The sequence below is a fragment of the Aliidiomarina quisquiliarum genome, from assembly GCF_023922585.1.
GTDB classification, from domain to species: domain Bacteria; phylum Pseudomonadota; class Gammaproteobacteria; order Enterobacterales; family Alteromonadaceae; genus Aliidiomarina; species Aliidiomarina quisquiliarum.
Genome location: NZ_JAMFTN010000052.1, coordinates 57672 through 115342, shown reverse-complemented (window position 1 = coordinate 115342; position 57671 = coordinate 57672). Strand labels below are relative to the sequence as shown.

51 protein-coding genes (2 of these 51 cut by a window edge) are annotated in these 57671 nt (G+C 47.6%); 21 read left to right on the top strand and 30 right to left on the bottom strand.

The genetic code is table 11. From position 1 onward, the window contains the following. Positions 1-318: the beginning of a YicC/YloC family endoribonuclease gene (locus tag M1L23_RS14120; RefSeq protein ID WP_252628080.1), read on the bottom strand. 546 nt of this gene lie to the left of the window's left edge; the window shows 318 of its 864 coding nt (coding positions 1-318); the start codon lies at positions 316-318; the stop codon falls past the left edge of the window. Between the two features lie 140 nt (positions 319-458). On the opposite strand from M1L23_RS14120, the gene M1L23_RS14115 reads away from it, so the two are divergent. The 11 genes from M1L23_RS14115 (at position 459) to M1L23_RS14065 (ending at position 10797) form a co-directional block, all read left to right on the top strand. Continuing rightward, entirely contained in the window at positions 459-1730 is a 1272-nt protein-coding gene (locus M1L23_RS14115) for a DUF4236 domain-containing protein (RefSeq protein ID WP_252628079.1), read from the top strand. A 155-nt stretch (positions 1731-1885) separates the two neighbouring features. Beyond that, positions 1886-3283 (top strand): cytochrome c, encoded by a 1398-nt coding sequence (locus M1L23_RS14110; RefSeq protein ID WP_252628078.1) that lies wholly within the window; start codon positions 1886-1888, stop codon positions 3281-3283. Continuing rightward, on the top strand, positions 3276-4178 hold the full coding sequence (locus M1L23_RS14105) for a c-type cytochrome (protein WP_252628077.1): 903 nt from the start codon (positions 3276-3278) through the stop codon (positions 4176-4178). Before M1L23_RS14110 ends, M1L23_RS14105 begins: the two co-directional genes overlap by 8 nt. A 128-nt stretch (positions 4179-4306) precedes the next feature. After that, positions 4307-5023, top strand: a complete 717-nt coding sequence (rph, locus tag M1L23_RS14100; protein ID WP_252628076.1) for a ribonuclease PH — start codon at positions 4307-4309, stop codon at positions 5021-5023. Continuing rightward, positions 5020-5661 carry an orotate phosphoribosyltransferase gene (gene pyrE, locus M1L23_RS14095; RefSeq protein ID WP_252628075.1) on the top strand — a complete coding sequence of 214 codons (642 nt, stop codon included), beginning with the start codon at positions 5020-5022 and terminating at the stop codon, positions 5659-5661. The genes rph and pyrE overlap by 4 nt, the downstream gene beginning before the upstream one ends. 186 nt (positions 5662-5847) lie before the next feature. Continuing rightward, positions 5848-6813: a CsgG/HfaB family protein gene (locus M1L23_RS14090; RefSeq protein WP_252628074.1), complete on the top strand. Its 966-nt coding sequence runs from the start codon at positions 5848-5850 to the stop codon at positions 6811-6813. Between the two features lie 2 nt (positions 6814-6815). After that, complete coding sequence (locus M1L23_RS14085; RefSeq protein WP_252628073.1) at positions 6816-7145, top strand: hypothetical protein; 330 nt, start codon at positions 6816-6818, stop codon at positions 7143-7145. Positions 7146-7178: 33 nt separating this feature from the next. After that, positions 7179-7571 (top strand): DUF4810 domain-containing protein, encoded by a 393-nt coding sequence (locus M1L23_RS14080; RefSeq protein WP_252628072.1) that lies wholly within the window; start codon positions 7179-7181, stop codon positions 7569-7571. Then, positions 7564-8277 carry a DUF799 domain-containing protein gene (locus M1L23_RS14075; RefSeq protein ID WP_252628071.1) on the top strand — a complete coding sequence of 238 codons (714 nt, stop codon included), beginning with the start codon at positions 7564-7566 and terminating at the stop codon, positions 8275-8277. The genes M1L23_RS14080 and M1L23_RS14075 overlap by 8 nt, the downstream gene beginning before the upstream one ends. Positions 8278-8376: 99 nt before the next feature. After that, complete coding sequence (locus M1L23_RS14070; protein WP_252628070.1) at positions 8377-8865, top strand: DUF3015 family protein; 489 nt, start codon at positions 8377-8379, stop codon at positions 8863-8865. Between the two features lie 72 nt (positions 8866-8937). After that, entirely contained in the window at positions 8938-10797 is a 1860-nt protein-coding gene (locus M1L23_RS14065; RefSeq protein WP_252628069.1) for a lipoprotein N-acyltransferase Lnb domain-containing protein, read from the top strand. Between the two features lie 13 nt (positions 10798-10810). On the opposite strand, the gene M1L23_RS14060 is transcribed toward M1L23_RS14065, so the two are convergent. Further along, complete coding sequence (locus M1L23_RS14060) at positions 10811-12463, bottom strand: type 1 glutamine amidotransferase family protein (protein WP_252628068.1); 1653 nt, start codon at positions 12461-12463, stop codon at positions 10811-10813. 183 nt (positions 12464-12646) lie between these two features. Between M1L23_RS14060 and M1L23_RS14055 the strand changes: the two genes are divergently transcribed. Further along, positions 12647-13111 (top strand): tRNA (cytidine(34)-2'-O)-methyltransferase, encoded by a 465-nt coding sequence (locus tag M1L23_RS14055; protein ID WP_252628067.1) that lies wholly within the window; start codon positions 12647-12649, stop codon positions 13109-13111. 77 nt (positions 13112-13188) lie between these two features. On the opposite strand, the gene M1L23_RS14050 is transcribed toward M1L23_RS14055, so the two are convergent. The 4 genes from M1L23_RS14050 to glnA all read right to left on the bottom strand — a co-directional run bounded on the left by M1L23_RS14050 (position 13189) and on the right by glnA (position 17856). Beyond that, on the bottom strand, positions 13189-14229 hold the full coding sequence (locus M1L23_RS14050) for an alpha/beta fold hydrolase (RefSeq protein ID WP_252628066.1): 1041 nt from the start codon (positions 14227-14229) through the stop codon (positions 13189-13191). Between the two features lie 22 nt (positions 14230-14251). Then, complete coding sequence (locus M1L23_RS14045; RefSeq protein WP_252628065.1) at positions 14252-15628, bottom strand: sensor histidine kinase; 1377 nt, start codon at positions 15626-15628, stop codon at positions 14252-14254. A gap of 21 nt (positions 15629-15649) precedes the next feature. Further along, positions 15650-16351 (bottom strand): response regulator, encoded by a 702-nt coding sequence (locus M1L23_RS14040; protein ID WP_252628064.1) that lies wholly within the window; start codon positions 16349-16351, stop codon positions 15650-15652. Between the two features lie 95 nt (positions 16352-16446). After that, complete coding sequence (gene glnA, locus M1L23_RS14035) at positions 16447-17856, bottom strand: glutamate--ammonia ligase (RefSeq protein WP_252628063.1); 1410 nt, start codon at positions 17854-17856, stop codon at positions 16447-16449. A gap of 287 nt (positions 17857-18143) precedes the next feature. On the opposite strand from glnA, the gene typA reads away from it, so the two are divergent. Further along, positions 18144-19970, top strand: coding sequence for a translational GTPase TypA (gene typA, locus M1L23_RS14030; RefSeq protein ID WP_252628062.1), 1827 nt, complete (start codon positions 18144-18146; stop codon positions 19968-19970). Between the two features lie 77 nt (positions 19971-20047). On the opposite strand, the gene M1L23_RS14025 is transcribed toward typA, so the two are convergent. Together M1L23_RS14025 and M1L23_RS14020 are read right to left on the bottom strand one after the other, a co-directional pair. After that, positions 20048-20623, bottom strand: coding sequence for a YceI family protein (locus tag M1L23_RS14025; RefSeq protein ID WP_252628061.1), 576 nt, complete (start codon positions 20621-20623; stop codon positions 20048-20050). A 40-nt stretch (positions 20624-20663) separates the two neighbouring features. Next, the gene (locus tag M1L23_RS14020; protein WP_252628060.1) at positions 20664-21227 is read right to left on the bottom strand and encodes a cytochrome b; all 564 of its coding nucleotides are present in this window, start codon (positions 21225-21227) and stop codon (positions 20664-20666) included. A gap of 171 nt (positions 21228-21398) precedes the next feature. Here M1L23_RS14020 and M1L23_RS14015 point away from each other — a divergent pair, with 171 nt between their 5' ends. Next, positions 21399-22220: a hypothetical protein gene (locus M1L23_RS14015; RefSeq protein ID WP_252628059.1), complete on the top strand. Its 822-nt coding sequence runs from the start codon at positions 21399-21401 to the stop codon at positions 22218-22220. Here M1L23_RS14015 and trhA read toward each other — a convergent pair. The 8 genes from trhA to M1L23_RS13975 form a co-directional block, all read right to left on the bottom strand. After that, positions 22201-22851 carry a PAQR family membrane homeostasis protein TrhA gene (gene trhA / locus M1L23_RS14010; RefSeq protein ID WP_252628058.1) on the bottom strand — a complete coding sequence of 217 codons (651 nt, stop codon included), beginning with the start codon at positions 22849-22851 and terminating at the stop codon, positions 22201-22203. The genes M1L23_RS14015 and trhA overlap by 20 nt on opposite strands. Positions 22852-22890: 39 nt before the next feature. Beyond that, on the bottom strand, positions 22891-23163 hold the full coding sequence (locus M1L23_RS14005; RefSeq protein ID WP_252628057.1) for a DUF3081 family protein: 273 nt from the start codon (positions 23161-23163) through the stop codon (positions 22891-22893). Positions 23164-23225: 62 nt separating this feature from the next. Next, positions 23226-26369: an efflux RND transporter permease subunit gene (locus M1L23_RS14000; protein WP_252628056.1), complete on the bottom strand. Its 3144-nt coding sequence runs from the start codon at positions 26367-26369 to the stop codon at positions 23226-23228. Next, on the bottom strand, positions 26366-27535 hold the full coding sequence (locus M1L23_RS13995) for an efflux RND transporter periplasmic adaptor subunit (protein ID WP_252628055.1): 1170 nt from the start codon (positions 27533-27535) through the stop codon (positions 26366-26368). Before M1L23_RS13995 ends, M1L23_RS14000 begins: the two co-directional genes overlap by 4 nt. 118 nt (positions 27536-27653) lie before the next feature. Further along, positions 27654-27908, bottom strand: a complete 255-nt coding sequence (locus tag M1L23_RS13990; protein WP_252628054.1) for a hypothetical protein — start codon at positions 27906-27908, stop codon at positions 27654-27656. Between the two features lie 34 nt (positions 27909-27942). Continuing rightward, complete coding sequence (gene dtd, locus M1L23_RS13985; protein WP_252628053.1) at positions 27943-28392, bottom strand: D-aminoacyl-tRNA deacylase; 450 nt, start codon at positions 28390-28392, stop codon at positions 27943-27945. Continuing rightward, entirely contained in the window at positions 28389-29309 is a 921-nt protein-coding gene (locus M1L23_RS13980; RefSeq protein WP_252628052.1) for a virulence factor BrkB family protein, read from the bottom strand. Before M1L23_RS13980 ends, dtd begins: the two co-directional genes overlap by 4 nt. Before the next feature lie 39 nt (positions 29310-29348). Continuing rightward, positions 29349-30035, bottom strand: coding sequence for a spermidine synthase (locus tag M1L23_RS13975; protein WP_252628051.1), 687 nt, complete (start codon positions 30033-30035; stop codon positions 29349-29351). Between the two features lie 59 nt (positions 30036-30094). Here M1L23_RS13975 and M1L23_RS13970 point away from each other — a divergent pair, with 59 nt between their 5' ends. After that, positions 30095-31000: a bifunctional GNAT family N-acetyltransferase/hotdog fold thioesterase gene (locus M1L23_RS13970; protein ID WP_252628050.1), complete on the top strand. Its 906-nt coding sequence runs from the start codon at positions 30095-30097 to the stop codon at positions 30998-31000. On the opposite strand, the gene hutH is transcribed toward M1L23_RS13970, so the two are convergent. The 3 genes from hutH to hutC are packed head-to-tail and all read right to left on the bottom strand — an operon-like array spanning position 30997 to position 34938. Next, positions 30997-32529 carry a histidine ammonia-lyase gene (hutH, locus tag M1L23_RS13965; RefSeq protein WP_252628049.1) on the bottom strand — a complete coding sequence of 511 codons (1533 nt, stop codon included), beginning with the start codon at positions 32527-32529 and terminating at the stop codon, positions 30997-30999. The genes M1L23_RS13970 and hutH overlap by 4 nt on opposite strands. Further along, a complete protein-coding gene (gene hutU, locus M1L23_RS13960) occupies positions 32526-34211 on the bottom strand; it encodes a urocanate hydratase (RefSeq protein WP_252628048.1) in 1686 nt (561 codons plus the stop codon). Before hutU ends, hutH begins: the two co-directional genes overlap by 4 nt. Before the next feature lies 1 nt (position 34212). Continuing rightward, a complete protein-coding gene (gene hutC / locus M1L23_RS13955) occupies positions 34213-34938 on the bottom strand; it encodes a histidine utilization repressor (protein ID WP_252628047.1) in 726 nt (241 codons plus the stop codon). Between the two features lie 159 nt (positions 34939-35097). Here hutC and hutI point away from each other — a divergent pair, with 159 nt between their 5' ends. Then, positions 35098-36306, top strand: a complete 1209-nt coding sequence (gene hutI, locus M1L23_RS13950; RefSeq protein ID WP_252628046.1) for an imidazolonepropionase — start codon at positions 35098-35100, stop codon at positions 36304-36306. Between the two features lie 35 nt (positions 36307-36341). Here hutI and M1L23_RS13945 read toward each other — a convergent pair whose 3' ends face one another. Together M1L23_RS13945 and rraA are read right to left on the bottom strand one after the other, a co-directional pair. Next, positions 36342-37394 carry a formimidoylglutamase gene (locus M1L23_RS13945; protein ID WP_252628045.1) on the bottom strand — a complete coding sequence of 351 codons (1053 nt, stop codon included), beginning with the start codon at positions 37392-37394 and terminating at the stop codon, positions 36342-36344. An 8-nt stretch (positions 37395-37402) separates the two neighbouring features. Further along, complete coding sequence (gene rraA / locus M1L23_RS13940; RefSeq protein WP_252628044.1) at positions 37403-37888, bottom strand: ribonuclease E activity regulator RraA; 486 nt, start codon at positions 37886-37888, stop codon at positions 37403-37405. Between the two features lie 196 nt (positions 37889-38084). Here rraA and M1L23_RS13935 point away from each other — a divergent pair, with 196 nt between their 5' ends. Beyond that, positions 38085-40148, top strand: coding sequence for a putative bifunctional diguanylate cyclase/phosphodiesterase (locus M1L23_RS13935; protein WP_252628043.1), 2064 nt, complete (start codon positions 38085-38087; stop codon positions 40146-40148). 17 nt (positions 40149-40165) lie between these two features. Here M1L23_RS13935 and hslU read toward each other — a convergent pair whose 3' ends face one another. The 5 genes from hslU to priA all read right to left on the bottom strand — a co-directional run bounded on the left by hslU (position 40166) and on the right by priA (position 46825). Continuing rightward, on the bottom strand, positions 40166-41515 hold the full coding sequence (gene hslU / locus M1L23_RS13930) for an HslU--HslV peptidase ATPase subunit (RefSeq protein WP_252628042.1): 1350 nt from the start codon (positions 41513-41515) through the stop codon (positions 40166-40168). Between the two features lie 2 nt (positions 41516-41517). Then, positions 41518-42057 (bottom strand): ATP-dependent protease subunit HslV, encoded by a 540-nt coding sequence (hslV, locus tag M1L23_RS13925; protein WP_252628041.1) that lies wholly within the window; start codon positions 42055-42057, stop codon positions 41518-41520. A gap of 125 nt (positions 42058-42182) precedes the next feature. Beyond that, the gene (locus M1L23_RS13920; RefSeq protein WP_252628040.1) at positions 42183-42758 is read right to left on the bottom strand and encodes an SPOR domain-containing protein; all 576 of its coding nucleotides are present in this window, start codon (positions 42756-42758) and stop codon (positions 42183-42185) included. A 3-nt stretch (positions 42759-42761) separates the two neighbouring features. Beyond that, the gene (gene argS, locus M1L23_RS13915) at positions 42762-44510 is read right to left on the bottom strand and encodes an arginine--tRNA ligase (protein ID WP_252628039.1); all 1749 of its coding nucleotides are present in this window, start codon (positions 44508-44510) and stop codon (positions 42762-42764) included. A 119-nt stretch (positions 44511-44629) separates the two neighbouring features. Beyond that, positions 44630-46825 carry a primosomal protein N' gene (priA, locus tag M1L23_RS13910; RefSeq protein ID WP_252628038.1) on the bottom strand — a complete coding sequence of 732 codons (2196 nt, stop codon included), beginning with the start codon at positions 46823-46825 and terminating at the stop codon, positions 44630-44632. A 213-nt stretch (positions 46826-47038) separates the two neighbouring features. On the opposite strand from priA, the gene rpmE reads away from it, so the two are divergent. Continuing rightward, on the top strand, positions 47039-47251 hold the full coding sequence (gene rpmE / locus M1L23_RS13905) for a 50S ribosomal protein L31 (RefSeq protein WP_252628037.1): 213 nt from the start codon (positions 47039-47041) through the stop codon (positions 47249-47251). A 116-nt stretch (positions 47252-47367) separates the two neighbouring features. On the opposite strand, the gene M1L23_RS13900 is transcribed toward rpmE, so the two are convergent. Continuing rightward, positions 47368-48354: a class I SAM-dependent methyltransferase gene (locus tag M1L23_RS13900; RefSeq protein WP_252628036.1), complete on the bottom strand. Its 987-nt coding sequence runs from the start codon at positions 48352-48354 to the stop codon at positions 47368-47370. Between the two features lie 249 nt (positions 48355-48603). Between M1L23_RS13900 and M1L23_RS13895 the strand changes: the two genes are divergently transcribed. After that, positions 48604-49860: a malic enzyme-like NAD(P)-binding protein gene (locus tag M1L23_RS13895; RefSeq protein WP_252628035.1), complete on the top strand. Its 1257-nt coding sequence runs from the start codon at positions 48604-48606 to the stop codon at positions 49858-49860. Here the strand turns inward: M1L23_RS13895 and metJ are convergent. Further along, positions 49857-50207 carry a met regulon transcriptional regulator MetJ gene (gene metJ, locus M1L23_RS13890; RefSeq protein ID WP_252628034.1) on the bottom strand — a complete coding sequence of 117 codons (351 nt, stop codon included), beginning with the start codon at positions 50205-50207 and terminating at the stop codon, positions 49857-49859. The two genes, M1L23_RS13895 and metJ, sit on opposite strands and share 4 nt — an antisense overlap. 206 nt (positions 50208-50413) lie before the next feature. Between metJ and metL the strand changes: the two genes are divergently transcribed. Then, positions 50414-52867, top strand: coding sequence for a bifunctional aspartate kinase/homoserine dehydrogenase II (gene metL, locus M1L23_RS13885; protein ID WP_252628033.1), 2454 nt, complete (start codon positions 50414-50416; stop codon positions 52865-52867). 29 nt (positions 52868-52896) lie between these two features. Here metL and M1L23_RS13880 read toward each other — a convergent pair whose 3' ends face one another. Both M1L23_RS13880 and M1L23_RS13875 read right to left on the bottom strand, forming a co-directional pair. Then, complete coding sequence (locus M1L23_RS13880; protein WP_252628032.1) at positions 52897-54606, bottom strand: sulfate adenylyltransferase; 1710 nt, start codon at positions 54604-54606, stop codon at positions 52897-52899. Between the two features lie 30 nt (positions 54607-54636). Next, complete coding sequence (locus M1L23_RS13875; RefSeq protein ID WP_252628031.1) at positions 54637-57222, bottom strand: penicillin-binding protein 1A; 2586 nt, start codon at positions 57220-57222, stop codon at positions 54637-54639. 103 nt (positions 57223-57325) lie between these two features. Between M1L23_RS13875 and M1L23_RS13870 the strand changes: the two genes are divergently transcribed. Continuing rightward, positions 57326-57671: the 5' portion of a hypothetical protein gene (locus M1L23_RS13870; RefSeq protein ID WP_252628030.1), read on the top strand. Its footprint extends 308 nt past the window's final position; the window shows 346 of its 654 coding nt (coding positions 1-346); its start codon is at positions 57326-57328; its stop codon lies off the right edge, out of view.

The following is a 57671-nucleotide window of genomic DNA, read 5'->3' as shown; positions in this document are numbered from 1 at the left end:
TGGGTCGATAGAGGCTTTCGCGCCTTGGCTTTGTAGCCATTCCGCGCCACGAATAACCGCTCGGGCAAGTTCTTCGTTCACGTTTAATTCCGTGTTGCTTTCATTGCCGGCGCTAAAGCGTAAGCTACATTCAACCTTGCCCCGCTGCAGTTGCTTGCGTAGGCGGTCGCGTAGTGGTATTTCCAAAGCACGAAACTGTTCAGGTAAGCGGAAGTGGGTTTCTAAATAGCGTTGGTTTACCGAGCGTAATTCCCAAACGGCTGTGCCCCATTCACCTTTTACTTCTTCACGCGCGTACGCTGTCATGCTGTGGATCATATTGGTTACCTTAAATTTATTTGAATGCCGACGTAAGCGTGCAACATCCTTATATTGTCGCAGTATACCATTATCATTTCTTCAGGTGCATTTGCTTTCAGCCCAAAGCTGCTATAGATAGGTATGGCAAGGAGAAATATATGGCACTTCGATTTCGGCGCCGGGTTACCCTATTTCCTGGTGTGCGGTTAAATATAGGTAAAACAGGTGTGAGTGTTTCGGGGGGTATTCGGGGCGCTAGCGTTACTGTTGGTAAACACGGTGTGCATGGCAACGTGGGGGCGCCAGGAACGGGGCTTTCTTATCGTACTAGGCTGGATAACAAGGCTGGTAAAGCCTCACCTACTGGGGCTAGCCATGCTAGTGGCTTTCAACAAAGCTTTACTCTTACCCTGGGCGACCGTGGCGAGCTACTTATTCACGACGCCGGCGGCATAGCTGCTAGCCCAGCTGTTAAGCGCACCTTATGGCAACACCATAGCGATGAAATTTCTGCTTTTTTAACCGCTGAATGTGCGCGCATTAATAATGATGCCGACGCCTTGCAAAACATTCATACAGACACACCTCCCCTTTCTGGTGCGCCACCGAAGCACATTTACCAGCCGTTTGAACTAACAGAGCCCATTCGGCCGACCCTGCCTAGCCTACCCATTGAGCCCGTACCACCAAAGAAATACTTTTGGCATCGGCTTTTGCCTGTTGTTAGTGCCAAGCAAGACCAAAAACACCATTTGAAACATCAAGCTTGGCAGCAAAACTTTAACCAAACCAAGCAAGTGCGCCGGCAATTACAACATACTTTCGAACAAGCCCTTGCTCACTGGCAGCGCCAAGAAAAAAGCCACCGCCAGCAGCAACATGCGGCCACAGAAACCTTTGCTTATAAGCTTAACCACGACACGGAATTTATGGCCGACCTATTAGAAAGTAAGCTGGCCACGCTTAATTGGCCCCGCGACACCCATGTTAGTTTTGAAATTCAAACCGGTGTAAATGGCTTCGAGGTACTGCTTGATGTGGACTTACCCACCAGCGAAGAGTTTCCTAACCGTAGCGCCCGTTTTAGTAAGAATGGCAGGCGATTACTAATTAAAACCAAAAGCGCCACTCAACAGCGTATGGAATACGCCCGCCATGTACATGGTGTGGTTTTAAAACTTGCGGGCGTTACCTGGGTAACGTTGCCAAGTGTGCAACACCTTACGGTTTTGGCTTACACCCAGCGCCTAAACAGTGCCACTGGCCATATTGATGATGAGTATTTGCTGTCGGTGCGTATTCAGCGTGAACAATGGCAGCAATTAAATTTAACTGCGCCAGAAAAAATAGACCCTATTGCTGCACTCACTATTTTTGAGTTAACCCGCAATATGACTAAAACAGGAATATTCAAAAAAATATCAGTTTGAAACCGACCTTAAGTGCATAAATATACTTCTTAATAAATAGCTTGATTCATATCAAATTCATTTGGGAAAGCAGTTCTTTAAATATTAGATACTGCTAAACTAAAATGGTACCTACGGTGTCATAGGTGCAAACCGATAATGGAGTATAAGTTGATATGAAAAAAGCCACGCAAATAGCAATATTTAGTTGCGCTGTGTTACTGGTGGGGGCGGTTGCTGTAGCCAAGTCGGTGCCTTATTGGTTTGCACCACTCATGGACAACCCGCCACAAGTAGACATTACCGACCCTGAGCTTATTGCTAAAGGGCAATATTATGCTCGTGTTGCCGACTGTGTGGCGTGCCATACGGCGCCAGGTGGTAAAGCTTTTGCCGGCGGCCTAGGTATGCAAACTCCGCTAGGTGCAATTTATTCAACCAATATTACTCCCGACCCGGAAACCGGTATTGGCAACTATTCTTACGCCGACTTTGAACGCGCGGTTCGTCGTGGTATTCGCCCAGATAACGTGGCTTTGTATCCGGCTATGCCGTTTGTTTCGTACATGATAGCCAAAGACGACGAAATAGAAGCTATGTATGCCTATTTCATGTCGGCTGTTCTACCAGTAAAACAAGATAACCAAGTAGCAACCATTCCATGGCCAGCAAACATGCGTTGGCCCTTAGCATGGTGGCAACTTATTTTCGCTCAACCCCGTGAATTTGAAGAAAACCCAAGCTTAACCGCGCAGCAAAACCACGGTGCCTACTTAGTAGAAGGTTTGGCCCACTGTGGCGCATGCCACACGCCACGGGGTATTGGCTTCCAAGAAAAGTCGTTAAGCAATAATGATTCTGAACAGTTTCTTGCCGGCTCTGTACTTGAAGGCTGGTACGCCAAAAGCTTGCGCAATGAAGGTGTTGGCTTAGCTATTTGGAGCGAAGAAGAGTTAGTTGAATTCCTGCGCACAGGCCGTACTCACCACACCGCAGCCTTTGGTAGCATGTCGGAAGTGGTTGAAAAAAGCACTCAGTACTTTACCGACACCGACCTTCACGCTATTGCCAGCTATTTAATGAGCTTGCCGCCACGCAAAGGCTACGCGGCTAACTGGCAGCCAACCGAAGACACCACCACGGCAAAGCTTCGTAGTGGTAATATTACTGAGCCCGGTGAAATTATTTATGTGCAAGAATGTGCTGCTTGCCACCGCATGGACGGTAAAGGCGCACCTCGGGTATTCCCTGCCCTTGCAGGTAACTCGATAGTGTTTGCTGAAGATCCAAGCTCGCTTATTCAGGTAACCATGGCTGGCGGTAAAATGGCCGACACCAAGCACGACATGATGGCCTTTACTATGCCGGGCTTTTATCACTTAAGTAACCAAGACCTAGCCGACGTACTGAACTTTATTCGGAACGGCTGGGGCAACCACGGTAGCGAAATTTCTACTCGCGACATAGCGCGTATGCGCCGCGTGGTTGACCATGCGCCAACACATTATGTACCACATGAAAATGTGAATGTACCTCAATTTAGTTCGATAGTAGGGGGAGCAAGCCATGAATAAGCCTATAATAGCTGTTGCCGCCATTGCTGTTATTGCAGTAGCCGGCTGGACCTGGAATGAAAGCAGGTATTACGACGCCCCTGAACGACCAGCACTAAACGTGGTTGATATTGACGGCAACATAGTAGGCGAGTACCGCGCGCCCTTAGCCCGCGACATGTTAGCCGAAGAGAACGCCGAGTCGATTATTCTAGGTATGCGTTTACTGAACGAAACCGCACGCTTGCTACCCGACAACGTTGGCGATGGGTTGAACTGTAATAGCTGCCACATGGCGCAAGGAAAACGCCCGCTTGGTGCGCCTTATATAAACACCATTAACGACTACCCGAAGTTTATGCCCCGCGCACAAGATGTTCTAAACATTCAAGAACGTATTAATGGTTGTTTTCGCCGCTCTATGAACGGTGTGCCACTCGACGAGTCGTCGGTAGAAATGCAGGCTATGGTTGACTACATGGACTGGCTACGTGGCGATGTGGAAAAAGGTAACCGAGTGAGTATTCAAAACATGGAGTACTTCAAAGTTGGGCAGTTTACGCCTGATCCTGTGCGCGGCGAGCAAATTTATGTACAACAATGTGCTTCGTGCCATGGTGGCAACGGCGAAGGTATGAAAGACCAGTTTGGCGACTTTATTTTCCCACCACTGTGGGGCGACGAGTCGTTTAACTTAGGTGCCGGTATGGCGCGAATTTCTCGGGCGGCTCCCTTCGTGCTGCATAATATGCCGCTAGGCGTAAGCCTTGACGCGCCCCTTGGCCAAATTACCCTAAGCAAACAAGACGCGGTAGACGTGTCGGCTTATTTTACGGTGAAGCCACGCCCCGACTTCCCAGATAAAATACACGACTGGCCGGGTGTTCCTAAGCCACCTGATTTCCGCGCCCATTAATCCAGAGGAACGCCGGGCTAAGCCTGGCGTTCTTATTTCTGCCGTGGCGATTTTTCTCAAAAAAACCTATAATGGCGGCGAAAATTACAGCCACTCTTAAATGAACTTAATGTTCGAGGTATTTTTATATGCGCCCAAGCGGTCGTACCAATCAGCAAATTCGCCCTGTTACTATTACCCGCAACTACACCTGCCATGCAGAAGGCAGTGTACTTATTGAATTCGGCGACACCAAAGTACTTTGTACCGCGTCGGTTACCCCTGGCGTTCCACGCTTCATGAAAGGCAAAGGCCAAGGCTGGATTACCGCTGAATACGGCATGCTACCTCGCGCAACTCATACCCGTTCAGATCGCGAAGCGGCCCGTGGCAAACAAGGCGGCCGCACCATGGAAATTCAACGTTTAATTGGCCGTTCACTACGTGCTGCGGTTGATATGTCGGCCTTGGGTGAAAACACCATTGTAGTCGACTGTGACGTAATTCAAGCCGACGGTGGTACCCGTACCGCAGCTATTACCGGTGCCTGTGTAGCTTTGGTTGATGCTTTAAACTACATGCGCAAAAACGGCATGGTAAAAGTGAACCCGCTAAAGTTCATGGTGGCTGCTGTTTCTGTGGGTATTTATAAAGGCGAGCCTGTTGCCGACTTAGACTACCCAGAAGACTTCGCCGCCGACACCGACATGAACGTTGTCATGACCGACACCGGCAAAATTATTGAAATTCAAGGCACCGCAGAAGAAGAGCCTTTTAGCTTTGAAGAAATGGCAGCCATGGCTGAACTTGCTAAACACGCCATTCGTGAACTAAACGACCACCAACAGGAAGCATTAAACACATGAAACCCTATCAACGTGAGTTTATTGAATTTGCCGTAAGCAAAGGCGTATTGAAGTTTGGTGAATTTACGCTGAAAAGTGGCCGCATTAGCCCGTATTTTTTTAATGCAGGCTTGTTTAATACCGGTGCCGACTTAGCCAAGCTTGGCCGTTACTATGCTGCTGCTTTAGCCGATTCTGGTATTGCCTTCGATGTACTGTTTGGCCCTGCCTATAAAGGCATTCCTATTGCCACCGCAGCCGCTATTAGCTTGTTTGAACACCATGGCCAAGACGTGCCTTACTGCTTTAACCGCAAAGAAAAAAAAGAACACGGTGAAGGCGGTAACTTGGTCGGCAGCGAGCTTAAAGGCCGTATTATGTTGGTTGACGACGTAATTACCGCAGGTACCGCTATTCGCGAGTCGATGGACATAGTTGAAGCCAACGGCGCTAGCTTAGCGGGTGTGCTTATTGCACTTGATAGGCAAGAAAAAGGCAACGGCGAACTTAGCGCTATTCAAGAAGTTGAACGCGACTACAACGCCTCAGTTATTGCTATTATTACCCTAGCAGACTTAATTGCATACCTTGCTGAACAGCCTGGCCAAGAAGCCATGCTAGAACAAGTACGTAACTACCGAGCTACCTACGGTATCTAATCTTTCATCATTACCAATGTTAGCGCCGCGATTGCTGCGCTAACATTATAATTACACCTTTACTCGCCTATAAACTTACTTTATATTTACGCACTTTCACACGCTGTCAGCACAATCAGCGGTACGCTGTGGTATAACATTCATACAGATTCCTTTTGATAAGAATTACAAACCCGAGGACTTATTATGCGTATTCTCGTTAGCTCTGCGGTTGTTTTTGCCCTTGCAGGCTGCGCTGCAACTCAAGCGCCACAACCTTCTCCACACCAATCGCCTATTTCTATTGAGCAACAGCGCCAGGCACAAAGCCAACAAGTAGTGGCCCCTGCGCGTTTAAATTTAAAACGGAAAATTGCTGTGGGTCGCCTTAGCAATGAAACTGATTACGGCCGCAGCTTATTGCGCGAAGCCGTTACAGGTGAACACGATAAAAAAATATCCGACATGTTCACCCAAGCTATTGTGAATACCGACAGCTTTCTTATTTTTGAACGCCCAGACTTAGCCTTGCTACAAAACGAGCGGCAAATAACCGGCGACAAAATGAATAACATGGTTGGGGTCGACACTTTAGTAATTGGCTCGTTAACTGAATTTGGCCGTTCTACCACTGGTGAGCGTGGCTTTTTTTCCACCAGCCAACGCCAAGCAGCCACCGCTAAGGTTGATATTCGCCTAGTTGACGTGCATACGGGCCAAGTGATTGCGTCTTATACAGGTACAGGTGACTCGTCGGTAGAACAGTCCCGAGTTATGGGGTTTGGCTCTGTTGCCGGTTACGACGGCAGCTTAAACGACCGAGCCATTGGCGCTGCGGTAACTGCCGCCGTTGAAAAAATGCTTCAAGACTTCATTGAGAAACCTTGGACAGCAGACATTTTAGCTGTTGAAAATGGCCTAGTTTATATTAGCGGAGGGGCCGCACAAGGTGTTACGACTGGTATGCAATTCGACATTATGAGTAAAGGCCAGCGGGTGCGCTCGGCAACAACAGGTACAACCATTACCTTGCCTGGCAGCAAAGTGGGCACTTTTGAAGTGCAGGGCTTGTTTGGTGAAAGCGAGCTTGACCAAGGCGCCTTTGGCCGTGTGGTAAGCGGTAGCATAAGCAATTTCGAACTTTCACAATTAGAAATTCGTAAGGGAGATTAGTCATGCGCATTATTCAACTTATTTTGATCTCAGCACTAACAATTTCCGTTCTTTCGGGTTGCGCCCGTACTGTAACCACCCAAACGGAAGTAATAGACACCCGCCCGGTGGTGTCTTTTGTGGTGAAGGTAAACACTGCCGGCATGCACCTTTTTGTTGATGACCTTGACCAAGGCGCTTTAAGTAATTACCAATACCCAAGTTCAGCAATTCGGTTGCTACCTGGCCAGCACAAAATTGAAATCAAGCAAAACGGTAAGGTTCTTTTTACCGACGCACGGTATTTCAGCGAAGGCATTGACTATAAAATAGACGTTACTATTCAGCTTTAATAAAGTTTCATTACAACCATTAGGAATACTTTTGTGATCAAAAAAACAATTCTAATAAGCATCACCTTAGTTATGCTGGCTGGCTGCCAAACCACTCCTAAGTCGCTATACGCTTGGGGCAATTACGAAGACGCCTTGTTTGCCAACTTTCATGAGCCCGAGGCTCGAGAAGCTGAACTAACCGAGTATTTAGCGTTTATTCAGTCGACCCCCAAGCATAATTTACGTTTTGGTCCGGGTTTATACGCCGAAGCAGGCACTTTCATGTTTCACCAAGGGAACATTCAACAAGCCATTCACTTTTATGAGCTTGAAGCTAATAACTGGCCAGAAAGTAAACCACTAATGGACGTTTTAGTTTCTAACCTTAAGTCACGCAACAATATGGACAAGTCTGTAAATAGTGAGGGCGCACAAAATGATTAATAAATTACTTCGTAATATAACTGCCATAAGTGTTTTATTAATGACATTGACTGCGTGCCAAACTACGCCGTCGGGCCCTGATACTGAGTTTTTAGCAGCAGTACTTAATAATAAGCCTACTTCTATTTTAGTAGTGCCGGTTAATAACGAAACCATTGATGTAATGGCGCCAACCTCGGTACTTGCAACCTTGCCTATTACTCTAGGCGAACGCGGTTATTATGTGTTTCCTGTGAATACGGTAAAAACATTACTCGAAGCAGAAGGCTACTATGAACCGGCTGAAGTGCACGCGGCCCCAACGAGTAGCTTAACGGAATTATTTGGTGCCGACACAGTGTTGTATGTCACCATTCATGAATGGGATGCTAAATATTTATTACTAAAAACAACCACTGTCGTTGACTTTGAGTACACCTTAAAAAGCAATTCTGGTGATGTATTGTGGACCGCAAGACAGAAGCTAACCTATACCCCGGACGGCGGTAATTCAGGAAATCCATTGGCAGATCTTATTGCTGGTGCTATTTCTGCAGCAATTGAACGTGCATCGCCAAACTACTTACCTTTAACTCGTCAAGCCAACCACCAGGCATTTTATAATTACCGTCGCGGCTTGCCACCAGGCCCACACAGCCCATATTACAATGCTTATTATGAACTGATTGATAAAAACACAAGCACCACTACTGAAGGTAGTGAATAAAAGGCAAATAATTTCACTTACAAACTAATTACAAAATGTTTCCATTCAATCTACACTAAACGTTCACTACACTTACGAACAATAAAAAGGATTTCAAAAATGAAAAAGTTGAGCATGGCTCTTGTTGCTAGCGCATTAGTAGGTGGGGTAGCTCTAACTCCTACACCAGCATCAGCACAAGTCGCGGGTGTTAACCCTTGGCAGCATTGTGGTATTGGTGCAATGGTATTTCCTGACCACGGCGTTGCTTCTGCCATTTCTAACATTATCTGGGACTTAGGTACTACGGCCGTTATTTCTGCAACAGCCAGCCCAGACACCTGTAATACCAACCTAGTAACTACGGCGCTATTGATCGATTCTTCGTATGATCAGTTAACCATGGAAACAGCACAAGGTTCTGGCGAGCACTTAAACGCCGTATTGAATTTAGTGGGTTGTAATGCAACGGAAGAAACCGTTAGTGCTCTTCGTGCTGACTTAAATACTACTGTTGCTTCAGACAATTACGCCACAATGCCTCATGCAGACAAAGCCTATAGCTTTTACTCAAGCTTAGAAAATGTTGCAGTAAGCTGCGGCGCATAATAGATTAGCCATTCCCAACGGCGGACAAGGTCCGCCGTTTTCTATTATTGTCATGTCTGGCTGAGTTAACTAATGCTGCGCTTTGTTGTTTTCCCATTATTCTTCTTATTGTTTCACTTTCCCACTTTTGCATTCTCCGGCTCTACACCTAGCACGCTACTTGCTGAGCAGCGTACTTGGCTTAAGCTTTTGCACTTTGATCAACAGCCCACCTTTGGTGCTGCCTATAGTGCCGTTGCCGACGAAGCGTTCTTTTTAAGTTCCGAAGGCCGCTACAACCTAAGTGCTGAACTGAACGCGACTATTGCTGCTTTAGAGTTACCCGACCCTGGTGATGGTAGCCATGCCAGTTGTAAGTTTCCCGCACGGGCCATGTGGCTCGCACAGCAGGGTGTGGTTACACCTGTGAATGCGACTTGTACCGAGCGTGACACTTGGCTGAAGCAGCGCCAGCATAATGAAGTTGGGGTAGTATTCGCTTCAGGCTATATGGGCAACCCTGCTTCGTTCTTTGGCCATATGTTGTTGCACCTTGGTAGCGTAAGCCAAGATCAAAACCCTATTCAACTACTAGACACTAGCCTGAATTTTGGTGCCGACACCAGCGGCGACGGCATTGTGCCTTACATAGTAAAAGGCCTAGTGGGCGGCTATCAGGCGCGTTATTCAAATGTGCCTTTCTTCCGTAATACCGACATTTATAGCGAGTCGGAAATGCGTGATATGTGGCATTACGAATTTGCTTTTAGTGAAGCCGATCGCGCCTTTTTAATTGCTCATATGTGGGAAGTGCTTGGCCAAAAATTCGATTACCTATTTTTGAATGAAAACTGTGCTTCGCGTATTGCTCGCACTCTGGAACTGGTGATTGATGCCGAATTAACGGAGTCGTCAATGCCTTGGGTAGCTCCTGAACAAGTTATGATTCATTTAAGTAATGCAACTTATAACGGCCAGCCGGTCGTGCGCTCGCGTATGCATAAGCCTTCGCGCCGTTACCAAACCGAACAGCACTTTCACCAGCTTTCAGCTGAGCAGCAAGGTGCTTTAGAAGATGTCTGGCAAGATCCCAACACATTGAACTTTGCCCACCCACGATTTCGTAGGCTTTCCACGACGGATCGTGGCCCTGTAGTAGACGTTATTTTAAGCCACCTCATTACCCTAGAAGAAAACAATTCGGAACTGAATATTGCGGCGTTGCGCCAAACCGCACTGTTAGCTCGTTTACAGCTGCCTACCAGCCCTGCTTTCAAAGTAACCGAAGTACCTGCACCTATTGAACAAGCCACGCCTTCGAGCATGCTTCGCACCACTGCTATTGCGGCTTCGCAACGCGACACTGCGCTGCGCTTAAGCTTTCGCCCTATGCATTACGACATATTACAGGGTAATAATTCCCGCATGCCTTATGCTGGGCTTGAAATAGGCCGCGTAGAGCTTGATGTAACCGGTCACGATGTGCGCCTGCACCATTTGCAAATACTCGACGTAACGAACTTAAATCCAAAGCGCACGCCGTTACATGAAGTGCGCGCTTTAGCTTGGCAAATGAAGCTTGGGGTTGGTAATCGCTCGCTGGCTTGTAATAACTGTTTAGACACCAGTGCCGAATTAAATGTAGGTTGGTCTGACTTTTATAATGGCTGGGTGCCCTTTGCCCTAGTGGGTGCACAGCTGCGCACCACCGCTTACCAAGATGGGTTTTTAGCACTTACATTAAATGCGGGTATGTTTCGTATGTGGAGTGAACAACAAAGCAGCTATTTAACGGTGAGCCATAACAATGCGTTTCAAGGGGAACTTGGCCGTAGTACCGAGCTACGGTTGCAACATCGTTACCAACTTAGCCGTGAAAGTGACATACGCCTACACCTTGCCTCAGACCGTTATGGTGCCGAGGCAGGCATCGGTTATAGTTGGTATTGGTAATAGCAGCTTGGCGCTAATCGTTTAGCGCCACACCCAACACCGCATTTACCACCTGGCAGCGACCTAACACATTCGACACGGTACTGCTGTCATTGGTTTGCATAATCAACTCTGCTTTGTCTTGCAGTAAGCGCGACTCACCACGGCTACACAAGGTGCCTAGGTTGTCGTAAATGCCGGTGTCGTCGAGAAAACGTATGGTTAACGATTCTTGCCGACGGCTTGGTAGTTCCGCTAAGTGAATATCTGTAACCCCTTGGCGACTAATTTTGCCGCTAGAGCCATGGCGCATATAGTGGAAGGTTCCTGCCAACAATGTGTCGGTGCCTTGTGCACCTTCGTTCACAAATATGCCTTCATCGCCTATTACACGAAAATAGCCTTGGGCCGTATTTACTTGTAAGGCGGTGTTGCCATCAATTCCAATGGCAAGCGGGGTGCCCGTTGTTTGAGCAACGCGCATCATGCGTATTTGCCGACCAGCCTGTGACATATTGGTGTCAACCACCCCAAAACCAAAAAAGCTTAACCCACCAAGGGCTTCATAAGTAACGCTGTTGGGGCCTAAGTCGCGGGGGCAGCTGGCGTCTAGGTCGCACATTTCCGGCGGCGCTTTACGGGCATGAGCACCACTAGCTAGTGCTTCACGGCTGGTTCCGTTGGTGATCATGTTGCCTGTTACTAATGCTGCACTGGCATGGCCTTCTGCACCAATAATTAAACTGCCTTGCATGTAGCGGCCAAGCATAACGCGCATTAAGCGGGTTGGCTCTTGGTCTACAATAAAGGCGTCGCGTAAATTGTCGGCGCGACCGTCAACAAAAAACACCCCATGGGAACGGCCTAGCATGTCTTCCCAAGCAGTATCGCTAGTGCAATATTTTAGCTGTTGCTCATGGCGTGCAGGGTTCACCCGATCGCGATCATAGTTACCTTGCATGTCGCGGCGTAACGACTCTAGCTCAGTACATTTACCTTCGGCTTGGGCGCGGGCTACTACAGCGTCTACTGGTAGCCAAGTAACTTCTGCCCCGGCCTGTTCAAAAATACCAGTATAGCGTTCAATGGGGTCGTACGAATTTCGGGCGGCTGCTGTTACTAAGGTAATTCGAGGCTTTTTAGTTTGTGCCAACGGTTTCAACATGGCCACGAACTCTTCAACCATGTCGCGCGTTGTGGCTGGGCTTTGCGCTAAGTTTGCCACTTCTTGCACACCATCTGTGTGGCGTAATTCCAGGTTATCGAGCAGCCGCTGATATTCCGCTTCCGACAACTGCATAAGTAAGGTTTGATAGGCTCGTGAACGTAACCGTTCAACAAAACGATGTTCAGACACAACCCCACGACCAAAATAGGTGGCTAGCTCTTCCAGTGCGGTGGCTAGCTGCGCCCGTATTTCTTCACGCTGCTGTGGCCAAATAGAGCTACGGGTGGCTTCTTTACGGCGCACGTCGCTTAATTGAAACAAGCGAGTGGTGCGCATGTCATTGGCTTTAATCCAGCTGGTCGACATACAGCGATCGCTTTGCAAGCTGGAGCAAACTTCTAGCTCGCTGCCAATCATCATTAGATTATATAAGTTTTCAGCACGCACGGTGCCGCTGTGAGTCATAGCTACTGAGGCAATGGCAGCACCAAAAATAACTGGAATGAGGGACTTCATCATACTTCTCCTGTTGTGGCAGCTTTATTCACTAACCAAAGCAAACCCACCGAATACTTTGCTGATAAATTTAAGACAGCAACAATACGCTAAAATTTCAAAAAACCTGGCTTACTATGCGTTACAATTGCGTTCACTGTGCTGTAACAACGATGCAATTCAACAATAGAGCCTACGGAAACCAACATGTTTCATATCGTGCTTCACAACCCGGTTATGCCTGCTAACACCGGTAATATTATCCGATTAATAGCCAACAATGGCTGTTTTCTACATCTTATTGAGCCCTTGGGTTTTGACTTTGAAGAAAAAAAACTTCGCCGTGCGGGGCTCGATTACCACGATTTAAGCCGTGTGAAACGCTACCCTAATTTTACTTCCTTTGCAGAGAAATTTAGCCACCACCGCATGTTCGCGATTACTACCAAAGGTAGCCAACATTATACAAAGGTTACCTTTCATGCTGGTGACGTATTACTGTTTGGCTCTGAAACATGCGGCTTACCTGAAAACGTTATGGCACAAATTACCCCTAACAACCGCTTGCTCATTCCTATGATGCCAAATAGCCGTTCGCTTAATTTGTCCAACGCAGTAGCCCTTGTCAGTTACGAGGCCTGGCGACAAATAGACTTTAACGGCGCTGTTTAGCTGTTTTCTAACTAAATAGTTGGTTCTGACCCCAAGCGCTGTAGGCCACTAAATACGCTAAAGCAGCTGAAAAAGCTTCATCTGACCCCAAAAAATTGCTGAATGGCGGTGATGGCGGGTTGGCGTAGACGGTCGGTTTCCATCAGTATTTCGTGCTGCGCACCTGCTATAGGTAATAACTGACTTTTTTCATGCTTAAGTAAAGTAAAAAAATGCTGTTGCGATTCGGCCGTTACTATTTGATCGGCACTGGCTTGCAAAATAAGTACGGGTATTTCAATACGTGGCGCAACTTTCGGCAACAACGCCATGGCCCGCAGCGACTCACTTAGCCACTGCCATGTTGGGCCGCCTACGCGAATAAGCGGCTGGTTTTGGTATAGTTTTGCAAAGAAGCGGTAGCGGGCTGCGCTACTGGTAAGATCATTTCCTGCAAATGGCAGTTCAACGTAATCACCCATGCCTATAAAGTAACCAGGATTTTTGGCGGCAAACTTGCGGTTTAGCCACGCACCTAAACGCACTATGGCTTTGCCTATGCTTGGCGGCCAAGGATTAGTGTGAATACCTGTCATAGGAGCATTTAAGGCCAACGCTTTAAATGGGAAAGGCGGTTTATTTTGCCCATGTTGCGCCATGTATAAAGCAGCAATAGCTCCGCCCATTGAATGGCCGAGTAAATAAGCGCTTTGCTTGCCTATTCTTGGTGCTATTACTGCCATAAACTGTGCAAAGTCATCGATATAGTGGTTAAAATGTTCGACATGACCTTGATCATGGCGTTCGGTAAGGCGATCGGAGTAACCTTGCCCGCGATGATCAATAATGGCCACTGAAAAACCTTTTGCTGCCCATTCAAGTGCTACTTCTTGGTATTTTACGTAAGCCTCTACGCGCCCTGGGCTAATAACCACCCACGGGGCAGGCTCGGCTTGTGCCCAAACGCAGTAACACACCCGCACACCATCGGCAGTTTCAAATTCCAAGTGTTCGGTATGTTGCCAAAATTCAGCAAGCCCTGTTTCAGACCAAGTTGTCCAAGCAGTGTCCGTATCAGCTGGCCGACTATTTAACCAAGTTTGGAGTTGGGCTGCTAACGTGCTGGTTTCCGTAACCATATGTTTTCTGTCCTTTAAACATTCACTTTAAGGGCACTGTTAGAGTGGCCAACAGGCCACCTTGCGGATGGTTTTTTGCTGTTAATTCGCCGCCCAATACACGTGTGGCGCGCTGGCAAATTGCCAGTCCTAGGCCAACGCCGGCACCATGGTGGCGCGAAGGGTCGGCGCGGAAAAAGGGTTTAAACAATTGCTTTAATTTTGATTCGTCTACACCTGGGCCTTCGTCGCGCACCACCATTTGTAATGCTTTGCCCTTGGCGTGGGTTACTTCTTCAGCGGTTAAATACACAATGCCCTGTTCAGGCCCGTACTGAAAACCATTACGAATTAAGTTTTCTAACACTAAACGTAACAACACGGGGTCGGTATACATTTCAGGTAGCGGGTTGGTTGGCAATTGTAAGCGTTCTTCCCACTTAGCTTGGGCATAACCTAAATCCGCTTTTATGTCTTCAAATAAAGGCATCAGCTCAACGCTTTGCCGAACCGGCTCGTCGAGCCCATTTTCCAACCGCGACAACCATAAAATACTGTCAATAATAGTGCCAAGGCGATAAATGTCTTTTTCAATTTGGCGGTAATTGGGGTTGTCACGAATGGTTTCGGTTACATCGCCAAGTAAGTCGAGGGCTATTTGTGATCGGGCTAAGGGTGAGCGTAATTCATGCGAAACGTCGCTCAGTAAACGGCGCTGAGCATTACGCGAAGTGGCCAATTCAATCGCTGTAATACTTAAAGTACGTGCTAATTCGCCCAGTTCGTCGCGACGTTTAGGTAAGCGGCCTAAATTAGGGCGGGCTGCGCCTTCGGCAATTTCGCGGGTGGCATTACGTAATTTTCGTAGCGGCCTAACAAACCAAAGGCCTAGAATTAATGCCCCAAAACCTGAAAAACCAACGCTTAACCACACTACGCGGGGTAGCCAGTCTTGGTCGTGCTTTGCGGCCAGGTCGCCCATTTCATTAGCCAATAATGGCCTGGCAACAATAATAAAGGCATTGTCGATGGTGAATGGCCCTGCAAGCATTTTATCGCCCACGGGTACTTGTTGTGCTTCAGGCTCTTCGAACAACCTTAATATATAGCCTATGTAATCGGGGTGTAAAGCTGGTGCAAATGTGGGCTCTAAAGCGGTGTCGTCTAATCGTGCCATGACACGGTATTCACCTACTAGCAAGCGGCCAGGCTGCAATAACCCAGAGCCAAGTGCCGCTTCAAATACAGGAGGCAAGGAGCGTTCGAAGTCTTCTGCTAAGGGCTCAGCAGGAGTGGGCTGGGTAAAGTAGTAGGCCCCATACAGTGCCGCAGTGGACGCCCCTAAGAGCAGGAACCAGAACAACGCCAGCAATCGAATTGTTAGCGATTGATACCAGCGTGTTTTAGGGTTCCTAATCATAATGGCTCTTAATTATGCCTTTCATTGTGGCTGCTTCGTTGCTGTTTCAACCATACGATAGCCCCGACCACGAACGGTTTCAATACGCTCAGGATTACTCGGTAGTTTTTTGCGAATATTACTGATATGTACGTCGAGCGAGCGGTCGAACGGGCCAAGCTGGCGCCCAAGCACCTGCATCGATAAGCTTTCTTTAGTAACTAACTGGCCATGGTGGGTAGCGAGCTGGCGTAATACTTCAAATTCAGTTGGCGTTAAAGTAAGCGCCACACCGTCGCAACTGGCGTCGGCTTCATGCATGTCTAACTCAAAGCCTGCAAAGCGAATTAGCCGTACGTCGGCAATTTCATCGTTACTGCGGGCACTGCGGCGCATAAGCGCACGAATACGCGCCACCAGTTCACGCGAGTAAAAAGGTTTTGGCAAGTAATCGTCGGCGCCTAGTTCTAAACCTACCACACGGTCAACGTTGTCACCTCGGGCGGTAAGCATAAGAATAGGGGTTTCAACGCTGCTTTGGCGCAATTGCTTAAGTACCTGTAAACCGTCTATTTCAGGCAGCATAATGTCTAGTAAAATAAGGTCCCAAGACGCTTCAATAGCAGCTTTCAAACCTTCTTTACCGTCGTGCCGTACAGACAGCTTCCAACCTTCACGGCGAACCACTTCCTGTAACATGTTGCCTAGCTCTACGTCGTCATCGACCAAAAGTATATTTGCCACAATCGTTTCCTCTTTGCTGACTATGAACAGCTAGTGTAAAGACGACCGTAACAATTATAGACAGCCTTTCCCCTATCTTTACGTTCGTCGAGTACCTAGCAGCTGTAGTACAAGTCAAATTCTATTGGATGGGTGGTTTTATTCAATAGCTCTACTTCTTTACGCTTAATACCGATGTATGCGTCGATCATGTCGTTGCTCATCACCCCACCGCGGGTTAAAAACTCACGATCTTGTTCAAGGCAATCGAGCGCCTCTTCTAATGATGTAGCCACCGTTGGTATTTCTTTTGCTTCTTCAGCGGGTAAGTCGTACAAGTCTTTGTCCATGGCATCGCCCGGATGAATTTTATTTTGAATACCATCGAGCCCAGCCATCATTAACGCGGTAAAAGCCAGATAAGGGTTTGCTACTGCGTCGGGGAAGCGGGCTTCAATGCGACGTCCTTTTGGGTTTGCCACCAGCGGAATACGAATGGAAGCAGACCGGTTACGTGCTGAATAAGCCAGCATAACTGGAGCTTCAAAGCCTGGCACTAGGCGTTTATACGAGTTTGTAGCTGGGTTAGTAAAAGCGTTCAGTGCTCGGGCGTGTTTAATAACACCGCCAATATAATAAAGCGCTAGTTCAGATAGCCCGCCATATTTGTCGCCGGCAAAAATATTTTTGCCATCTTTTGCTAACGACATGTGCACATGCATGCCCGAGCCATTATCACCCACTAAAGGCTTTGGCATAAAGGTGGCGGTTTTGCCGTAGGCATGGGCCACGTTGTGAACCACATATTTAAACACCTGAATTTCGTCTGCTTTCGCCGTTAGGGTATTAAACCGTGTGGCGACTTCGTTTTGACCAGCCGTTGCCACTTCATGGTGATGCGCTTCAACCACCAAGCCCATTTCTTCCATGGTTTCAGACATTAAGCAGCGTAAGTCGTACGACGAGTCAACCGGTGGTACTGGAAAATAACCACCTTTTACGCTAGGTCGGTGGCCTTGGTTACCGTCGACATATTCACGATCAGAGTTCCACTTTGCTTCGCGGTCATCAATTTTGTAGAACGAGCCACTCATATCTGTTTTAAAACGTACATCGTCGAACAAGAAAAACTCTGGTTCTGGTCCAAACAAAGCCGTGTCGGCAATACCGGTTGAAATTAAATATGCTTCTGCACGCTGCGCAATAGAACGTGGGTCGCGGTCGTAGCCTTGGCGAGTGTCGGGTTCTAAAATTGAACAACGGAGAATAAGCGTGGTTAGCTCTGAAAAAGGGTCTATTACTGCCGTACTTGGGTCTGGCAGCAACACCATGTCTGATTCGCTAATACCTTTCCAACCCGCCATCGACGAGCCGTCAAACATGCGGCCGTCTTCAAAGAAATCTTCGTCAATTTGCGACACGGGAATGGTTAAGTGTTGCTCTTTTCCCTTTGTGTCGGTGAAACGTAAATCAACAAAGCGCACATTCTTTTCTTCAATTATATTCATCACTGTCTCAACAGACATGACGGCCTCCGGTTAGTTTTTTTAATTTATGCTGTGAACCCACAAACACAGCCACAGTATGACTTATTAACAATTAATGCGCATCTGCTTGGTAAAAAAAAATAGAGTTTTCCTGCCTGCTGTCAGTTTCCAGGCAGCAACAACGAAGCAATACAATTTGTGCGTGCATTTAACATAGTTTCGCTTTAATTTTGAGCACAAAAGGCGTATAATATGCGCCCTTCGTGCCCCAGCGCCGTGTTTTTCGTCGTTGTGGCACTCTCACTTTGAGGTTGAAACTCCCAGTTATGTCTAAAGATATTCAAAAGCTACGCAATATCGCGATTATCGCCCACGTTGACCATGGTAAAACTACCTTAGTTGACAAACTTCTACAGCTTTCCGGCACGCTTGAAAGCCGCGGCCCTGCTGAAGACCGTGTTATGGACTCTGGCGATATCGAGAAAGAGCGTGGTATTACTATTCTTGCTAAGAATACAGCCATTAACTGGAATGACTACCATATCAACATTCTTGACACCCCAGGTCACGCCGACTTTGGTGGTGAGGTAGAGCGCGTTCTGTCGATGGCAGACTCGGTTATTCTTGTGGTTGACGCAGTTGACGGCCCTATGCCACAAACCCGCTTCGTAACCCAAAAAGCCTTCGACCACGGCTTAAAGCCAATTGTTGTGGTAAATAAAATTGACCGCCCAGGCGCACGTGCCGACTGGGTTGTTGACCAAGTATTCGACTTGTTCGATAACTTAGGTGCAACCGACGAACAGTTAGACTTCCCAATTATTTATGCGTCGGCTTTAAATGGCTACGCCAGCGAAGACTCTGAAGCCCGCAGTGGTAACATGGACCCACTGTTCCAAACTATTATTGACAAGGTACCTGCGCCGGCCGCCGACATTAACGGCCCATTGCAATTACAAATTTCCCAGCTCGACTATTCAAGCTATGTGGGTGTTATTGGTATTGGCCGTATTACTCGCGGTACCATTAAGTCGAACCAACAAGTTGTTATTGTAAGCACCGATGGTACTCGCCGCACCGGCCGTGTTGGTGACGTGTTTGGTTACCTTGGTCTTGATCGCAGCGAAGTTGAGTCGTCTCATGCTGGCGACATTTGTGCGATAACGGGTCTTGGCGAACTTAAAATTTCTGATACTGTTTGTGCTGTAGAGGCGGTGGAAGCATTGCCACCATTACGCGTTGACGAGCCTACAGTTACCATGACTTTCCAAGTTAACACTTCGCCATTTGCAGGCAAAGAAGGTAAGTTTGTCACCTCGCGCCAAATTCTTGAGCGGTTACAGCAAGAGCTGGTACATAACGTAGCTTTGCGTGTTGAAAACACCGACAACCCGGATCGCTTCCGCGTTTCTGGCCGTGGTGAACTACACCTAAGTATATTAATTGAAAATATGCGCCGTGAAGGCTTTGAACTGGCCGTGTCACGCCCAGAAGTTATTTTACGCGAAGTAGACGGTGTAACTCACGAACCGTTTGAAACCTTAACCGTTGATATTGAAGAAGTGCACCAAGGTCAGGTAATGGAAGCTTTAGGTACGCGTAAAGCTGAAATGACCAATATGATTCCAGACGGTAAAGGCCGTGTACGTATCGACTTTACCGTTCCAAGCCGTGGTTTAATTGGTTTCCAAACAGAATACATGAGCTTAACCTCGGGTACTGGTTTAATTTATCACTCGTTTGATCATTATGGCCCACACAAAGGTGGTCGTATTGGCCAACGTGTGAACGGCACCATGATTTCAAACAGCCAAGGTAAAGCGTTAACGCACTCACTGTTTGCTTTACAAGAGCGTGGCCGTTTGTTTACTGCCCATGGTGACGATGTTTATGAAGGCCAAATTATTGGTATAAACAACCGTTCAAACGACTTAACCGTGAACTGTATTAAAGGCAAACCACACACCAACGTACGTGCTTCAGGTACCGACGAAGCACAGGTACTGTCGCCACCTATTCGTTACAGCTTAGAGCAAGCGCTTGAGTTTATTGATAACGACGAATTGGTAGAAGTAACACCGAAGTCGATTCGCGTACGTAAGAAGTTACTGACCGAAAACGACAGAAAGCGTGCGGCACGTTCAGCTACTTAATTGTTAAATCAGCAAAATAAAAAAGGGAGCGACATGTCGCTCCCTTTTTTTATCTGCCGTAAGTTCATTGTTAAAAATTATAAGCGCACGCCTTCCAATGAAAGCATAAACTCAACGGTTTGAGTGGCTGGGCCTAGGTCCATTTTCACATTAAAGTCTTTTAACTGAATGCTCATACTGCCTTCAAAACCAGTGCGGTAGCCGCCCCAAGGGTCTTGGCCTTCACCGGTTTTAGTCACTTTAATAACCACCGGCTTGGTTACACCGTTGAAAGTTAAGTCGCCGCTAACATCCATAGTACCTTCACCCGTTACTTGCACCGACTTAGACGCAAAAGTAGCTTCAGGGTGCTTTCTGGTATTTAAAAAGTCTGGCCCACGCAAATGCTTATCGCGCTCTGCATGGTTAGTGTCGACACTGTTGGTTTTAATCACAATGTTTACTTTGCTGTCTTCAGGTTTGGCTGCGTCGTAGCTAAAGGTTCCGTCGAAGTCTTTAAAAGTGCCGTACATCCAGCTAAAGCCGAGGTGGTTCACTTTAAATTGTACAAAGGCATGCTGGCCTTCAATGTCTACTTTATAGTCGGCGGCTGATGCAGCGCCTGCTAAAAACAAACTGCCTATAACAACACTAGTGAATAGTTTTTTTAACATAATTACGTCCTTATTAATAAAGTTCTGGTAGTTTATCTTTTTATTTTGGTTTGCGAGCACGTTTACCAAACATTCGCACTAAGGTTTCGTCGCCTTCAAACCAGTGGTGTTTAAGCGCTGCTACAGCATGAATAAACACCGTAACCATAAGCGCCCAAGCCACGTATTTATGAATAAACCCGGCAAGGTCGGCCTGATCAGGCAACCCCTGCAAGGTTGCTGGTACCTCAAACAAACCAAACACTAAAACACCCGCGCCGTCGGCGGTTGAAATTAAGTAGCCTGAAAAAACAATAGTGAATAACATCACATACATGAGCAGGTGGGCAATTTTAGCCCCTGTTCGTACCCAAGGGCTATGGCTGGCTACTGGCTGTACAGGTTGGTTCGTAAAGCGCCATATAACTCGAAATGCCAATAGGGCAAATAAAACCACCCCTATGCTTTTATGTAGTGCAGGGGCTTTGTGGTACCAAGGATTGTAATAACCTAAGTCCACCATCCAATAACCTAAGGCAAACATACCTAGCACGACAATGGCGATCAGCCAGTGCAAGATGATGCTCACTAAGCCATAAGCAGATGGTGAGTTTTTAATGCGCATACTAATCCCTTATTTGTTGATGCCTTACTTATTATAGAGACAGCTACGATAACGACTTGAATAATATAAGTACATTAGCAAATTAACAAAAGAGCCTTTCTTGACACACAAAGCTCATATTGATACCATTTTAAATAACAAAATTTAAACAAAGGCTAGGATGTTAATCTGATGACGTTAAAACAATCCTTTTTTCTTACCCTGATATTCTCTTTCTTTTCTATTTCATCCCCAACACGTGCTGACACCTGCCTCGATTACCAACCAGGCCAAAGTGATAATTCCTGTGCTGCTGCCTATACTCGGCAACAACAAACTCTTTATTTCAATAGTCCTCAGCTTGGCGAGCAGTCATTTTTAGTTAAACGAGTGGTTCATAAAGCAACCAACACCACAGTTCACAGCGATTTTGATTTCTCCGCCAACTGTAATGGCGATGGCTATTTATGCAGCCTCTCCCAGCATGATTTTATTACTTTATATTTAACAACGTTTCGTGAAGCTGTAAAAGCAAGTTCTTTTTATTCTTACATTACTCACATACCAGAGCCATGCGACCCTACTAAGCAAGTTTGTTGTGACGACAATAACCAATGCACAGAAATAAAATCCATACCCAACCAAAGTAGCTCGTTGCGTCAGGTTTTTATTAAAAGTGTTGTTCAGGCCCTTGGTTATAAACTTGTTGATAAAGCCTTTGATCCTATGAGTGACCCCGACTATATCGAAGAACTTAGTCAGGGTGAGGTAAAGTTTATACTTTCAGGCTTCAATAGCTATAACAGTGTCTGCAAGCTAGAGGGCACCCAGTGTACTAACTATCACGGTACTATTTATAACACTGGTGCTGATTTCTCACACGTTCACTCTCGTGAAGCAGATGATTTAAATAGGTTCCTTCGTTACTATTTTAATCAAAACGACAAGCAATGTAGTTCTAACATGCGCTGCGATACCGCTCAACTTTGCACTATTAGCTATTATTGCCAGTAAATACTCCTATAAGCACCGCAAAAAAGTGCAACACGCTACCCGCAAGTACAAACACATGCCAAATTGCGTGGTGGTAAAGCATTTGCTTGCGTACATAAAAAATAACCCCGAAGGAGTAACTTAAGCCGCCAGCTAATAATAGTAATAGTGCGAAGCTGTCTACTAATTCCAACATGGGCTTCATAGCCACTAACGCCATCCAGCCTAAGCCTAAATACAAGGTGAGCGAGAGCCACTTAACACGCTCTTTTTTCATGGTTTCTAAGAATACGCCGCCAATGGCTATGCTCCAGATAATAATAAACAAACTCCAACCCCAAGGGCCGCGTAGGTTCACTAATAAAAATGGCGTGTAAGTGCCTGCTATCAACAAAAATATTGCAGCATGGTCCATTAGCTGAAATGCTTTTTTGGCCCGGGGATTGGTAATGGCGTGGTATAAGGTTGAGGCCATATAAAGCAGAATAAGTGATGTGCCATAAATTATGCCACTTACTAAATGCCAAACGGTGCCTTCGGTTAACCCATACCACACCATAATGATTAAGGCTGCAACCCCAAGCAAAGCGCCAATTCCGTGGGTTACGGAATGTGCTATTTCTTCACCGAGTGTGTAATTTTTATTTGTCATTGTTGCTGCAAACTCGCCGCTAAATTAGTTATGCTGCATTCAATCATAATTCGACTCAATATACTGCATTTTGCGAAGAAAGTTTTCTGTAGCACGTGCACTGTCGGAATTTACCCGAAAGGTGTTGTGAAAGCCCGTATATACTTTTACTTCGTCGTCTTCTAGGTACACGGTGTAGCCGTCGAAGTCGGAGTAAGCGGTAATACCGTCTAGGTGGTGCGTTGTTTCACCGTCTTTTTTAGTTGCTGCGCCTAAGCGGGTTATTTTTTCAAACACGGCCAAAATTAGCCGTGCGTTTATGTCAGTTTGCATTTTGTTTCCCTAAGTTGGTTATACAAAACTACCTACCTAGTTATGACACTCAGCAGCACAGGTTACAAGCTACGCTGGCGTTTTAGCTTTAGTTTCAGCAGTTGTTTTTCTATCCACATGTAGAACACGGGAATGAAAAATATAGAAATAAAAGTAGCCACTAGCATACCACCTACTACAGTAACTCCTACGGCTTGCCGTGCTGCAGAGCCCGCACCCGAGCCAACCACTAAAGGTGCAGCACCTAAAATAAATGCCAGCGAGGTCATTAGTATTGGCCGGAAACGCTGTCGGCAGGCAGTCAGGGCTGAAGCTGTAATCGACAAGCCTTGCTTACGGTTCATGGCAGCAAATTCAACAATTAGTATGGCATTTTTAGCGGCTAAGCCAATCAGTACCAATAATCCCACTTGGAAATAAATATTGTTTTGTAAACCAAGTAGCCAAGTGGCAACCACCGCCCCAAACACCGCAAAAGGTATCGCGGTTAAAACCGCCAGCGGTAGAGTCCAGCGTTCATACTGGGCTGCTAACAATAAGAAAATCATTAAAATTGCAAAGCCAAACGCTAGCCCTGCCGCGGCACCGCCTTCACGCTCTTGGCGCGACGAGCCGGTCCAAAACAGCTGATATTTAGGCTCTTCGCTATGTAACGAAGTTTCTATGCTAGCTACCACTTCTTCTAACGCCAACATGGCTTGCCCAGTACTAAAACCAGGGGCAGGCTCACCTAATAGGCGCGCAGCTGGCCTGCTGTTATAACGGTCGATAGAGTCTGGCCCGGTAGTACGTTGCACTTGAATGACTGAGTTTATGGGTACCATGTCGCCTTTTTTCGAACGCACAAATACTTCAGAAAGCTTTTCTGGGCTTTCTCGGTAAGCAGATTCGGCCGACATATATACCCGCCAAGCACGGCCTAAGTAGTTAAAGTCGTTAATATACTTTCGCCCAAACACCGAGTTCATGGCGGCGAATATTTCGTCAATATTCACGCCTATGGTTTTGGCTCGTTCGCGATCCACATAAGCTGTATAACGGGGAATGTCCATACGCAAAGTTGTGCGTACGTTTCTTAATTCGGGCCGTTGGTTGGCCATTGCTACCACTTGCTCCATGTGAATGGCTAGTTCTTCGTCGCTACCGTCGGCAATAATAGCCATGTAACCTTCAATACCACCTGTGGTAGAAATACCTGAAATAGGCGGCGGGTTAAACGCACGAATAGTTGCTTCGGGGTAGTCTTCACCCAGTTCGTTCACCTGCTCGGCAAATTCATAGCTACTTTGGCCCGCAGCCTTACGCTGGTTCCAAGCCTTTAAGGTAACAAAACTGGCCCCTACGTTGGCTTTGCGGCCACCATTTACTAAGTCGTAACCAATAAAGGTAAGGGTGTTGGCTACCATACTTTCATTGCGTAATTGTTCGTTCCAACCCACTGAAAAGCGTTGGGTACGATCAAGCGAAGCTCCTTCTTGTAAACGATGCGACACCAGCACATAACCTTGGTCTTCGTCGGGTACTAAGCCACTGGGCAAGTGTTTAAATATACCAAAGGAAATAGCAATAACGCCGGCAAAAATTATCGTTGCCATACCGGTACGGCGCAGCATAAAGCGCACACCTTCGGTATAACGTATGGTTAAACGGTCAAAAAGCCTATTAAACTTTTGCAATAACACGGGTGGTTTGCTTGGCCGTTGTTCAAGTAAAGCGGCACATAAAGCTGGGGCTAAGGTTAACGCCACAAAGCCAGAAATAATTACCGAAATTGCAATGGTTAAGGCAAACTGTTGGTACATAACCCCTGCTAAACCACCTAAAAACGCCACCGGTACAAACACCGCCGTAAGCACCAACACCATAGTGACAATAGGGCCCGACACTTCTTGCATGGCTTTCACAGCGGCTTCTTTCGGTGACAAGTTTTCTTCGGTCATTAACCGTGCCACGTTTTCCAACACCACAATGGCGTCGTCTACCACAATGCCTATGGCTAATACCAAGGCCAGTAAAGTAAGCAGGTTCAATGAAAAACCGAATACATACATGCCCGCAAAGGCACCGATAAGCGAAACAGGAATGGCCAATAAAGGAATAAGAGTGGCGCGCCAGCTTTGCAAAAATAAATAAATAACCGCAATAACCAACACTAAAGCTTGAAACAGCGTAAGAATAACTTGCTCTATCGACACCTTTACAAATTCGGTGGTGTCAAAAGAAATGGAATAGTCGACCCCAGAAGGAAAACTCCGGCTCATGCGTTCCATTACGGCGTCTACTTCTTTCGACACCTCTAAGGCGTTGGCACCTGGCCGTAACACAATACCCATGGGTACTACTGTTTCACCATTTTGAATGGCGTCGAAGTCGTAAATGCTGGCACCCAATTCAACGCGGGCCACGTCGGACAAGCGCACTACAGCGCCGTTGTCGTCGGCATGTAGAATAATATTTTCAAATTCGCTAACCGTAGAAAAACGACCTTCGGTGCCAATAGGTAAAGTCAGTTCTTGCGCATTTTCTGGGTTCGGGGCGGCACCAAATAGCCCGGCCGCATACATACCATTTTGTTCTTTAACCGCTTTATTTACATCGGCAGGGGTAAGGCCGTAGTCTGCAAGCTGATCAGGCCGTAACCAAATACGCATGGCGTAAGTTTTCGAGCCAAAATAGGTTACGCTGGCCACGCCATTAATGCGGCTTAATTCGTCTTGTACGGTTAGGTTCGAATAGTTATTTAGAAATAAAGAGTCACGACTGCCGTCGGGCGAGCGCATGGAAACAATTTTTAAAATAGCACTCGACTCTTTACTAATTCGAATGCCGCTGCGCTGGGTTTCTTCCGGTAGCCGCGACAGCGCCCGTTGCACAGCGGAGTCGACGTCGATGGCGGCTTGGTCTATGTCGGTGCCAACTTCAAACACTACGGTTATGCTAACGCTGCCCGATGAGTCGGCCGACGAGGTCATATACAGCATGTTTTCCACGCCATTAATATACAGTTCTAATGGCGAAGCAACCGCTTGCGATGCGGCTTCAGCAGTGGCACCTGAATAGCTAGCAGAAATTTTAACTTGCGGCGGTACAATTTGTGGGTACTGCTGCACCGGCAACATACGTAGGGCCATAAGCCCCGCCAACACAATCAAAATCGACAGCACCCCAGCTAAGACTGGGCGCTCGATAAAATGCTTGGCTATCATTCAAAATCCTCCACCCGCACCCGTGCGCCAGGTTGAAGCATTGAAAGACCTTCCACAATCACTCGATCACCGTTGGCCAAGCCGTCTTCAATCAGCTGTTCGTTGTCTACTCGTACACCTAAAGTAACTTCGCGTACCCGCACGCGGTCTTCTTCGTCAACAATATAAACCACTGAGCGACGGCCAGATTGCACTACCGAGCGTTGTGGTACTGAAATGGCATCGGCTACCACAATTTTAGGCAGCTCTACCCGTACAAATTGCCCTGGTAATAAGTCTAAGTTGGGGTTTGGAATAACCGCTCGGGCTTCCATGTTACCGGTATTACGATCAACCACGCGGCTAACATAGTCGATATAACCACGGCTTGAATGCTCGCGGCCGTCGGCAAAGCTTAAGCGCACATTGTGTTCATGAGGCTCGGCTGGGCTTACTTCTTGAGTAGGGTCGGTAACAGCGGTAAGCGATGAATTGGCCAATAAATAGCGCGCCGCTACACCGTTTTCTGGCACTGAAAAGCGCACATACAGTGGGTCCATGGCGGTAACAACGGCTAGGCTGTCACCTTCACCAATAACGTTACCCACCGACACTCGTTCGCGGCTAGCAATTCCAGTAATTGGCGCTTTCACTTCAGTATAGTTATAGCGTAACGAGGCATCGTCGAGGCGGGCACGAGTACTTTCTAAACCGGCGGCGGTTATTTCTAGCTTTGACTGGGCTTGGTCGCGATCGCGAGCAGAAATAGCACCATCGTCGTACAGGTTCATAACCCGATTCCAATCACGGCGGGCGGTAGCATGCTCAGCTTCCGCTTGGCTTAAGTCGGCTTTGGCTTGCTGCAGGGTAACTTCGTAGGGGGCTTTTTCTAACCGAAACATAACTGTACCGGCTGGTACTAGTTGGCCTTCTTTAAACTCGCGTGATTCTATTTGCCCACCAGCTCGTGCAGTAACTGCTGCAACCATAGAGCCTTCTGTACGAGCCGAAAAAGAGCGTTCAATTTCAAGGTTTTCAGCCGCAACAGTAACCGCAAATACGCGTGGTAATGGTCGCTTGGGCGCTTCTAATTCTTGGGCTTCTTCTGCCGCGCAGGCCGATATAAAAAACGCTGCAAAAAGCACGCTTAACACCGTAGGTAGCTGCTGTAATGAAAGTGGCTTCATGCCGTAGTCCTGCCTTTGAGTCTATTAAGTTGACCCAATTCTACCCACGGCAGATAAATATAAGTGGCTTTTACAGTACATTTACGGGCTTTTCAGCCCTATTTTACTGCTTTAAAGCTTATTGATTTTCATGCGGGTGTATTTTCCCCGTTACCTTTTGGTAGTAGCGGTGGGTAAAAATAAACGCATGAATAATAGCCACCACATAAATAACTGGCCCTGCCACGTAACTGCCAGGTGGCCCGCCATTAAAGGCAACGTAAAGCAGTGTTATGGCTAGCATGTACATAGGTAAGCTAAGCATTGCTTGCTTTCGGTAGCCGCTTAACCAAATTCCGTAGGGCGGCAATATTACACAAATTAAATAGTTCATACGCTTTGCCTTTATTATTGTTTAACCTTTACGGTTAGGTTTTTAGTTGGAAAGTAACTGGACCGTTGTTAACCAAGTGCACTTGCATGTCGGCAGCAAATTGGCCCGTTTGTACGCCCACATTGTACGCTTCACCTGCGCTGCGCATAGCTTGGCAAAACACTTCATACAGGCGCTCGGCTTCACTCGGTGTTGCGGCCGAAGAAAAGCTTGGGCGGCGGCCTTTTTGCGTGTCGGCTGCTAAGGTAAATTGCGACACAACTAACACTTCGCCACTGATATCTCGCACGTCTAAATTCATTTTATTGTCATTATCGGCAAATATTCGATAGCCAACAATACGCGCTGCAAGGCGCTGGGCTTTTTCGTCAGTGTCGCCATGCTCAACGCCAAGTAAAACCAATATACCCGGCCCGATAGTCGCAACGGCTTCGTTATCGACTATAACCTGCGCCGAACTAACGCGCTGAATTAAACCTATCATTCTTTTTGATCCTGTTCGTCATTTGCTGCTGTTTCTTCTATCGGCATTGCTTCGCTTGGTTCATGCAAATACTCTTCAATACTAGCCGCTAGCTCGGCCCCAATTAAAATAATATTCCACGACAAGTAAATCCAAACAATCATAATAGGTATGGTAGCTAAGGCGCCATAAATAAGCTGGTAGGTTGGAAAGTATTGCAAGTAAATTTGAAAGCCATTTTTGGCGGTCTCAAATAAAACGGCCGCAAGTAATGCCCCCCATATAGCATGGCGCACTTTTACCACGCGGTTAGGTACTGTTACATACAGCAGTAAAAAAGCGATAAAGGTAGAAGTAAGCGGCAATACTCGTAGCAAAAACGACTGCATGCCGCCTAAGTAGTCTGCGCCAAACACCTCTGGGCTTAATAAATAAGAACTCGCTGCAATACTCACCCCCACCAACACTGGGCCTAGGGTTAGAATCATCCAATATACGGCTAACGAAATAATCATTCGCCGGCGTTGTTCAACACGCCAAATGGTGTTCATCGACTTGTCGATAGCCGACATTAACAACAACGCCACCACAAATAAGAACACCGCCCCTACGGCTGTCATTTGGTTGGCGTTTTCTACAAACCCTTCTAAATAGTTGGTAATAGCGTCGCCACTGGTTGGTATTAGGTTCGACAGCAACATTTCCTGTACCTGTTCACGCAGCTCGGCAAACATTGGAAAAGCTGCAAACATGGCAAACACCACGGCCAACAATGGCACTAACGACAACAAAGACACATAGGTAAGATGCCCAGCGGTAACGTTAACTCGGTCTTTTAAGCAGCGTTTTAAAAAATGTTTTGAGAATGCCCAAACATGGCCGTAGCCTAGCTTTATTTTGCTCCAAGCCTGTTCAACTGCTTCTTGCCTTTTTGTCATCGCAATTCCTTGTCGATACTATTAACGTTAGGCTTAGCGTTATTCTAATATCGGTCTGGTAAGTTGATATACTCGATTACGAAATCCTGCAACATTTTGCTGAGTGCGCAACCATCCAGCTATGGCGGCACAACAATCGAGTTCGCTGTCACCTAAGTTATCGTTTTGCAAATGCGGTAACCAGTTAATAGCTAGCACTCCACCCGGCTTAACCACTTTGGCGCAGGCGGTTATAAATTGAACATCTAAACGGTCATAAACGTCGCACAACACTAAATCATACTGCGGGCCCTGCCAGCTTGTTGTTAACCATTCATAAGCTTTAGCCATAAGAATGCGTTGTTCGGGTATAACGGTGGCAGGAGCAAAGTAGTCAAAATAAAGTGAAATAACTCTAGCCGACTGTTCTAAGCATAACCAATTTAGCGTTGGGTAATGGGCCCGTGCATAAGCCATGGCACTACCACCGCCTAAGCCTAGTTCTAATACGTTACCATGCTCAGGCACTGCCGCAAGGGCCGCCAATAATGGTATTTGATGCGCTAACACCAACCTTGCGGGGTCCCGCTTGTCTTGCACCGATTGCACCGAGCCATTTAGCACTAATAGCCGATAATCTTGATTCTCAAGAACGACTAATCTAACCTCGATGCCTCCAGTCAGTGTTATTATTGTTGCTTCTTGAAGCAATTGTTCTAGCGCTTGGCCAGTTAACGGCTCTGTCACCCGTGTTCTCCCGTTATCAATATGAGAACTCAGTGTAAGCCATTGTCGTAGGAAGACCAATGTCGAAAGTTACCATAGTAATTCCACATACAGATGAAAGCTTTGAGCGCTATTACGAGCTACGTTGGCGCGTGTTACGCAAGCCATTTCACCGCCCCCGTGGATCAGAACAAGACGAATACGACCAAGTAGGCGAGCATCGCATGCTGGTGAATGAAGAAGGCCGTGCTATTGGCGTGGGCCGTATTCATTTTAACAGCCCCGACGAAGCACAAATTCGCTTTATGGCGATTGATCCTGACTACCAAGGTACCGGCCAAGGTGTTGCCTTAATTTATGCGCTCGAGTCGGCGGCCCTCGCCCAAGGTGCCAAACGCACCATAATAAACTGCCGCGATAACACCCTTGGCTTTTACCAGCGCTGTGGTTATGTGCTAAAAGAAGAGGCCAACACGGTTAAAAACCCCATGGCCGAGCACCAGCTAGTCAAAGTATTAAACAATAAAAACTATATTGTGTACCGCCCTGATTGGTGCGACGCACTGCAGAAAATATGGCACAGCGACATTCCCATTAGTAAAGCCATGGGCATTCGCATTTACCAATATACTGGCCGTACGCTTGAATTACGGGCGCCTTTGGCGCGCAACATTAACGTGCACCACACTATGTTTGCAGGCAGTATTTATACCTTAGCAACCTTAGCAGGCTGGGGCATGCTGCATTTACACATGCAGGAATTAAAAGTTAACGGCGACATTGTATTAGCTGAGGCAAACATTGAATACAAACTGCCCATTGCCGAACATGCCCGAGCCGTATCGAACTTGGTTGATGTTGAAGGAAACTTTGATAACTTACTGGAAGGTAGAAACGCCCGGCTAACCTTGTCGGTGGCGTTATATGACGGCGATGATTTCGCCGCCATGTTCACCGGGCGCTATGTAGTAAAAGCACCGCGTTAACCGCGGGCCATTTTTATTGCTGTTAACTGCGACAATTCACCACTGCGAATTAACTTAGTAATGGCAATAATGTCGGGCGAAAAGTAGCGGTCTTCTGCATAATAAGACACCTTTTCACGCACCTTTGTATAGGTTGCTTCTACCACTGGCGAACTTTTTAACGGCCGGCGGAAGTCGATACCCTGAGCTGTAGCGAGCAATTCAATTGCCACAATAGACGCTGTATTTTCAGCGATATCTTCTAGCCTGCGCGCTGCGAAAGTGGCCATCGACACATGGTCTTCTTGGTTCGCCGACGTTGGTATGCTGTCTACCGAGGCAGGGTGCGACAGGGTTTTATTTTCTGAAGCTAAAGCCGCTGCCGTTACTTGCGCCAGCATAAAGCCTGAGTTCACCCCACCATTTTCCACCAAGAAAGCTGGCAAATTACTTAATGTACGGTCAACTAATAAAGCAATTCGGCGTTCAGACAAAGAGCCTATTTCACTGCATGCCACAGCTAAGCTGTCGGCCACTAGTGCTACAGGCTCGGCATGGAAGTTACCGCCAGAAAGAATGTCGTTGTCGTCGGAAAACACCAGCGGGTTGTCGGTTACGCCATTCCCTTCTCGTTCCAAAATAATGGCGCCATTACGGATTTGATCCCAAATAGCTCCCATTACTTGTGGTTGGCAACGGAGTGAGTAAGGGTCTTGTACTTTTTCACAGTCTAAATGCGAGCTGCCTATTTCACTGCTTGCGCCTAAAATAGTGCGTAATTCTGCTGCTACATCAATTTGCCCAAGCTGGCCACGAACCTCATGAATGCGGGCGTCGAACGGGGTGCGCGAACCTAAGGCCGCTTCCACCGCCATACCACCGGCCAATAGCGCTGAACGGAACACGTCTTCAATAGCAAATAAGCCGTGTAAGGCCAATGCGGTCGACGCTTGGGTGCCGTTTAATAACGCTAAACCTTCTTTTGGCGCCAGTGTCATTGGTGCCATGCCGAGTGTTTTAAGCACGTCTGCCGAAGGTAATACTTGCCCTTGGTAGCGTATTTCACCTTCACCTAACAACGGCAGGACTAAATGCGCTAGGGGTGCTAAGTCGCCACATGCACCTACCGAGCCTTTAGAAGGTACACATGGGTAGGCTTCGTTATTGAGCAGCTCTAGTAAAAATCGCATTACTTCTGGGCGAATGCCAGAATAACCACGGGCGAGTGAGTTTATTTTAAGTACCAACATTAAGCGTACGACCGAGTCGGCCATTAGCTCGCCAACGCCTGCCGCATGAGAAAGAACAATGCGGCGCTGTAAGTCACTAAGTTGGTCTGCTGCAATACGCGTACTGGCTAACAAGCCAAAACCGGTATTAATGCCATACACAACACGGCCTTCCGCTAATACGTCGGCCACGGTTTTCGCCGCCCGCTCAATGTCCGGCCAAGCAGATTCGGTTAACGTTAATTGCACTGGAGAACGGCTAATATGGCGCATTTGAGCCAAGGTAAGTTGGCCTGGTTGTAATTCTAGTTGGTAGCTCATGGCTTTTGTGTCTCTTCAATCATAGGTAAGTCTAAGCCGCACTCTACGGCTGATTTCTTAGCAATATCGTAACCGGCGTCGGCATGGCGCATAACGCCTGTACCTGGGTCGTTCCAAAGTACGCGCTGCAAGCGTTGTTCAGCGTCGTCAGTACCGTCGGCAACAATCACTACACCCGAATGCTGTGAGTACCCCATGCCTACACCACCACCATGGTGCAAACTAACCCACGTGGCACCGCCAGCAGTGTTTAACAGCGCATTCAGTAGTGGCCAGTCGGACACGGCGTCGGAACCGTCCATCATGGCTTCTGTTTCGCGGTTCGGGCTTGCAACAGAGCCTGAGTCTAAATGATCACGGCCAATAACAATGGGGGCCTTTAGCTCGCCATTGCGTACCATTTCATTAAAGGCAACACCTAAGCGGGCACGGTCTTTTAAACCAACCCAACAAATACGCGACGGCAAGCCTTGAAAAGCAATACGCTCACGGGCCATGTCGAGCCAGTTATGCAGGTGCTTGTTGTCTGGTAGTAGCTCTTTTACTTTGGCATCGGTTTTGTAAATGTCTTCCGGATCACCCGATAACGCCACCCAACGGAATGGGCCAATGCCTTCACAGAACAGTGGGCGAATATAAGCCGGCACAAAGCCTGGGAAGTCGAAGGCATTTTCTACACCTTCGTCGTGGGCCATTTGGCGAATGTTATTGCCGTAGTCTAGCGTGGCGGCGCCGCGCTCTTGCATGGTAAGCATGGCTTTAACCTGCACGGCCATACTTTGTTTGGCGGCTTTCACTACTTTCGCTTCGTCTTCTAAACGCGCTTGCGCTGCTTGTTCATTGGTCCAGCCTTGTGGCAAATAACCATTTAAAGGGTCGTGAGCCGAAGTTTGGTCGGTGACTACGTCTGGGGTAATACCGCGTTTTACTAATTCTGCAAATACGTCGGCAGCGTTACCAAGCAAGCCAACTGAAACCGGCTTACCTTCTTTGTTTGCCTGTTCAATGCGGGCTAAGGCGCTGTCTAAATCAGCTGCTTTTTCGTCGACATAGCGGGTACGAATACGGAAGTCGATACGGGTTTCGTCCACGTCGACTGCAAGCATAGAAAAACCTGCCATAGTCGCGGCTAGTGGCTGTGCACCACCCATACCGCCTAGCCCACCTGTAAGCACCCACTTACCTGCGGCGTTACCATTAAAGTGTTGGCGAGCCACTGCACCAAAGGTTTCATAGGTACCTTGCACAATGCCTTGTGAACCAATGTAAATCCAACTACCGGCTGTCATTTGGCCGTACATCATTAAACCGGCACGGTCGAGTTCGTTAAAGTGTTCCCAGTTGGCCCACTTTGGTACTAGGTTCGAGTTAGCTATTAATACTCGTGGGGCGTTTTTATGGGTGGGGAACACCCCGACTGGTTTGCCGCTTTGTACTAATAGGGTTTCTTCGTCGGTAAGCCTGTCTAACACTTCAACTATACGGTCGTAACATTCCCAGTTGCGGGCGGCACGGCCAATACCACCGTAAACTACTAGCCCTGCAGGGTGTTCAGCCACTTCAGGATCAAGGTTATTCATCAGCATGCGTTTAGCCGCTTCTGTTTGCCAGCTCAGAGCTGTTTTTTCAGCTCCACGTGCCGCGCGAATAACACGGCTAGGGTCGATACGTGTTACTTTCATATTACACTTCTCCTTTGGTTTTTCGTGGCGAGCGGAAGGTTATGTGACCGCCCAATCTATATTTTGAGCCCGGGTGAGTTAGCGTAGCTTGGCTCACCACGCCGTCGCTGCACCAGGTGCGTCGATTAATTTGCAAACAAGGTTCTGGCTCGCTTAAACCTAGCCATTGCATAGTTTGTTGGTCGGGTAATACTGCTTCAATTTGGTGGCTTGCTTCCGTAAGCGGGGTTACCTCGCACAAATACTCATGGGGGGTGCAGGCGGTAAAGTCTTGCTGGCCGTATTCAGGCACTAAGCGCGGGTTTACATAGCGGTCTTCCACTTGTACGGGTTGGTCGTTTTCAAAATGAATGATTACCGAATGCCACACCTTGCTGCCATTTGGCACATGTAAAAACGTGGCAAGGGTAGGTGGCGCTGATACTTCTTCCATCAGCACCACTTTTGCATGGTGCTGATGCTGTCGCGTGCGTATTTCATCGGCAATATTACGAATAGTAAGCAAAGCCGACTGCGACTTTAACGGTGCCACAAAAGTGCCCGAGCCGCGGGCCCGAGTTACTAACCCTTCGTCGGCTAATTCTTGTAGCGCGCGCCGAGCGGTCATACGGCTTACATTAAATTGTCCCGCTAGGCCATTTTCTGAACTCACCGGATGGTTTTCTGGCCATTCACCACTTTCAATTTTTTGGTAAATATATTCTTTAATCTGTTCGTACTTTGACATTGCCGGCTCCACATAAAAGGCGCGTTACTTTTGCGTAGTCACTCGATTTGTTGTATATACATTAGCAAGTAAGTTTATTGTTGTCAGCTGTTCAATGAAGCTCTAAACAACTATGGTGTTTACTGCATTGAATGACTTATTTTTTATTTAGGAGTAGCTATGCCTACCTTGTTCCATAACCTCACCGTAGCCACCATGAACGACTCAAATTTGGGTTTAATTGAACAAGGCGCTTTAGTTTGCGAACACCAGCGTATTGTTTGGGTAGGAAAAGAAGCCGACTTGCCGGCACAGTGGCAGCCTTTGAAAGAGTCACCCCAAACCAATGTGAATGGTAAAGGTGGCCTGTTAACCCCCGCACTCATCGACTGCCACACCCATTTAGTGTGGGGCGGCAGCCGTGCCAATGAATTTAAACAACGGTTGCATGGGGTAAGTTACGAAGCCATTGCTGCTGCCGGCGGTGGCATACTTTCTACCGTACGCGCTACCCGGGCCGCAACCGAAGCTGAGTTGTTTGCCAGTGCGAAAGAGCGCGCCGAGGCGCTAATTGCACAAGGAGTAAGCAGTATTGAAATTAAGTCGGGCTACGGTTTAAGCCTAGACGACGAATTAAAGCAACTACGGGTAGCCCGTAAACTAGGCGAGGAATTGCCAGTACGTGTGGTAACCACATTACTTGCAGCCCACGCCTTGCCTCCTGAATATAAAGACCGTGCCGACGACTACATTACATACATTTGCGACACTATTTTGCCCGCCGCTGCGGCAGAAGGATTAGCCGACGCCGTAGACGTGTTTTGTGAAAACATTGGTTTTACCCGCCAACAAACCGAACGAGTATTTGCAGCAGCGCAGGCGCTTGGTTTACCAGTGAAGTTACATGCCGAGCAGTTAAGTGATCAAGACGGTGCCAGTTTAGTGGCCAGTTATAACGGCCTTTCGGCAGACCATTTAGAGTATTTGTCTAACAAGGGCATTGCCGCTATGGCCGCTGCCGACACTGTTGCCGTGCTGTTACCTGGCGCCTATTATTTTTTACGGGAAACCAAATTACCACCCATTGAAGCGATGCGTACCGCCGGGGTAAAAATGGCCATTGCTACCGACGCTAATCCAGGTACGTCGCCAATATTTAATTTGCCACTAATGATGCACATGGCCTGCACTTTGTTTCGCTTTACTCCAGAAGAAGCCTGGTTAGCTACCACTAAGCATGCGGCACAAGCCCTTGGCTTAACCGACACAGGTGAATTAAAGGAGGGCATGCGCGCCGACTTAGCCCTATGGCAAATTAGCGCGCCAGAAGAGTTGTGTTACGAGTTAGGTATTAACCGCTTAGTGCAACGTTGGTTTGCAGGCAGCTAAGTTATACACTGCCGGGCGGGCTTTGTTTAGCGCAATTACCGGCTGCGTTTTTCACGGCCTCGTAGCCAAGCAATAACAAGTTCGCTCAGTAGCTGCCCCGCATGCTGTATTCCTGCTTCTTCTCCGGCGGGGTGGCAGCTAGGGGCTGCTTCAGCTAAGTGTAAATAACGTGCCTCGGGTAATAAGGCCAGATCACTAACAAAACGGTAGGCTTGCCCTGGGGTAACTCCCGTGGTGTTATAAGCGCTGGCAGGGGCAAATTGAATGGCGTCGATGTCTACTTCAACCCCTAGTGGAGCATGCCAGCTTGCCGCTGTATTAGCCACTTCAGCCATGGCCGCAATAAACTCCATTTCATACAGGTGGTGAATACTGTGGTAGCGGAAGCCGGCGTCGTTTAAGTCTTTTAAGCTGGCTGCCGAATTTTTGCCTTCATGCAACGACACCACATGGTAGTGTTCTAGCGCACCTTCCACATAGGCGTAACTAAAGCCATTGCCACTATGGCGGCCTTCACGCTGACGGAAGTCGGCATGGGGGTCTAGGTTTACTGCGCCACAACTGCGCCCCGTAACTTCATGTAAGGCGGTAAGCAGCGGGTAAGCATTATTATGCCCGCCACCAATTAAAATAACGTCGTAACCGGTGGCAAATAAAGGTTTAAGCACGTGTTGAACGCGGCGATCAAGAATGCTGCATAATTCGCGTAAGCGGGTTAAATCATGGGCGTTATTAGCATTTAAGGCGGCGGCTTCTGCCATTAATTCGTCGCAGTTAACCGCACCAACAATTAGCACGTCTTGAATGGGCAGTTCGAGGGTATCTTGCAGGTTATAAAATTGGCTTTGGAAGGCATTCCAGCCACCTTCAGCTCCGCCGCGGCCTAAGTTTGCTCGCGGGCCAATGCTTTCCGGCACGCCAACAATAGCCACTTTGCAGCCCGCTGCATAAAGCTCGGTTAAACAGGCTTTGTAATCGTTGCACTGGGGTAAGCACGCTACTGCTTGGCCCAACTTAACTTCGCCGTCGCGAGGCCGCACCCACTGCTGTGGCTCGGCCCGTTGAATAAACTCAGTCACCACCGACATAAATTAGGTTACTCTATGTCTAAAGGTTCTGGCGACAAAATAACCCCAGTGTTGTCAGCATATACGTGATCTTCAGGTAAGAAAGTAACGCCGCCAAAATTAATGGCTATGTCTGACTCGCCTACGCTTTCAGAATCAGCCCCTACAGGAATAGAAGCAATGCCTTGAATTCCTAAATCGAGTTCGTCAAGGGCGTCAACATCGCGTACACAGCCGTAGCAGATAATACCTTCCCAATCATTTTCAAAGGCTATTTCGGCAATACTTATGTCTATTAATGCGCGGCGAAGTGAACCACCACCGTCAATAACTAGCACTTTGCCCTTACCATTTTGCGTAAGAACTTTTTCAATAACGCCCTTATCTTCATGGCACTTCACTGTAACCACTTGGCCACCAAAAGACGAACGACCACCGTAGTTAACAAACATTGGTTCAACCACATCGACAGCATCGGCAAACAAATCACATAGTTCAGACGTATTGTATTCCATGACTAGGTTCCTACAGTTAGGCAAGTATTAACCACCAGTATACCCCTGAACTGCTGCGGTTAAAAATAATTGCCGTGTTTATTCAAAAGTAGCTGTGCACGAACCGTAACAACCGCACTGATTGTGTTGATTTGTTGTGAATAAACCTGTTAAATCAATGTCATTACAACTATAAAAAAAAAGGTGTTCAACTTGTATGCACCCAACTAATATAGCTATAGCCAGTGCCAGCTATGCCGCGCAGACTATTCTTATGCTGGGGTTTGCGCTGTTGTTGCTGCACTATTTTCGTACCTATCGGCGTCCTTATTTACGTTTTTGGGCCTACGCAGCCATGTATTACGGTCTTGGTACCGGCTTTACTTTTTTCCGTATGGCTAGTTTTTCATGGTTACCAAGCAGCGCTCCAGTCGACTTATTTCTAAGCCATGCGCATTTATCTGGCTTTTATATTGCCCTTGTTTTGTTATGTTTTGGTGTGTTCGACATTGTTCGGCAGCAACCTCCAACACGCCCCTGGCGTTGGGTTATTTATATAGCTGCGGTTGTATTTAGCTTAAACGACTTTTCACTAACAACATCTATAACCACGCCCATTGCTGTACCTTTATTTATGCAAGAAAGAACCATGCTATTTTTAAGTGGCATGATACTCATGGCAATTAGCCTACTTATTTGGCGCTATACATTTGCTTTGCTAGGGCCACGACTAATTTCCATAGCTTTAGGCCTGCATGGAATGAAAAACCTGCTGTTGGTAGCGTTGTTTAACCAATTTTCTTTAAGTCATGTGCAAGAGTCTATTTGGGCTTACCAAGGCTTTTTCAATGTGGTGGTCCTTGCTATTACGGCACTAGGAATAACCATTTGGCTGCTTGAGTCGGAACGTCATCAAGCCATAAATGCTATGCAACAAGCCGAGTTTCTTCACCGCCACGACGCCTTAACTAAACTACCCAACCGCGGCGAACTAATGAGTAAAATGCCGCTGCTTATAGACTCATGCCGCGCTAATGGCCGCCACTTAACAATATTTATGATTGGGGTTGATCGCTTTAAAGCCATTAACGACACCCTAGGTATGCGTGGGGGCGACCGAGTGCTGATTGAAGTTAGTGAGCGCTTACGCCAATCTCCTGCGAAGCCCTTACTTGCCGCTCGTATTAGTGGCGACGTTTTTGTATTGGTATTTGATCATCTTAAACGGCTTTCCTTCATGGAAGACCTCGCGCAGCAAATTCAAACCTGCTTACAAAAAACAATGATTATTGACGGCCACGAAGTGCATTTGTCGTGCAGTTTTGGTATTGCACGTTACCCGCAACATGGTAGCCGCACCGAAGGCTTGTTAAGCAAAGCAAATATAGCCCTTGCCAATGCCAAACTTTCCAACAACCCCAGCATTATGATGTATCAACGGGGAATGGACGAAAACTATATTCGTTTAGCCGACATTGAGCCGGAATTGCGCCGCGCTATTCAAAGCGATGAGTTTTTTATTCAGCTACAGCCTATCTATAGTGGTCGTCGCCAAGCACTTAGCGCTTTTGAAGCCCTTATTCGGTGGCAACATCCTACCCGTGGTTTACTTGGGCCAGGTGAGTTTTTACCCTATGCTGAGCAGTTGGGTATGGCGTCTGAAGTAGACACTTGGGTGTTAAATCATGTGGGTAAGTTAATTTCTACTTGGCGGTTAGCAGGGGAACGCACGGTGCCTATTGCTGTTAATTTAAGCGCTCGCCAATTTACCAGTAAAGCCTTGTGCACCAACATGCGCAACTTACTGCAGAAGTACGAATTAATAGCTTCAGACATAGAGTTGGAAATTACTGAGAACGTGGCCGTGTCAGACATTAATACCGGTTTAAACGTGCTTAGTGAGCTGCAAGCCATGGGGTTCCATGTGTCGATAGACGACTTTGGCACGGGCTATTCGTCGCTATCGTATTTGCGCCGGCTACCTATTGCCAAAATAAAAATAGACCGTAGCTTTATAAGTGAAATGTTAGAAAGTGATGCCAACTTAACTATTGTTCGAACTTTAGTGCAGTTAAGTCATGGTTTGGGAAAACAAGTTATTGCTGAGGGTGTCGAAACCCATGAGCAACTGTCGGCTTTATTAGACATGGACTGTGACTCGGCCCAGGGATATTTAATGTCGCCGCCCGTAGATATACCTTTGGCCTTAGGCATACTGCAACAACACTGGAAAAACTGGGGCCAAACAAAATTCCAGCTGGTAAGTGGCAATAACCACTAACCGGCTGGAATATGCACTTACAAAATAAAGCGGCTTAGGTCTTCGTCGTCTGCTAACTCATTTAAATGTTCGTTCACATAGGCTTTATCAACCGTTAGCGAGCTACCTTCTTGTTCTGAAGCGACAAAAGACACTTCTTCCATTAGCTTTTCGAGCACCGTATGTAAGCGGCGAGCACCAATGTTTTCCGTTTTCTCGTTCACTTGCCAAGCTATTTCAGCAATGCGTCGAATGCCGTCTTCGGTAAAGTGAACACTAACACCTTCCGTGGCCATTAATGCTTTGTATTGATCCGTAAGCGACGCACTAGGCTCGGTTAAAATACTTACAAAGTCGTCTGTTGTTAAGGCTTTTAATGTTACCCGAATAGGTAAACGGCCCTGCAATTCAGGAATTAGGTCTGAAGGCTTCGACATTTGAAATGCGCCTGAAGCAATAAACAGAATATGATCAGTACGCACCATGCCGTGCTTAGTGCTTACTGTGGTACCTTCCACTAACGGTAATAAGTCGCGCTGCACTCCTTCCCGAGACACATCGGCGCCACCGCCACCGCCCATATCGGACCGGCGACAAATTTTGTCGATTTCATCAAGAAAAACAATACCATTTTGTTCTACTGCTTCAACGGCTTTCTCTTTAATTTCATCGGGATTCAATAATTTAGCGGCCTCTTCTTCGATCAGCTGCTTGAGCGCATCTTTAATTTTCATTTTACGCTTTTTGGTTTTGCCGCCCGACACATTTTGGAACATGCTTTGAAGTTGCGAGGTCATTTCTTCCATGCCTGGCGGTGCCATAATTTCTACGCCCATGCTAGCCATAGCCAAATCAACTTCTATTTCTTTGTCGTCTAGGCTGCCTTCACGCAGCTTTTTACGGAAAGTTTGCCGAGTAGCACTTTGCTCTTCGTCACTACTTCTTGGCTCGTCGCTCGTCCAGTTCTTTTTCGCTGGTGGCAACAGCACGTCGAGTATGCGGTCTTCGGCTGCGTCTTCGGCGCGGTGACGTACCCGAGCAATTTCAGTGCTACGCATAAGTTTTACAGCGGTGTCGGTTAAGTCACGAATTATCGACTCAACTTCTTTGCCCACATAACCTACTTCAGTAAACTTGGTGGCTTCAACCTTAATGAAGGGTGCATTGGCCAATTTTGCCAAACGGCGGGCAATTTCAGTTTTACCTACTCCGGTGGGGCCGATCATTAAAATGTTTTTTGGGGTAACTTCTTGGCGCAACTCTTCATTAAGCTGCATACGGCGCCAGCGATTACGCAGCGCAACCGCTACTGCTCGTTTAGCGTCTTCTTGGCCAATAATATGGCGGTTTAGTTCATCTACAATTTCACGGGGTGTCATATTCGACATAATTACTCCTTGCTTGGCTCGGCGTCTAATACTTCAATGGTGTGGAAGTTATTGGTATACACGCAAATGTCGCCTGCAATGGTTAAGCTTTTTTCAACAATATCAATGGCACCTAACTCGGTGTTTTCTAGTAACGCTCGCGCTGCCGACTGGGCAAAAGGGCCGCCCGAGCCAATAGCTATCAGGTCGTCTTCCGGCTGCACCACGTCGCCATTACCGGTGATAATTAAAGACGTGTTTTTATCGGCCACGGCCAAAAGCGCTTCTAGCCGCCGCAGCATACGATCGGTACGCCAGTCTTTAGCCAGTTCAACTGCAGCCTTAGTTAAGTTGCCTTGGTGCTTTTCTAACTTCGCTTCAAATAGCTCAAACAGCGTGAAAGCGTCGGCAGTACCGCCAGCAAAGCCTGCGATAACTTGATCTTTATATAAGCGCCGAACTTTACGAGCGTTACCTTTCATTACCGTGTTGCCTAATGAAACTTGCCCGTCGCCGCCAATGGCAACTTGGTCGCCGCGTCGAACAGAAACGATAGTGGTCATAGGGAAGTACTCCTACTTTGGGTTATACAACGCCAAAGTTTTCAGTGAATCATAGGAGTTTAGATAGGGGCTGCGACGGCTTTTTTCAATGGCCGTCGCTTTTTTCTTTGCTTTTAACTATGAAATTAGTCGGTCCAATTCCATATTTGGCAATTATTAATGCCGCCGCGCTGCAGTTTATGGGTGGTGGCTTGAGCAACCCGTTGATTTTCAAATGGCCCTAAAATAACCCGGTACCACATACCTGTTTGGCCTTGGGTAGCACGTACTTGAGCTTCCAGCCCCATAAAAGCAATTTTGGCCCGCATTTCGTCGGCATCACTTTCATTACGAAATGAAGCACACTGAATAAGCCGTGGTCGCGAAGCCGCTCGCTCTGGCACCACAACCTCAACTTCTTTATTTTCTAACTCTTCAATATAGCTCCACTGCTCTTGTGGTGGTGCTGGTAATGCTTCTTCAGTATGCGGTTGTTTCACCTGCTGGTGTACGGGTGCCGAATTACCTTGTTTTTTTAGTAACACTAACACCACTACAAACACTATTACTGCCGTAGCCGTAAGTATTAAACGTGGCAGCGACACCCTGCGATTAGGCTGGTTACGCACCGCTCCGGTTTTTGGCTTAGCAGCAGGCCCTTGACGTTTTTTGGGAGCCACACGGCGCTTAGGCGGCTTCTTTTTTGCATAATCAACAGCCACAGCTTACATCCGCTCTAAGGTTTCAATGCCCAATAGCGACAAGCCTTTTTCTAGCGTGCGTTGGGTTAAAGCCGCTAGCTTTAAGCGGCTCTGTTTTAAGGCCTCATCGTCGGCATTAAGTATAGGGCAAGCTTCGTAAAACGATGAAAACGTGCCTGCTAATTCAAATAAGTACCCACATAAATAATGCGGCATACCTTTACTACCCACGCTGGCAATAATTTCAGGGAAGCGAGCTAACTTGTTGGCTAAGGCTTGATCTTGCTCAGTGGCTAGTTGAATCGTACCTGTTAACGATACAGGTTCAATTCCTGCCCGTTGGAACACACTCTTTACGCGGGTGTTGGCATACAGCAAGTACGGGGCTGTATTGCCTTCGAAGCTCAGCATGGTGTCCCAGTCGAACATATAGTCGCTAGTACGGTTTTTCGATAAGTCGGCGTATTTTACCGAAGCAATACCTACTACCCGGGCAATGTCTGCTTGTTCCGCGGCGCTCAAGTCTGAGCCTTTACTGGCAATAAGCTCTAGCGCACGGCGCTCGGCTTCGTCGAGTAAGTCGGCCAGTTTCGTTACCCCACCGTCGCGGCTTTTATATGGGCGGCCGTCTTTACCCAACACCATGCCAAAGCCTAAATGTTCTAGGCTAACGTTATCCTTGGCATAACCAGCCTTACGGCTTACATTGAATATTTGCGCAAAGTGCAATGCTTGGCGCGCATCGGTAACATAAATAATGCGCGTAGCGTTTAAAGTATCGGTGCGATAACGCACCGCGGCTAAGTCGGTGGTGGCATATAAATAACCACCATCTTTTTTCTGCACAATAACGGGCAATGGCTCGCCTTCTTTGCCTTTAAATTCGTCTAGAAACACACATTGGGCACCTTGGTCTTCTACCAATAAGCCTTTTTCACGTAAGTCGGTAATAATAGACGCCAGTTCATTGTTATAGGCACTTTCCGCCATCACGTCGGCATGGGTCAGTTGCACGCCTAAACGGTCGTAAACGGTTTGGCAGTGTTCCATCGAAGTGTCGATAAATATTTGCCAAAGCTTCAAGCAATAAGCGTCGCCACCTTGCAGCTTCACAACCAGCTGGCGAGCCCGATCAGCAAAGCCTTTTTCTTCGTCGAAGCGGGTTTTGGCTGCTTTATAAAAGGTTTCTAAGTCGGCTAGCTCTAGCGTTTCAGTTGCTTGTTCCTTAAGCTCGTCTTCCATGTGCGCCAGCAACATTCCGAATTGCGTGCCCCAGTCGCCCACGTGGTTTTGTGGAATTACCTTATGGCCTTGTAAGCTAAGGGTACGGGCTACAGCGTCGCCAATAATCGTAGAGCGCAAATGGCCCACATGCATTTCTTTAGCTAGGTTTGGCGACGAGTAGTCGATCACTACGGTGTCGGGCTGTGCGGCCACAGGCACGCCTAAATTGTCGTCGGCCCAAGCGGCTTCAAGTTGCTCGATCAGCTGGTTTTTATTCACGCTAAAGTTAATAAAACCTGGGCCAGCAATATCGCTTTTCTCTAGCAACGGGTTTTCTGGCAGTGCCGCAATAATGGCTTCTGCCAACGCGCGTGGGTTCATGCCCGCTGGCTTGGCCAACATTAATGCGAGGTTAGTTGCGAAGTCGCCATGACTTTTGTCGCGCGGACGGTCAAGCACAATGCGTGGCGTGACAGTTGCGGGCAAAGTACCATTTGCAATTAAAGTGTCAATTGCTGCTGTTAATAGGGCTTCTAGTTGTTCTCTCATGGCGCGGGCCATACCTCGTATAATTAATGCGAATAAAATGCGTGTATAAAAATTCAAAGATAATGATTTAAAAGCAGTAGCCTAGTTTAATCGTTACTGGCCATAAAAAACACCGTCAGTTAAGCGAAATCTTGTGGGTCGATGTCGAGCGACCAACGGGCCTTACGTGTTTCTGGCAGCTTTTCTAGTGTTGGCAACAATTGTTTCAACCAACTATGCAGTGGTGCTCGCTGCTCTGCATGTAATAATAACTGATATCGATAGCGGCCTGCACGCCGCCCCAATGGTGCCGACATGGGGCCAATAACAGTAACCTCTGGGTGCTGATTTAAATAGCCCGCCATTGCTTTTAATACCGCTTCCGCGGCGTCACGTTTGGTGGCTTCAGCGCGCAACAATGCCATAGCTGCATAGGGTGGTAACAACGCTTGCTGCCGCTCTTCAAGCGCAGCGGCGGCAAAGTCTCGGTAACCGTTGTTCACCAGCTCTTGAATAAGCGGGTGTTCAGGGTGGTGGGTTTGTAATACCACGGTGCCCGGCTTTTCTGCTCGCCCAGCACGGCCCGCAACTTGCAAATACAATTGCGCTAACCGTTCTGGGGCGCGAAAGTCGGAACTATACAATGCGCCATCAACATCAAGTAATGACACCAAAGTAACATGGGGAAAGTGGTGCCCTTTGGCCAACATTTGGGTGCCAATTAAAATAGAGAACTTGCCATTGGCCGCGTCTTGTAATGCTTGCTCTAACTGGCCTTTCTTCCGCGTGCTGTCGCGGTCGATACGCAACGCTTCATAACCAGGGAAGTGCTTAGCAATGGCTTCTTCTAACTGCTCGGTGCCTAAGCCTTGTGAAATAACCTGGGTGCTGCCGCAGTCGCCACACTGGCGCGGTATTCTTCGTTGCCCACCGCAGTGGTGACATTGCAACATGTGTTCTTGTTGGTGCAAGGTCATATTCGCTTGGCAACGATCGCACTCCGACGTCCAACCACACTCGTGGCAGAGTAACGCACTGGCATAACCACGGCGGTTTAAAAACAGTAGTACCTGATTACCCGCTTGCAAATGTTTGGCCATGGTGGCTAACAGTTGATCAGACAAGCCCTGGTGTAAACGCTGCTGCTTTAAGTCGATGACCGCATGGTGAGCCAGTTTGGCCCCGCCGGCACGGTTACTTAATAATAAATGCTGATAGCGCCGTGCTTTGGCATTGGCCAGCGACTCGAGCGAAGGTGTGGCCGAGCCTAAAATTAAACCAAAACCTTCTTGATAAGCGCGCTTTACGGCTAAGTCGCGGGCATTATAACGGAAACCGTCTTGCTGTTTAAAGGAACTGTCGTGCTCCTCATCAAGAATCATTAAACCAATGTTTTTGCAGGGCGTGAAAATAGCTGAACGAGTGCCAATAATAATGGCAGCGCCGCCATCTCGAGCCTGCAGCCAAGACTGTAGCCGCTCACTGTCGGTTAAGCCGGAATGCAACGACACAATGGGCACTTCAAAACGCTGTTCGAAGCGAGCCACGGTTTGCGGAGTTAAACCAATTTCTGGCACTAACACCACCACTTGTTCGCCCCGTTTTAGCACCGTTTCCATTGCTTGCAGGTATACTTCTGTTTTACCGCTGCCGGTTACTCCGTCGAGCAACCACACTTTCGCTTCTTTGCGCTCAATAGGCCCCGACATTGCGCCAACTGCCGCTGCCTGCTCTTCATTTAATATTAATGCACCATGGGCACCTTCACACTGCCACGCACTGGGCTTTAGCTCTAATTGTTCAGCGCTTACCCAGCCTTTATCGAGCAGGCTTTTTACGGTACTACTAGGTATGTCTAGCGCCCGCACCCCATCTGCATGCATAGCACCACGTTGTAGCGCGGCTATAAATCGTTGTTGTTGAGGCGCACGATTAAGTGCACTTAATACTTGTTCACGGCCCAATTCAGTAAGTTGGTAACGGGTGGTGGTGGCGTAACTAGGTAGTTGCCCCTGACGTACCAAACCTGGTGCAGCATGGCTTAGTACATCGCCAATGGGGTGATGATAATAACGTGCGGCCCATTGCAGCAAGTTCCACATACTGTCTGGCCATAAGGGTGCCGTGTCTAACACTTCTATTACGTCTTTTAGTTGTGTTTCCGCCACTTCCGGCGTGACATTTGTTGCTAGCACAAAACCAATAAGCTGCCGCTGCCCGAAAGGCACCCGAACGCGCACCCCTTCGCTTGGCAAAGCTGCGCTTGCCGGTAGGCGATAATCAAAAAGTTGGCGCATTGGCACCGGTAATGCTACGCGTACATACCGTATCGACACGAGTTTAGTTCCTGCAGTGAGATCACGCTTATGCTACCTGCTATGCAGATTGAAAGAAATGCACAAAGGAATAACAAGGCCCTTGATCCTTCTGCGCAGCTGATATAAGATCCGCGCTCATTTTATTCTAAGGTAGCGATGCTACTTAAACACGTATGGTGTTCGTGGAAAGCACGGATGGCGATGCGGCCCGAAATATTCGAGGTAACCCTAATGCAAAAAGATATCCACCCTAAGTACGAAGCAATTAACGTAACTTGCTCGTGCGGACACAAATTCGAAACTCGTTCAACCCGTTGTTCAGACATGCACATCGACGTTTGTTCAGAGTGTCACCCGTTCTACACTGGTAAGCAGAAAAACGTAGACTCAGGTGGACGTGTAGACAAGTTCAAGCAACGTTTCGGTTCACTTAAGTCTAAATAAGCTTCGCTTATTTTGCTAAGGCCCTGCACTGGGCGCCGCAATACGCTGTAAAATTAAAACGCCGCAAACAAGCTATATTGTTCGCGGCGTTTTTGTAGGTATAAAACCACTTATTTTTAAGCAGCACCCTTCTCTAGCGTTAATAGCCAAGCAAATACGTCGTCATCGGCCATCATCACGTCAAATTCACCCACTGCGCCTACTTTTTTGGCTGCAGTAATCAATTTTTTCACTTGGGTTTCAGTTTTCGCTGCTGCGGCCATGTCTTGCATACGTAATATATGGCTAGCAAGTAACTGATATTGAATGTTTAAGTCGTGCATTGCTTGGCTTGCTTCGGCGGCTGTTTTAGGCTCGCTTACCAGTTGCATAACACGATTACCAACATCTGCTACCCACATTTGCTCGTCTTCTTTTTTATATTTATCTTGAATGTGATACAGCAACCATTCTACGGTTTTACCCGCCGCCTGACCTTCTTGTGTGGCTTGGTAAGCTTGAATGTCTAGGCTTCTTAGGGCTTGGCTGGCCATGCGTAAATATAAGTCGGCCTGAATAAATAACGGTGTTTCATGCAGAATGTACTGCAACACCTGAATACCCGTTTCCGTTGATTTATGCACCGTCGATTTTTTGTGGTGACCCATCATAATAAAACGTCCGCCTGGTTTTAACACCCGCATAATTTCATTCAGAACTTCTTTTTCGTCACCATATTCAAAAGCAAACTGGCTTACTACACAGTCAACTGAAGCGTCTGCAAAGGGCATGGCGCTCATATCTGTTTTAGAGTGAAACTCGATACCGTCGAAGCGCCCTTTTAAACTTTCATTCGCTGCTTCAAGGTCTTTGGGAGCGATGTCAGCGGCGTCGACACCATGCAGCTGCCAGTTTAATTTTTCAGCTTGGCGATAGTCGTTCAATAATACCGCTAACGCGCCATTACCGGTACCAATGTCGACAATAACGGCATCGTTCGCTAAACCCTTTACTGCGTCTACCCAAAAGTCTTTGACTTCACCGCTATAGCCTTGTGCAGCAGCACCTTCAGAAAAACTACTTAACGAGCTGCTTGCACGCCAAAACTGGCTCCAATGTTTCATGTTTACTTCCACCTAATTCGACTTGAGTCGTACGTTAAAGAAAAAATTGCCGATCTGTTGCCGGCTTCAGGCTATTAACAAGGAAGTTACAATACCGAGGTGAGGCCCATCTCGCAAGTGTTACCGCACTGTTAGCTAACAAGAAATAGCCGCTTTGCTACTAACTGCATTGGTATGATATGTTTTTTCACCAAAAGTACCTACACTAAGGGCTTATCTATTCTTAATGCCTAAGGACTTGCTACGCTCATGACAGACCCTAAAGACGCATTCAAACAACAGGCTCTTGATTACCACGAATTTCCACGCCCAGGTAAAATAAGCGTTGAACTTACCACGGCTGCTGAAAGTGCTAAAGACTTAGCCTTGGCTTACAGCCCTGGGGTTGCCGAGCCAGTACGCGCTATTGCTGAAAACTCAGATAACGCCTATCGCTATACCGCCAAAGGAAACTTGGTTGGTGTTATCAGCAACGGCACCGCTATTTTAGGCTTAGGTAATTTAGGCCCTCTAGCATCGAAGCCCGTTATGGAAGGTAAGGCGTTGTTATTTAAACGCTTTGCTGGCATAGACGCGATCGACATTGAAGTTACTCACCGCACCACACAAGACTTCATTAACACTGTAGCTAATATTGCTGAAACCTTTGGTGGTATTAACTTAGAAGACATTAAAGCACCGGAATGCTTTGAAATTGAAAATGCCCTGATTGAACGGTGCAATATTCCAATTTTCCACGACGACCAGCATGGTACCGCCATAGTTACTGCGGCGGGCATTTTGAACGCCTTAGAAATTTGCAATAAAGCCATTAACGACGTGCAAATTGTTTGCATGGGTGCAGGTGCCGCAGCTATCGCTTGTATGGAACTGCTTATAAAGTGTGGTGCCCAACGCGAAAATATTTACATGCTCGACTCGAAAGGGGTTATTCATACCCGCCGCACCGACCTGAACGAATATAAGCAGCTGTTTGCTAACAACACCGACAAGCGCACATTGCAAGAAGTAATTCGTCATGCGGATGTGTTTTTAGGTGTGTCTGGCCCTGACTTGTTAACCGCCGATGACTTGCGCCTCATGGCAGCTAACCCGGTGGTATTAGCTTGTTCAAACCCTGACCCAGAAATTCGCCCTGAAGTGGCACTTGCTGCCCGCGACGACGTAATTATGGCAACAGGCCGATCGGACTACCCAAACCAAGTGAATAACGTGCTTTGCTTTCCGTTTATTTTCCGTGGTGCACTCGACGTGCGCGCCAGCGCCATTAATGATGAAATGAAAATAGCTGCAGTAGAAGCTATTCGCCAGTTAGCAAAAGAACCCGTGCCAGAAAGCGTATTGGTTTCGGCAGGCGTAGACAAGCTGGTATTTGGTCCCGAATATATAATTCCTAAGCCCATGGACCCACGCTTGTGTCAGCGCGTAGCGCGGGCTGTGGCTGAAGCTGCGGTTGCGTCTGGCGTTGCCCGCATTGATCTGCCGAAAAACTACATGGCTGACTAACCTTCGTCTAAATCTAGGCTCATGGTGTCTTCAAATAATTCTTCTGGTCCAATTTCAATACCTTGGGCCTGAAGAATTTCACGCACCCGTGCTGGCACTCGGTACGGGTTGTCTTTTCTTAAGTCGTCGTCGGTTGGCAATGGCTGTCCGGTGAAAGCATGTAAAAAGGCTTCGCATAACAATTCACTGTTGGTGGCATGGCGCAAGTTATTCACTTGCCTACGCGTACGCTCGTCGGTTAAAACTTTCAATACCCGCAGCGGAATAGAAACGGTTACCTTTTTAACTTGCTCGGCTTTCTTTCCATGCTCTGCATAAGGATAAATATAATCACCATTCCACTTCATTGGTTAAACCTCCGGTAAATATTTGCAAATGTGGCGGTAAACCCCGCCTTTTAGTTATATCTTATGGGTAAAGATTATGCCTGATGAGAATTCATTTAGCCATCTAAACTTCCAATTGCAAAAAAGTTTCGCTATCATGCCAAGCATTGGAAAATACAATTCTGTACTGCAGGTTGGTACAACAATAAAAGTGGTTGAGTTACAACATGAGCACAGCAGCAGTTCCCTTAAATGTTACGCCTGAACGCATTCAAACCATTGCCGATGAAGTGCATATGCATAAGTTTGGCGGCAGTAGCTTGGCCGACGCTTATTGTTACCGCCGAGTGGCGCGTATTGTTACAGAGCATGCGGGCACCAGCGACTTAGTTATTGTTTCTGCTGCGGGCGACACCACTAATCGCATTATTGCTATTATAGAAGCGCGAGAAAATGACCCAGAGTATGCGGCTAGCCTGCTCGACTCATTACAGCGCTACCAGCAAGACTTAATTGACGAATTGTTGGCTGGCCGGCCACTTGAAGTATGCCGTGCCTTATCCGAACAAGACTTTGCCCGTTGGCAACGTTGGCTTATTGGTGGCGAACATATTGAGCGAGCTGAATTGTGCGCCTACGGCGAATTGTGGTCGGCTCGTTTACTAGCGGCTTTGTTACAACGCCAAGGTACCCGTGCTGACTATATCGACGCCCGTACCTTTTTAACTGCCGACGACGCCGCTGAGCCAGTTATTCATACCGCCCCTTCCCGCGCCGCGCTGTTAGAGCGCATTGCACCCTATCCGGGCACGCGCTTTATTGTTACTGGTTTTATTTGTGCCGAAGCAGGTACCGGCCGCACCTTGCTGCTTGGCCGTAATGGTAGCGACTATTCGGCAACCCTTATTGGCAGTTTAGTAAACAGCCGCCAAACCACTATTTGGAAAGACGTTGCCGGCGTTTACAGTGCTGACCCACGAAAAGTTGAACGGGTGGTTAGTTTACCCTCTCTCGATTGGGCGGAAGCGGAAGAATTAGCTCGGCTAGGCAGCCCGGTATTACACCCGCGTACCTTTCAGCCGATAAACCGTGAGCGCATGGTGATTAGCGTGCGTTCGAGTTTAAAAGTTGAAAATCAACAAACCCGTATTGGCCAGTACGACTATACCGATGCCCAAGGTAAGGTACTTACGTCGTTACAAGACGTAACCCTATTTAGCATTGCTTTAGAACACAAACAGCTACTGCGCGCCTTTAATGAAAAAGGCCTTGAGCCACTTATTAGCTGGATTAATAACGGCAAACAACATTTTGCGTTCCATCAAAACCTACTGGAATATGTACGCCAGTGGTTTAGTGAGCAAGACGCCGCCGAGCAGGTGCGAGAAATCAGCGGCTACAGCATGGTGGCCTTAGTGGGTGCACGAATTAAAGAAACCCGCCAGTTCGCTGTACTAAAGCGCGAAGTAGACGAGCAGCACCTGCACCACTTTGCGGTGGCTGAAAACAACAATTCTGCCATTGCTATTTTGGGGCAAAAGCTCGACCACAGTTTTTTAAACCGGCTACATAGCTTGTTGTTTAATTTCCGCCGTAGTGTTGGTTTGTTGGTTATTGGCTGTGGCAATATTGGTAGCGAATGGCTTAAATTGTTCCGCCAACAGCGTGATCATATAAATGAATCTATCGACGTTAAAATTATGGGTGTCGCTAATTCATCGCGTTTATGGCTTGACTATAATGGCGTTGAACTAAATAACTGGCAAGACGACTTCAACCGTTTAGCCCGCCCTTATGTGCTCACAGAACTGTTGCGTGAACTGCCGAATGCGCCCTACGACGAGCTAGTAGCCATCGACTTAACCGATTCCGACGACATTGCTCGTCATTACTCCAGCTTTTTCGCCAACGGCTTGCATATAATCAGTGCCAATAAGCGTGCAGGAGCGGCCCCTGAAGCTATGTATCGTGAAATCCGTACCATTCAGCAAGAGTGGGAGCGCGAGTGGCTGTACAACACCACCGTGGGCGCTGGCCTACCTTTGAACTATGCCATTAAAGACTTAATTCGCTCGGGCGACCGGATAAGAAGCATTTCTGGTATTTTTTCAGGCACGCTAAGCTGGCTATTTGAAAATTACGACGAAGGCATTGAAAGTTTTGGCGACTTAGTACGTCGCGCCAAAGAAGAAGGTTATACAGAGCCAGACCCTCGGGAAGACTTGTCTTGCCAAGACATTGTGCGCAAGTTACTGATTGTTGCCCGCGATATTGGTGCTTCGCTCGACTGGGGCGACGTTGATGTGCAAAGCTTGGTGCCAGAACACTTAGCCACTCTTCCTTTAGACGAGTTTATGCAGCGTTTAGACGAATTGAACGAGCCAATGGAAAAACTTTGGGCTGAAGCCCGCGTTGATGGCAAACTACCTCGTTTAATGGCTAGTTTTTCAGTTGAAAACGATCGTAGTAACGCACGTGTAGGCATCGACTTTATTTCCGATAAAGACATGCTTACCAACCTAATTCCAGGCGAAAATATTTTTGTTATTTTTAGCGAATGGTATAACGACATGCCACTGGTTATTAGCGGCCCTGGCGCCGGCAAGCAGGTAACTGCCGGCGGTGTGCAATCTGATTTACATCAGTTACTGTCGCGCTTAGGCAGCGCTCCAACTCCGTAGGCCAGCCATTTGGCTGGCCTCAGCTACTGTTAGGAGTCATCACCACGATAACGTTTGTAGGGTAAAACGTTCCAGGTGCGTTGCTCGAAATCCCTTGGTTCTAACGCTTGCGGTATCTCGCTTAACAATTTCTTCGCTAGCACCAGCTCGCGCTCTACTTCCGCTTTGTCTTGGTACATAAACTCGTCGGAAGCGGTGTCGGGGGCCTGACTCAGTTTCTCTTCTAAATCACTTATAATTCGCTCTTGTTGTGAGCGTAATGCGCAGCGCGCGTCTTCTAGCCATTTCGGTTGCAAGGCGCGATTATGATCAAGTAGCGCTGTGTATTCTGTGTATACGTCGTTATAAATATCGGTGGCATGGCGGCGCACATCGTTGGTGGCAGCTTCTAAATCACTCACCTGTAAGTCTTCCATGGCCAACGGCTGGGCGCGCTTTGCACCGCCTAGCCCGTGGTGGGTTAAGTAGAAGGGGTACATGCTTTTAACCACTTTACCCACTGGCGACATAGCCGTACCGAACTCATCCACTCCCTTTGGCTGCACGCCTTGTATGGCGGCTAAAGCAGACTCCGGGCGCACCACTTCTTTTGGCGGCATAATACCGTGACGCAGCATTTCACGAATACCCGTACCAGAAATATTCATCCGCACACTTTCATCGTGAGGGCAGGTTTGGGTAGACGCATGGGCTGCACAGCGCGTGCAATAAAACACTTCATGGAATAAACGGATGTCGATACCAAGTTCTTCGGGGGTAAACTGATCAAAAATAGTATGGCTGGCATATTTGTCGTAAAAGCTGCCAATACCCGCATGGTCGCGGCCAATTAAGGCATGAGTACAACCGTAGTTTTTCATGATCAGTGCATGCAGTACGGTTTCGCGCGGGCCGGCAAAAATATATGTAACCCGTAACGGCGCCAGAATTGAGCGTTCTTTCGGGTAGTAGGTGTCGAGCACATTACGGTAGGCCAGCATACGGTATTCATGGCGCACATATTCACGCTTGGCCATTTCTACCAATGGCTGTAAAAACAAGCCGTCTACTTCTTCTAAAGCATTACGGTGAATATATTCATGGCCACGATGCAATGGGTTTGCGCCGGTAATAAAGCCTGCTACCGAACCAAACTTTTTCTCTTCATAAAACAACCGCCAGGTGTCTTGTGGCTCTTGGCGCAGCTTTTCAAATGGCCCCCAGTCTACCCGGTTAAGCAAATGCAAGGTTCCACCTAAAGCGGTGTTACCCATACGACGGTGAATAGAGTCGACCCCCGGGTGGCTACGGTCGGTTGTGCCAAATAAGTTTTGCGCCCGGTGCTCTTTATCGTAAGCAAAAATGTCTTCAATCGTTAAAATGGCCACGGGCTCGTTGTTCGCATCGATAAGCGCAATGTCGTCGCCTTGTTTAAGGCCAGCAATAATTTCTTCATTGCGCTCACCAATAGGTGCAAAGCTTAAAGGAACTGGCCACACCACACCGTTACTTAAGCGACCGTTTTTCAATACCGACAAGTAGTCGGCTTGGTTCATAAAACCCGTGTTGGGAGAAAGCACGCCAGTAGCTATCATTTCAATGGTAATAACCGCTTCAAGATCAACTCGAATAGACGGCAATTCACGCGCGCGGGCTATTTCGGCAGCACGCAAATGCTCGGGCACCACTTGGTTAACCAAGGTGCCGCCGTGAGGCTGTTGGGGATATTGGTCAAAAGGCAATTGGCTCGAGGTAGGCATAAAATTCTCCTGTTGTTATACGTGACCCGATTAAAATAACCCGTTGTCAACGTCTTCAAAAATAAGCGGGGCAGTTTCGCCTTGTTCAACAAATTTAGTTGGTTCGGTACCCTGAATAAAATACTCAAAGGTACTAGTGTAGTCGGTACGTCGAGAAAGCTGACCTGATTTTTGATCAATGCGGGCCGAAGTCATTCCAGCTGGCAAAATATAAGGGCTGGTATCTAACTGCGGCAGTATATCTTTCATATAGCGCACCCAACCTGGTAACGCCGTGGTTCCACCGGCGTCAGAGCCCACAATGGGTTGGCGCTGACGGCCTAAGTTACTGTTTAAGGTTACTCGACCTAAGCGATTTTCAAGGTTGTCGTAGCCCACCCAAAAAATAGTGGCACTACCCCGCATAATGCCGGCAAACCACGCGTCTTTGACTTCGTTGGTAGTACCAGTTTTACCCGATATGTTGCGGTTGCGTAATGCTTGAGCACGCCAAGCAGTGCCGTTCCAGCCGGTATTATTTGGCCACGAGCCACCACCCCAAATAGATGAACTAAGGGCGTCGCTAATTAAAAACGCGATTTGTTCTGAAATAACTCGTGGAGCTAAAGGTATATTAAGTAGTTGTTGCTGCTCTTCACTCAGCTCTTCTAGGCTAATTGTGCCTTGCTCGAGCCGTTGCTGTAAGGCTTCGCATTCAAGGCAAGCTAATACCGGTTTAGCTCGAAATATTTCGTTGCCGTCGGCGTCGTTAATATGGCTAATAAAGTACGGTTCAATTAAAAACCCACCATTAGCAAACACCGCAAACCCACGCGCCATTTCCATCGGGGTAAAACTAGCCGAGCCTAACGACAAGGCTTCGCTACGGGTAATATCATTTTCTGAAAACCCAAAGCGTAATAAATAATCGGCCACGGTATTAACACCTAAACTGCGTAATAACCGCACCGACACAACGTTTTTAGAGCGGGCAATAGCTTCCCGTAACCGAATAGGCCCGTCGTATACTTCTGGCGAATTACGGGGCCGCCAAGCAGAATTGGTGCCTGGGTTCCATTGGGTAATTGGGGCGTCGTTCACCAAGGTTGATAAGGTAAAGCCATTGTCTAGAGCTGCCGCATATATAAAGGGCTTAATGGTTGAGCCTACCTGACGTTTTGCCTGCATAGCGCGGTTATATTGGCTTTCGTTAAAACTATACCCACCTACAATGGCTTGTGCTGCTCCGGTTTGTGGATCTAAGCCAACCACCGCCGAACTTGGTCCAGGCAATTGCGCTAAACGCAGTTCGTTGCCTACTTCTCGAACCCAAATTTGGTCTCCGGCGGTAAGTATTTCGGCGGCTGTTTGTGGTGCTCGCCCTTGCCGGTCGTGATCTAGAAACTGCCGAGCCCAGTCTATAGCCTGCCAAGGTAAGGTTACCCGTTCGCCCCCACGTAGCATAACGTCGGCAGTTTGCTCTTTAACTTCTAAAACCACAGCTGAAATTAATCGGCCATACCGTGGCTGACGGTTTAAGTGCTGCTGTATAGTGGCGTTGTCCCAAGGCTGCCCTTGGTGCGTTTGAATGGTTTGTAACGTAGCGCTGTCCATTGCACCACCCACCTTTAAGCTATTAACTTCTGCGGCGTCGTAGCCCCATAACTTAACCACCGCGCCGCGGTAGCCATGGCGCTCGTCATATTCATGCAGATTTTCGCGCAACGCCGACTCTGCTGCTTCTTGTGCAGCCGTGGTTACCGTTGTGTAAACACGCATACCGCTGTTATATGCTTTTTCTTCACCATAACGGTCGACCATTTCTTGGCGTACCATTTCCGCTACATAAGGCGCACTTACTTCTATTTTGGCCACATGGTACGAGCCCGTTACCGGGGCGTTATAGGCAACTTCATATTCTTCTTGCGTAATAACCCCTGTATCGAGCATACGCCGTAATACCACTCGCCGGCGCTGCAATGCCCGAGCTGGGTTGCTAATGGGGTTTTGGGCTGAAGGGGCTTGAAACAAACCCGCTATTGTAGCTAATTCAGCTAGTGTTAATTCATTTAATGAGCGGCCGTAATACACCTGCGCGGCGGCAGCAACGCCAAAAGCTCGGTGGCCTAAACCTGGCTTATTCATATAAAGGGTAATAATTTCTTCTTTGCTAAGTAAGCTTTCAATATGCAGCGCAATAAAAGCTTCTTTTATTTTTCGGGTCCATACTTTGTCGCGGGTTAAAAAGAAATTTCGCGCCACCTGCATAGTAATGGTACTGGCTCCTTCCTTTATTTCGCCGGTAGAAAGCAAAACACTAAACGCTCGCACAACTCCGATAGGGTCGATACCAAAATGCTCATAAAAACGGGCGTCTTCCGTTGCTAATACGGCGTCAATAAGCTGCTTGGGCAGCTCTTCAAAAGTAACGGGAATGCGGCGCTGCTCACCAAATTGTGAGATTAGTTTGCCATCCTTGGTGAACACCTGCATAGGCGTTTGAAAACGCACGTCGCGGAGTGTTTCAACACTTGGCAGATCAGGCTTAACGTAAAAATAAAGCCCTACAATAGCTCCAACACCTAATATGCCGAACGCAAAGAAGCCAACAAACAGCCATTTTAAAAGTCTTAGCACAAATTTTTCCGTTATTACCCTATGAAATACAGCCGCATTATAGGTGGTTTTTGAACTAACTTTAACCGTTATCCACTTTAACTTTAATGCATAGGTAAATGGAATGTTATTTAGTTGGACTAAAAATAATGTTGCGGTTGGCTTTGTGGTTGGTGAACGCTGGTTAACAAGCGCATGGCTAATAGGTTATAAAAGTAGGCGAAACAGAAAAGGTAACTCGATACTGGCCGACCGGCAGAGCACTAAGGTGGTGATGCTCTGCCAGCGTCCAATTTACACACACAATCATATGAGCTTGGCTGAGCTCATAAGTTCCAATTTAAACCAGGTTATTTTAAAAACAACGCCTATACCCATGATTAAAAAGCCATTTGTTTCTTTACAACTCCCTGAAAGGTTATATGAAACACTTATTGTAGAAAAGCCCAACACATTAAAACTCACTGGCC

Coding starts and splice junctions, on each gene's coding strand:
- M1L23_RS14115 (WP_252628079.1), top strand. CDS start 459: ATGGCACTTCGATTTCGGCGCCGGGTTACCCTATTTCCTGGTGTGCGG.
- M1L23_RS14110 (WP_252628078.1), top strand. CDS start 1,886: ATGAAAAAAGCCACGCAAATAGCAATATTTAGTTGCGCTGTGTTACTG.
- M1L23_RS14105 (WP_252628077.1), top strand. CDS start 3,276: ATGAATAAGCCTATAATAGCTGTTGCCGCCATTGCTGTTATTGCAGTA.
- rph (WP_252628076.1), top strand. CDS start 4,307: ATGCGCCCAAGCGGTCGTACCAATCAGCAAATTCGCCCTGTTACTATT.
- pyrE (WP_252628075.1), top strand. CDS start 5,020: ATGAAACCCTATCAACGTGAGTTTATTGAATTTGCCGTAAGCAAAGGC.
- M1L23_RS14090 (WP_252628074.1), top strand. CDS start 5,848: ATGCGTATTCTCGTTAGCTCTGCGGTTGTTTTTGCCCTTGCAGGCTGC.
- M1L23_RS14085 (WP_252628073.1), top strand. CDS start 6,816: ATGCGCATTATTCAACTTATTTTGATCTCAGCACTAACAATTTCCGTT.
- M1L23_RS14075 (WP_252628071.1), top strand. CDS start 7,564: ATGATTAATAAATTACTTCGTAATATAACTGCCATAAGTGTTTTATTA.
- M1L23_RS14070 (WP_252628070.1), top strand. CDS start 8,377: ATGAAAAAGTTGAGCATGGCTCTTGTTGCTAGCGCATTAGTAGGTGGG.
- M1L23_RS14065 (WP_252628069.1), top strand. CDS start 8,938: ATGCTGCGCTTTGTTGTTTTCCCATTATTCTTCTTATTGTTTCACTTT.
- M1L23_RS14060 (WP_252628068.1), bottom strand. CDS start 12,463: ATGATGAAGTCCCTCATTCCAGTTATTTTTGGTGCTGCCATTGCCTCA.
- M1L23_RS14055 (WP_252628067.1), top strand. CDS start 12,647: ATGTTTCATATCGTGCTTCACAACCCGGTTATGCCTGCTAACACCGGT.
- M1L23_RS14050 (WP_252628066.1), bottom strand. CDS start 14,229: ATGGTTACGGAAACCAGCACGTTAGCAGCCCAACTCCAAACTTGGTTA.
- M1L23_RS14045 (WP_252628065.1), bottom strand. CDS start 15,628: ATGATTAGGAACCCTAAAACACGCTGGTATCAATCGCTAACAATTCGA.
- glnA (WP_252628063.1), bottom strand. CDS start 17,856: ATGTCTGTTGAGACAGTGATGAATATAATTGAAGAAAAGAATGTGCGC.
- typA (WP_252628062.1), top strand. CDS start 18,144: ATGTCTAAAGATATTCAAAAGCTACGCAATATCGCGATTATCGCCCAC.
- M1L23_RS14025 (WP_252628061.1), bottom strand. CDS start 20,623: ATGTTAAAAAAACTATTCACTAGTGTTGTTATAGGCAGTTTGTTTTTA.
- M1L23_RS14020 (WP_252628060.1), bottom strand. CDS start 21,227: ATGCGCATTAAAAACTCACCATCTGCTTATGGCTTAGTGAGCATCATC.
- M1L23_RS14015 (WP_252628059.1), top strand. CDS start 21,399: ATGACGTTAAAACAATCCTTTTTTCTTACCCTGATATTCTCTTTCTTT.
- trhA (WP_252628058.1), bottom strand. CDS start 22,851: ATGACAAATAAAAATTACACACTCGGTGAAGAAATAGCACATTCCGTA.
- M1L23_RS14005 (WP_252628057.1), bottom strand. CDS start 23,163: ATGCAAACTGACATAAACGCACGGCTAATTTTGGCCGTGTTTGAAAAA.
- M1L23_RS14000 (WP_252628056.1), bottom strand. CDS start 26,369: ATGATAGCCAAGCATTTTATCGAGCGCCCAGTCTTAGCTGGGGTGCTG.
- M1L23_RS13995 (WP_252628055.1), bottom strand. CDS start 27,535: ATGAAGCCACTTTCATTACAGCAGCTACCTACGGTGTTAAGCGTGCTT.
- M1L23_RS13990 (WP_252628054.1), bottom strand. CDS start 27,908: ATGAACTATTTAATTTGTGTAATATTGCCGCCCTACGGAATTTGGTTA.
- dtd (WP_252628053.1), bottom strand. CDS start 28,392: ATGATAGGTTTAATTCAGCGCGTTAGTTCGGCGCAGGTTATAGTCGAT.
- M1L23_RS13980 (WP_252628052.1), bottom strand. CDS start 29,309: ATGACAAAAAGGCAAGAAGCAGTTGAACAGGCTTGGAGCAAAATAAAG.
- M1L23_RS13970 (WP_252628050.1), top strand. CDS start 30,095: ATGTCGAAAGTTACCATAGTAATTCCACATACAGATGAAAGCTTTGAG.
- hutH (WP_252628049.1), bottom strand. CDS start 32,529: ATGAGCTACCAACTAGAATTACAACCAGGCCAACTTACCTTGGCTCAA.
- hutU (WP_252628048.1), bottom strand. CDS start 34,211: ATGAAAGTAACACGTATCGACCCTAGCCGTGTTATTCGCGCGGCACGT.
- hutC (WP_252628047.1), bottom strand. CDS start 34,938: ATGTCAAAGTACGAACAGATTAAAGAATATATTTACCAAAAAATTGAA.
- hutI (WP_252628046.1), top strand. CDS start 35,098: ATGCCTACCTTGTTCCATAACCTCACCGTAGCCACCATGAACGACTCA.
- M1L23_RS13945 (WP_252628045.1), bottom strand. CDS start 37,394: ATGTCGGTGGTGACTGAGTTTATTCAACGGGCCGAGCCACAGCAGTGG.
- rraA (WP_252628044.1), bottom strand. CDS start 37,888: ATGGAATACAATACGTCTGAACTATGTGATTTGTTTGCCGATGCTGTC.
- M1L23_RS13935 (WP_252628043.1), top strand. CDS start 38,085: ATGCACCCAACTAATATAGCTATAGCCAGTGCCAGCTATGCCGCGCAG.
- hslU (WP_252628042.1), bottom strand. CDS start 41,515: ATGTCGAATATGACACCCCGTGAAATTGTAGATGAACTAAACCGCCAT.
- hslV (WP_252628041.1), bottom strand. CDS start 42,057: ATGACCACTATCGTTTCTGTTCGACGCGGCGACCAAGTTGCCATTGGC.
- argS (WP_252628039.1), bottom strand. CDS start 44,510: ATGAGAGAACAACTAGAAGCCCTATTAACAGCAGCAATTGACACTTTA.
- rpmE (WP_252628037.1), top strand. CDS start 47,039: ATGCAAAAAGATATCCACCCTAAGTACGAAGCAATTAACGTAACTTGC.
- M1L23_RS13900 (WP_252628036.1), bottom strand. CDS start 48,354: ATGAAACATTGGAGCCAGTTTTGGCGTGCAAGCAGCTCGTTAAGTAGT.
- M1L23_RS13895 (WP_252628035.1), top strand. CDS start 48,604: ATGACAGACCCTAAAGACGCATTCAAACAACAGGCTCTTGATTACCAC.
- metJ (WP_252628034.1), bottom strand. CDS start 50,207: ATGAAGTGGAATGGTGATTATATTTATCCTTATGCAGAGCATGGAAAG.
- metL (WP_252628033.1), top strand. CDS start 50,414: ATGAGCACAGCAGCAGTTCCCTTAAATGTTACGCCTGAACGCATTCAA.
- M1L23_RS13880 (WP_252628032.1), bottom strand. CDS start 54,606: ATGCCTACCTCGAGCCAATTGCCTTTTGACCAATATCCCCAACAGCCT.